The 43,154-nt window shown below is 57.6% G+C and carries 40 protein-coding genes (1 of these 40 only partly in view); 26 read left to right on the top strand and 14 right to left on the bottom strand.

Annotated features, from left to right (window positions below; genetic code table 11):
- Positions 1-95 precede the first annotated feature (95 nt).
- The 8 genes from ACR0KL_RS18675 to amaB all read left to right on the top strand — a co-directional run bounded on the left by ACR0KL_RS18675 (position 96) and on the right by amaB (position 13,018).
- Entirely contained in the window at positions 96-3,050 is a 2,955-nt protein-coding gene (locus ACR0KL_RS18675; protein ID WP_480777380.1) for an AAA family ATPase, read from the top strand.
- A gap of 137 nt (positions 3,051-3,187) precedes the next feature.
- Entirely contained in the window at positions 3,188-4,105 is a 918-nt protein-coding gene (locus ACR0KL_RS18670; protein ID WP_480777379.1) for a hypothetical protein, read from the top strand.
- A gap of 831 nt (positions 4,106-4,936) precedes the next feature.
- On the top strand, positions 4,937-6,049 hold the full coding sequence (locus ACR0KL_RS18665; protein WP_480777378.1) for a hypothetical protein: 1,113 nt from the start codon (positions 4,937-4,939) through the stop codon (positions 6,047-6,049).
- 255 nt (positions 6,050-6,304) lie between these two features.
- Entirely contained in the window at positions 6,305-8,227 is a 1,923-nt protein-coding gene (locus ACR0KL_RS18660; protein ID WP_170679680.1) for a DUF3604 domain-containing protein, read from the top strand.
- Between the two features lie 150 nt (positions 8,228-8,377).
- Positions 8,378-9,208, top strand: coding sequence for a peptidyl-prolyl cis-trans isomerase (locus ACR0KL_RS18655; protein ID WP_170679678.1), 831 nt, complete (start codon positions 8,378-8,380; stop codon positions 9,206-9,208).
- Entirely contained in the window at positions 9,205-10,194 is a 990-nt protein-coding gene (locus ACR0KL_RS18650; RefSeq protein ID WP_170679676.1) for a HupE/UreJ family protein, read from the top strand. The genes ACR0KL_RS18655 and ACR0KL_RS18650 overlap by 4 nt, the downstream gene beginning before the upstream one ends.
- Before the next feature lie 202 nt (positions 10,195-10,396).
- The gene (locus ACR0KL_RS18645) at positions 10,397-11,503 is read left to right on the top strand and encodes a saccharopine dehydrogenase NADP-binding domain-containing protein (RefSeq protein ID WP_170679673.1); all 1,107 of its coding nucleotides are present in this window, start codon (positions 10,397-10,399) and stop codon (positions 11,501-11,503) included.
- Between the two features lie 18 nt (positions 11,504-11,521).
- Positions 11,522-13,018 carry an L-piperidine-6-carboxylate dehydrogenase gene (gene amaB, locus ACR0KL_RS18640; RefSeq protein ID WP_170679692.1) on the top strand — a complete coding sequence of 499 codons (1,497 nt, stop codon included), beginning with the start codon at positions 11,522-11,524 and terminating at the stop codon, positions 13,016-13,018.
- Positions 13,019-13,054: 36 nt separating this feature from the next.
- On the opposite strand, the gene ACR0KL_RS18635 is transcribed toward amaB, so the two are convergent.
- On the bottom strand, positions 13,055-14,632 hold the full coding sequence (locus ACR0KL_RS18635) for a DUF5928 domain-containing protein (RefSeq protein ID WP_480777377.1): 1,578 nt from the start codon (positions 14,630-14,632) through the stop codon (positions 13,055-13,057).
- A 141-nt stretch (positions 14,633-14,773) separates the two neighbouring features.
- Here ACR0KL_RS18635 and ACR0KL_RS18630 point away from each other — a divergent pair, with 141 nt between their 5' ends.
- Positions 14,774-15,592: a sulfotransferase family protein gene (locus ACR0KL_RS18630; protein WP_170679669.1), complete on the top strand. Its 819-nt coding sequence runs from the start codon at positions 14,774-14,776 to the stop codon at positions 15,590-15,592.
- A gap of 406 nt (positions 15,593-15,998) precedes the next feature.
- On the opposite strand, the gene ilvD is transcribed toward ACR0KL_RS18630, so the two are convergent.
- A complete protein-coding gene (ilvD, locus tag ACR0KL_RS18625; RefSeq protein WP_170679667.1) occupies positions 15,999-17,831 on the bottom strand; it encodes a dihydroxy-acid dehydratase in 1,833 nt (610 codons plus the stop codon).
- A 106-nt stretch (positions 17,832-17,937) separates the two neighbouring features.
- On the opposite strand from ilvD, the gene ACR0KL_RS18620 reads away from it, so the two are divergent.
- The 4 genes from ACR0KL_RS18620 (at position 17,938) to ACR0KL_RS18605 (ending at position 20,898) form a co-directional block, all read left to right on the top strand.
- On the top strand, positions 17,938-18,492 hold the full coding sequence (locus ACR0KL_RS18620; protein WP_170379801.1) for a helix-turn-helix domain-containing protein: 555 nt from the start codon (positions 17,938-17,940) through the stop codon (positions 18,490-18,492).
- A gap of 24 nt (positions 18,493-18,516) precedes the next feature.
- Positions 18,517-18,789: a CBU_0592 family membrane protein gene (locus ACR0KL_RS18615; protein ID WP_170679665.1), complete on the top strand. Its 273-nt coding sequence runs from the start codon at positions 18,517-18,519 to the stop codon at positions 18,787-18,789.
- A gap of 70 nt (positions 18,790-18,859) precedes the next feature.
- A complete protein-coding gene (sseA, locus tag ACR0KL_RS18610) occupies positions 18,860-19,714 on the top strand; it encodes a 3-mercaptopyruvate sulfurtransferase (protein WP_170679663.1) in 855 nt (284 codons plus the stop codon).
- The gene (locus ACR0KL_RS18605; protein ID WP_480777376.1) at positions 19,714-20,898 is read left to right on the top strand and encodes an amino acid aminotransferase; all 1,185 of its coding nucleotides are present in this window, start codon (positions 19,714-19,716) and stop codon (positions 20,896-20,898) included. The genes sseA and ACR0KL_RS18605 overlap by 1 nt, the downstream gene beginning before the upstream one ends.
- A 56-nt stretch (positions 20,899-20,954) precedes the next feature.
- Here ACR0KL_RS18605 and ACR0KL_RS18600 read toward each other — a convergent pair whose 3' ends face one another.
- From ACR0KL_RS18600 to ACR0KL_RS18590, 3 genes are all read right to left on the bottom strand, one after another.
- Entirely contained in the window at positions 20,955-21,320 is a 366-nt protein-coding gene (locus ACR0KL_RS18600; RefSeq protein ID WP_170679659.1) for a SpoIIAA family protein, read from the bottom strand.
- 157 nt (positions 21,321-21,477) lie between these two features.
- On the bottom strand, positions 21,478-22,791 hold the full coding sequence (locus ACR0KL_RS18595; RefSeq protein ID WP_170472706.1) for an ammonium transporter: 1,314 nt from the start codon (positions 22,789-22,791) through the stop codon (positions 21,478-21,480).
- 34 nt (positions 22,792-22,825) lie between these two features.
- On the bottom strand, positions 22,826-23,164 hold the full coding sequence (locus ACR0KL_RS18590; RefSeq protein WP_170379789.1) for a P-II family nitrogen regulator: 339 nt from the start codon (positions 23,162-23,164) through the stop codon (positions 22,826-22,828).
- Positions 23,165-23,424: 260 nt separating this feature from the next.
- Here ACR0KL_RS18590 and ACR0KL_RS18585 point away from each other — a divergent pair, with 260 nt between their 5' ends.
- The gene (locus ACR0KL_RS18585; protein WP_170679657.1) at positions 23,425-25,611 is read left to right on the top strand and encodes a PBP1A family penicillin-binding protein; all 2,187 of its coding nucleotides are present in this window, start codon (positions 23,425-23,427) and stop codon (positions 25,609-25,611) included.
- 73 nt (positions 25,612-25,684) lie between these two features.
- Here ACR0KL_RS18585 and leuB read toward each other — a convergent pair whose 3' ends face one another.
- The gene (leuB, locus tag ACR0KL_RS18580) at positions 25,685-26,788 is read right to left on the bottom strand and encodes a 3-isopropylmalate dehydrogenase (RefSeq protein ID WP_480777375.1); all 1,104 of its coding nucleotides are present in this window, start codon (positions 26,786-26,788) and stop codon (positions 25,685-25,687) included.
- A 91-nt stretch (positions 26,789-26,879) separates the two neighbouring features.
- Here leuB and ACR0KL_RS18575 point away from each other — a divergent pair, with 91 nt between their 5' ends.
- On the top strand, positions 26,880-27,407 hold the full coding sequence (locus ACR0KL_RS18575; protein ID WP_480777374.1) for a redoxin domain-containing protein: 528 nt from the start codon (positions 26,880-26,882) through the stop codon (positions 27,405-27,407).
- Between the two features lie 3 nt (positions 27,408-27,410).
- Here the strand turns inward: ACR0KL_RS18575 and ACR0KL_RS18570 are convergent, their stop codons facing one another.
- The 6 genes from ACR0KL_RS18570 to ACR0KL_RS18545 form a co-directional block, all read right to left on the bottom strand.
- The gene (locus ACR0KL_RS18570) at positions 27,411-28,439 is read right to left on the bottom strand and encodes an endonuclease/exonuclease/phosphatase family protein (RefSeq protein WP_170679651.1); all 1,029 of its coding nucleotides are present in this window, start codon (positions 28,437-28,439) and stop codon (positions 27,411-27,413) included.
- Entirely contained in the window at positions 28,436-29,266 is an 831-nt protein-coding gene (locus ACR0KL_RS18565) for a hypothetical protein (protein WP_170555195.1), read from the bottom strand. Before ACR0KL_RS18565 ends, ACR0KL_RS18570 begins: the two co-directional genes overlap by 4 nt.
- 333 nt (positions 29,267-29,599) lie before the next feature.
- Entirely contained in the window at positions 29,600-30,205 is a 606-nt protein-coding gene (gene leuD, locus ACR0KL_RS18560; protein ID WP_170472726.1) for a 3-isopropylmalate dehydratase small subunit, read from the bottom strand.
- Between the two features lie 42 nt (positions 30,206-30,247).
- Positions 30,248-30,802: an HdeD family acid-resistance protein gene (locus ACR0KL_RS18555; RefSeq protein ID WP_480566332.1), complete on the bottom strand. Its 555-nt coding sequence runs from the start codon at positions 30,800-30,802 to the stop codon at positions 30,248-30,250.
- Positions 30,803-30,839: 37 nt separating this feature from the next.
- Positions 30,840-32,243, bottom strand: coding sequence for a 3-isopropylmalate dehydratase large subunit (leuC, locus tag ACR0KL_RS18550; RefSeq protein WP_170379774.1), 1,404 nt, complete (start codon positions 32,241-32,243; stop codon positions 30,840-30,842).
- Positions 32,244-32,286: 43 nt separating this feature from the next.
- Positions 32,287-32,394, bottom strand: coding sequence for an isopropylmalate isomerase (locus tag ACR0KL_RS18545; protein ID WP_152611973.1), 108 nt, complete (start codon positions 32,392-32,394; stop codon positions 32,287-32,289).
- 230 nt (positions 32,395-32,624) lie between these two features.
- Between ACR0KL_RS18545 and rsfS the strand changes: the two genes are divergently transcribed.
- The 3 genes from rsfS to ACR0KL_RS18530 are packed head-to-tail and all read left to right on the top strand — an operon-like array spanning position 32,625 to position 33,997.
- Positions 32,625-32,984 (top strand): ribosome silencing factor, encoded by a 360-nt coding sequence (rsfS, locus tag ACR0KL_RS18540; RefSeq protein ID WP_170379770.1) that lies wholly within the window; start codon positions 32,625-32,627, stop codon positions 32,982-32,984.
- Between the two features lie 44 nt (positions 32,985-33,028).
- On the top strand, positions 33,029-33,499 hold the full coding sequence (gene rlmH, locus ACR0KL_RS18535; RefSeq protein WP_480777373.1) for a 23S rRNA (pseudouridine(1915)-N(3))-methyltransferase RlmH: 471 nt from the start codon (positions 33,029-33,031) through the stop codon (positions 33,497-33,499).
- Between the two features lie 12 nt (positions 33,500-33,511).
- A complete protein-coding gene (locus ACR0KL_RS18530; RefSeq protein WP_170679647.1) occupies positions 33,512-33,997 on the top strand; it encodes an NAD(P)H-dependent oxidoreductase in 486 nt (161 codons plus the stop codon).
- 3 nt (positions 33,998-34,000) lie between these two features.
- Here the strand turns inward: ACR0KL_RS18530 and ACR0KL_RS18525 are convergent, their stop codons facing one another.
- Together ACR0KL_RS18525 and ACR0KL_RS18520 are read right to left on the bottom strand one after the other, a co-directional pair.
- Positions 34,001-34,348, bottom strand: a complete 348-nt coding sequence (locus ACR0KL_RS18525; protein WP_170679645.1) for a hypothetical protein — start codon at positions 34,346-34,348, stop codon at positions 34,001-34,003.
- A 35-nt stretch (positions 34,349-34,383) separates the two neighbouring features.
- Positions 34,384-35,094: a DUF599 domain-containing protein gene (locus tag ACR0KL_RS18520; protein ID WP_170644035.1), complete on the bottom strand. Its 711-nt coding sequence runs from the start codon at positions 35,092-35,094 to the stop codon at positions 34,384-34,386.
- Positions 35,095-35,175: 81 nt separating this feature from the next.
- Between ACR0KL_RS18520 and ACR0KL_RS18515 the strand changes: the two genes are divergently transcribed.
- The 8 genes from ACR0KL_RS18515 to ACR0KL_RS18480 form a co-directional block, all read left to right on the top strand.
- Complete coding sequence (locus ACR0KL_RS18515) at positions 35,176-36,615, top strand: FAD-linked oxidase C-terminal domain-containing protein (protein ID WP_480777372.1); 1,440 nt, start codon at positions 35,176-35,178, stop codon at positions 36,613-36,615.
- 49 nt (positions 36,616-36,664) lie between these two features.
- Complete coding sequence (locus ACR0KL_RS18510; RefSeq protein WP_480777371.1) at positions 36,665-37,765, top strand: FAD-binding protein; 1,101 nt, start codon at positions 36,665-36,667, stop codon at positions 37,763-37,765.
- Positions 37,766-37,769: 4 nt separating this feature from the next.
- Entirely contained in the window at positions 37,770-39,089 is a 1,320-nt protein-coding gene (gene glcF, locus ACR0KL_RS18505) for a glycolate oxidase subunit GlcF (protein ID WP_480777370.1), read from the top strand.
- Between the two features lie 119 nt (positions 39,090-39,208).
- A complete protein-coding gene (locus ACR0KL_RS18500; RefSeq protein WP_480555079.1) occupies positions 39,209-40,000 on the top strand; it encodes a trypsin-like serine peptidase in 792 nt (263 codons plus the stop codon).
- The gene (locus ACR0KL_RS18495) at positions 39,997-40,812 is read left to right on the top strand and encodes a trypsin-like serine peptidase (protein ID WP_480777369.1); all 816 of its coding nucleotides are present in this window, start codon (positions 39,997-39,999) and stop codon (positions 40,810-40,812) included. The genes ACR0KL_RS18500 and ACR0KL_RS18495 overlap by 4 nt, the downstream gene beginning before the upstream one ends.
- 126 nt (positions 40,813-40,938) lie before the next feature.
- Complete coding sequence (locus ACR0KL_RS18490) at positions 40,939-41,406, top strand: Hsp20 family protein (RefSeq protein ID WP_170679636.1); 468 nt, start codon at positions 40,939-40,941, stop codon at positions 41,404-41,406.
- Between the two features lie 189 nt (positions 41,407-41,595).
- The gene (locus ACR0KL_RS18485; RefSeq protein ID WP_480777368.1) at positions 41,596-42,636 is read left to right on the top strand and encodes a glycosyltransferase family 2 protein; all 1,041 of its coding nucleotides are present in this window, start codon (positions 41,596-41,598) and stop codon (positions 42,634-42,636) included.
- Positions 42,636-43,154, top strand: the start of a protein-coding gene (locus ACR0KL_RS18480) for a glycosyltransferase family 2 protein (protein ID WP_170679633.1). The gene runs 1,722 nt beyond the window's last position; the window shows 519 of its 2,241 coding nt (coding positions 1-519); its start codon is at positions 42,636-42,638; its stop codon lies off the right edge, out of view. The genes ACR0KL_RS18485 and ACR0KL_RS18480 overlap by 1 nt, the downstream gene beginning before the upstream one ends.

The raw sequence follows: 43,154 nt of genomic DNA, 5'->3' as shown, positions 1-43,154 counted from the left end.
CTTTCAAAAAGCAAGATGTTCGCGTATCGGATCTTCCTATTCTAACGAAGAACGATCTGATTGAGATCGGACTTCCGATTGGGCCGCGTAGGCGAATGCTAGCCGCTATCTCGCAGATGACGCACCCGGAAACAATGGCAACCAAGGCTCCCGAACTTCGCCATCTTACGTTGATGTTTTCTGATCTTGTTGGTTCTACTCAACTTTCTGAGGAACTTGATATCGAGTCATATAGAGATCTTCTAAATGACTACCAATCACTTTGTTCACAAGCGATAGATGCTCATTATGGTCATTTGGCTCAGTTTCAAGGCGACGGTGTCGTCGCCTACTTTGGGTATCCCAAGGCAGAAGAGGACGACGCGGAGAGAGCTGTACTTGCGGGAATTGAAATCTGTCGAAAATTGGCTGAACCAGCGTTTCAAGGCCGAGAACCGATGCAGGCGCGAATCGGTATCGCAACCGGCAATGTCGTAGTTGAGGCTCGTGGTGGACATGGACTTGCATTAAGTGATGTCCCAAACCTAGCCGCGCGTATCCAGGCTGTAGCTGAACCAGGTACAGTTGCCGTAAGCAGCGAGACCAAAGATCTGCTTGGTCGAAATTTCGATTGCAAACCACTTGGGTTCTATGAATTCAAAGGCTTCTCCGAACCAATCGGTATTTGGCGGGTGCATGGTGTAAACGCGGCAGAATTACGCTTTGTGGCTAGGCAGCGTGGCAGTCTCGCGCCGATGGTCGGCCGCGGATCTGAGCTCCTTCAACTCAAAAAGTGTTGGAACGATGTGCGTGTGGATGGCACCAAAGTGGTCTCGATTTGCGGCGAAGCGGGAATCGGGAAGTCAAGGATTGTTGAGGCATTCAATGAAACGGTTTCAACAAATGACAGGCTAAGACTGAACTTTCAGTGTCTACCAAATCACTCTGGAAGCGTCTTTTTTCCCGTGACTCAGGCGATCGCCCAAGCCGCAGGAATTGCGAGAAAAGACACAGAGGCTCAAAGCCTTGTTAAGCTGCAACACCTGCTGTCCAAGTGGACCGATGATCAAAAAGCGGCGCTTACGGTCTTTGCGCATTCCCTCTCGATCTCGCTACCAACACTGCCAGAACAACCCTCTACACCGCCGGAACAATTGAAAGAACAGTTTTTGGAAGTCTTCGTGGCGGCCATACAAAGGCTAGCAGATAAAAAACCACTTGTGTTGTTGTTTGAAGATTTGCATTGGGTTGATCCGTCTTCTGAGGAGCTTATTGGCTTTTTGATTGAGCATCTCAAAAGCGCCCCGGTCCTGATACTATGCACTTACCGCCCGGATTACGAACCTCCTTGGGCTGGCCATGCAAATGTCACTTCAATCACGTTGGCTCGGCTTGGGGATGGCCAATCCAGGCAAATGCTAGGAAGTTTGGCGGGGTCATTCAGCATTTCTTCGGAACTCCAAGCTCGAATCATTGCCAAGACGGGCGGTGTACCTCTTTTTTTGGAAGAAATGGTGCGCATGGTTGAGCACAGGTTGACGACAACGAACTCAGACCAATCTCAGAACGAAGCTCTCTCTTTGCCATCAACTCTCAAGGATCTTTTGACCGCGCTGATCGATAACTTAGTTGTTCCCCGAGACTTTGTTTCTGTTTGTGCTGCAATAGGTCGGACGATTATTCCAGAAATGCTTGCTGCAGTTTCCAGCCTTTCGGAACAAGTGGTCAAGGCGCGTCTTGATCAACTGATAAATGCAAAGGTACTTGTTCGACATGGAGAAGGTGAAGGCATTTATTACATCTTCCGACATGCTCTGATTCAGGATGCTGCGTACGAACTTCTATTGCCTAGCCGTGCACGTGCTTTGCATAGAACTATTGCCGACGTGATTGCACAACAGTACCCGGAAATTGCGAGCAAAACACCTGAACAATTAGCTCGACATTACTCGCTGTCTGGAACACCAGATTTGGCACGCAATACATGGAAAGAAGCGGCCGAACGCGCTGCGCAACAATCTGCGACTGCTGAAGTTATATGCAATTTGAATGAAGCGATTTCAGAAAATGCGAAGATTGACGACGTTATCGATCGAGATTCACAGGAGCTTGCTCTACGCCGACTTCTTAACGTTGCATTGAACACTCACGCATTTGGCTCCAAAGAGGTTCGCAGCAATCGTGACCGGCTAAATCAATTGCTCAACGAAACGGACGCCAGTTTGCGCGACAGGTTTCTGGCACTAGTGGTCCAATACGGCTCGTTGTTGATGCTTGGTGATACAACCAGCGCTTTAAAGCTGTGTAAGGATATGGAGCGCATAGCAGAACTAACGGACGATTTGACCCTCAAGGCAATCTGGGCTCATAGCACAGGAATGTCCCATTTCATGTTGGGTGATTTTGACAAGGCGCTAGGGTTTTTTGATGTTGCATTAGAATTAAGACACAACATCGTCTCAGATAGTATACTAGAATACTATGCTGCTGATATTCGGTCTGTAGATACGGCGATGCGTGTTTGGGCTATAGCCGTTCAAACAGGTGAATGTTTGACCCTAGCAAAAACGATGGCGTTAGTCGAAAAAGAACCGCACGAGTTCTCCAAATGCTATGCCTTGGGGGTGATGGCTGCGGCGCATCAATTTGCTGGTAATGTCGAGGCAACCCGCCATCTCAGCGAAATTGGAATGAAAATTAGTGAAGAACGCGAATTTCAATACTGGCGAGCGTGGTGCGAGATCTTGAATGGCTGGGCGAAAGCACGTTCTGGATATCCAGTCGTTGGGGCTGACCAAATAAAAGTTGGAATAGACAACTATCTTGCTACTGGATCGACTCAAATGACACTTTACGCGCGAACGCTGCTAGCCGATGCCTTTTGTGTGGCAGATGATTTCGAATCTGGATTTAGCACACTTGAAGCCATCCGCTCAGACCCGCTCGCGCAATCGATCCGGTACCAGTGTACTTTGATAGATCAAGTTGAAACTAAAATAAAAAACCGGCAACGTCGTTCCATTATAGCGGGTTCGTTGGATCAAAGTCAGCAAGAGAAAGATGGGCATTAGCATCTCGAGTATTAAGCAATAGAAGTTTCCAGAAATACTTCTCGTGCCCGATTCCATATGAGAATCATGTCGTTTGTGATACATATATAGAGTTCTCTGACAGTTGATTTTCTATGATTTAATTAGGAGTGAGAAAGATGCCGATTAGTCAAATTTCGAAATTTCTGGGTGTTTCCGCATTCGTGTTTGGCACTTTTGCCACGGCGGTCTCATCACAGGAAAGTTCGGGCGAAACGATGGTCTCGCGTAACGTATTTGCCATAATTGAAGGATTGGACAAAGAACAAAGCCTCAGCTCGTTTACCATTGAAGTGGACAGGGAACGTCAACCGCTGGATATTGCCGCCCTCGCGCAGGACGTGGTGGACGGTAAATTGGATTACCGTAGCGATGATTTTGCTCAGATCTTAGTGGACGCCAAAGACAATGAACTGATTGGGAGTGATTTGGGTGCATTGGTCGATGCATACCAGGATGGTGGCATGCATGCCGTAGCGGCAGAGCAAGTCATTGCGTTTGTGCAGGGTGGCGCCGATTGCGTTGCGAACGGAGGCGTTCTTGCTTCGGATCGACCGCGTCTGATCCGAAGTGAGATGGACCTTCACTTCAATGTTGGACCATTGCCAGATGGAAGCAATTTCGGAAGGGGTCAGTTCGATGTCAGCTCAATTAAGGTGTTGTTGTGCGTTGTTGCGAACGCACCGGAAAACAGCTACCCAATTATTGTTGATAGACGGTGGGTGTTTAACGTCGGTGATGAAGCACTTATCGCGCAAACTGATGTTGAGTTTCCTCCGAATTCGGGAAAGATTTACCCATTCAACCTCAAAGCCAGTGGTGTTGGTATTGAGCTGGTTTCTTATTACGTATCGGGCATTCGGCAACCGAGAACAAATATTCTTTATAAGAAGTCTCCCAACTCGTGCATCGACATATTTTTTAACGTTGAACCAGTTGCCGACCAGCCTGTAATGATTTCGAAGCCTGGTGATCTTGTGTTTTGCGCAGGCGGAGCTTGTGGTGACAAGCCTCCGAAATTGGATGCGACACACTAGAGACTGACGGAACTCGGAAAGCGACATGGCATCGATCCGCGGGCCTTCAAAGTGGTGGGTTATGAACACCAAGACCACCCAAAGCGGCATGTCTGAAATTCAATGCATCGCTGATCTTGGCGCATCTTTGGCAAGTTTTTGCTTTGTTGCGTTCTCCAATTATCAGTCCCGTCGGTAGCGAAAACTGAGTTTGACTATCACCTAAACTCGTCAGGGCGAAGTGCTGCGACGGCGAATAAGCTGGACCGCCTCAGACCCCTCGCTGCGGGCAAAGCGGCTTTTTGCGTCAGCAATAATTACGTCTGCAAAAGGTTAATATGTCCGAGGCGTCGACGTTGGAATACCTGATGAACGACCAAACAATGCGGATGATTGCTTTGTCCGCGTAACGGGGGTCTGCGAGTTATAATCAGGATGTCTGCATGCGCTCTTAAACCTGACATTTCAGTCGCGTTCGGCAACGGTGGTTGCACCACCCCGCTACTAAAATACAAACCACCAAAGTCTTGTTTCGACCAACTTGATGAACGCCAACGCATGCAGTCCAAAACATGAAATATTCGGAATGTGATCATGCTCCCGCCGCAGAGCCGCATAGAGGGTCTGAAATTGAACCTTTGTTGTTGTTCGCTCGAACGGGTGCTGTTCGGGACAATCCAGACTTCCGCTGTTGCGTTCCTTGTCGTTGCCAACTTAAGGCGCAGAGGCAGAAAGCAGACTCCCGAAAGAGGCTAGTTCTCACAAGCTAATGCTTGAAAAGACAAAAGCTGAAAATCCACAGACTAATCTCCGGCTGGATAAAAAATCCTTAGCTGCTACTCTGATCCTATGGTGCAGGGCTTTGCACTTGGTTTAAGGGGTTTTTTCTGCAGCTTGAGAATAGTTCTGATCATATTAGCGACTATCTTCGGGCTTGTTGAACCGCGAGCCGGACACGCGTGTGGGGTTTGTATCGAGCGGCCCGAGGCATCGCTTGCAGATCACATCCTGTCGGCTGACTTCATAGTGTTGGCTGGTCCTTCGACCGAAAATCCATTCAAATACGGTGTGCAGGAGGTTCTGAAAGGACAATGGGAAAACCTCGACGACGTGCCGGACATTCCCTTCCTCATTGATAGCGTGACACGGCGCGCCTTTCGCTTGGATCCTACAAGATCTGTTTTGTTGACCTACGGGCCGGATTATCAAGAAAGCACTGATCGAAGCTTCTCGAAGGCGTGGCGGCGTATTTTTCTGGTCGACCCAAACAGAGCTGAATTTTTTGAGGACTTACGCTCGACCGGTGCATTGTGGACCTACGGCGAAACGGACACTCAGGACCGTGTTCAGTTTTTTGCCGAATATCTGTGGCACCCGGACACCGCGCTTCATAACGCGGCCCTGATAGAAATCGGGCGGGCACCCTACAAGCTTGTGCGCCCAATCGGTGACACGTCTACGACAAGGCAGATTCTGAGGGACTTCAACGATTTGAACCGCTTCCCCTACAGATCCGTCGCAATTCGCCTGTTGGGTCTGCAAACAGATTCACAGGCGCGCTCGATTGTGAAGGCGCGTTTCGCTGATGTGCTGGCTTCGGGCGACTTACATTCTTATGAGTGGGCACTTGCCGGTATAGAAGCGGAAGAGGAAGCCGCTATCAACGCAATCGGATTGGCGCTGCAAGACGGGCAAAAGACGTCGGTCGACAGACAGTCGCTTATTCGCGCTTTGGCTGAGGCCGGTGAATCGCAGGCAAGATTCAAGCCTCAAATCATCCAGATTTTCTCGGAAGCTTTAGAAACGGACTCGGACCTGGCCCTGCAGATTGCAATTGCAACGCGGCAATGGAGGAGTTCTCAGTTACACCAGCAGTTTGAGGCTTTGCTTGCCCGGGCTGATACGGACCCGGCCACTCAGTTTGCCCTCAACCTGGCTTTGGGGACTGGTGTGGCGACTGACTAAGCTGCGTTCGAACGGTGTTTGTGTTGCTTGGGTTTCGAACAACAAGGAACGCTTGAACCGCTTGGTGAAGGGCCGAAGCAAAGCGCGCCATAAAGCAGATCGAATTGGCGGCGATGGACGTTCAAATTACGACTGACGCACGCTTTCAAAAAAATTTCAAAGAAAGCAGAGACCTATGATATAGGTAAATTCTAATATGTTTTTCGCATGGGTGCCCGAAGGTACCTGACTTCATTTTTGTAAAGGGAGGTGAATATGTTTCGGCTATCCTTCTGTTTGGTTTCGCTTGTGTTGGCACCAACAAGCGTACTGTCTGACGCGGTTCCAAGCGAAGAGGCCGCAGAAGGCTTGTTCCAGGACCAACCGTATTCACCTTACGCCAACCGAAGTTTCCCTGAACGTCCACTTTGGGGGGATACGCATCTTCACACGGGCCTATCACTGGATGCCGGTGCGTTTGGCAACACTTTGCTGCCCGATGAAGCCTGGCGCTTTGCCAAGGGAGAGCAAGTTATCTCTTCCACGGGTCAACCTGTCCGGCTGTCACGACCGTTGGATTGGATGGTCCTGACGGACCATACTGACCTGATGGGATTTGCCCCAGACCTTCAGGCCGGCAAGCCGGGCGTTCTGTCTGATCCCAAAGGCTTGGAATGGTACGAAGGCTACAAGGCCGGAGGAGAAGAAGCTGGAAAAACGGCCTTTGATATCATCACCAATTTTTCGCAGATGACTTTACCCGAGGTGCTTCTGGAATCCTACAGCCCGGGCGCGGACGCGTTTGCGTTTACGTGGGAACATATTGTTCTCGCCGCCGAGCGGCACAATGACCCCGGCGAGTTCACGGCCTTCATCGGGTTTGAGTGGACCTCGGTCCCGAAGGGGTTCAACCTCCACCGGAACGTCATGCTGCGGGATGGCCCAATCCGGGCGCTTCAGATGGTTCCCCCGGTCACGCAACCGCCCTATGGTGATACGGATCCCAAGTCGCTCTATGCGTGGTTGGAGGAGTATCAGGAAAAAACCGGTGGCCGGGCTGTGGCCTTTGCCCATAACGGCAACCTGTCGAATGGTTGGATGTTCCCGACAGAAGATACCTATCACGGCGGCAAGGTCGACGAGGACTACGTCGCAGCCCGTGCGAAATGGGAGCCACACTATGAGGTCACGCAAATCAAGGGTGACGGCGAAGCGCACCCCTTCCTCAGCTCCGATGACGAGTTTGCAGACTACGAAAACTGGGACGTAGGCAATCTTGATATCACCGAGTTGAAAACCGATGACATGCTGGCCGGAGAATATGCCCGCGAAGCGCTTAAACGCGGTTTGATGCTGGAAGAGAAGTTCGGCGTAAACCCCTACAAGTTCGGAATGGGAGGGGCCACAGACAGTCATACCTCTTTGGCCACCGCGGAGGAGGACAACTTCTTCGGCAAGTCCGTAAGTGTCGAACCTTCGGCCTCAAGGATCAAACATCCGTTCATTGCCAATGACCTTGGCGAAATCCCCGGCGATCTGCTTGTGGCGTCCGGATATACGGCCGTCTGGGCGACCGAAAACACGCGTGCCGCGATTTTTGACGCGTTCAAGCGGCGCGAGACATATGCCACAACCGGCCCCCGGATTGGTCTGAGGTTCTTTGGCGGGTGGGATTTCAGTGACGCAGATGTGGAAACCCGCTTTCTTGCGGATGTTGGTTATACCAAGGGTGTCCCAATGGGGTCTGACCTGCGTCCACGCGAAGGGGATGGGGCTCCGTCCTTCCTGATCGCAGCGCTGCGTGACCCGGTTGGTGCCAATCTTGATCGCGTGCAGGTGGTCAAAGGGTGGCTGGATGCCGACGGCGCCATGCAGGAAAAAGTCTATGATGTAGCGTGGTCGGACGACCGCGTCGCGGACGGCAACGGCAAGATCCCAGCGGTTGGAAATACGGTTGACGTTGATACTGCCAGCTGGACCAACACAATCGGCACGGCGGAACTGGTCACCGTTTGGTCCGATCCTGATTTCGACCCGAATGAGCGTGCCTTCTACTATGTCCGGGCCATCGAAATCCCTACCCCGCGCTGGATCCTGTATGACAAACTGCGCTTCGGGGCCGAATTGCCTGAGGACGCGGTCCTGACACATCAGGAGCGCGCCTATTCCTCACCGATTTGGTATACGCCTTCCGAGTGAGCTGTCTTGAAAACTCAGCCGACCGCCGGAGTCTGGAATATCACTCCGGCGGTTTCCTTGCGCCTCACAGCAGGCAGGGCGTAGATTTATGTGCAAACCGTTTCCAACATTGACGGTCAGAACCTGATTGCATTTCCAGCAGGAGCCTTCATGCGTTTGCTAAAAGAACCGCTGTTCCATTTCTTCCTGATCGGGGCGGCCATATTCATCTGGTTCCACATCATATCTCCGGAATCCGAAGCAGCCGTAGACAGTGAGAGGATAGAAATCACCGAGCAGGACGTCACGCTGCTGTCTGAACAGTTTGAAGCCCGCTGGAAACGCCCACCGAACAGGGCCGAGCTGCAAGCGTTGGTCGACGCCTCAATCCGGGAAGAGGTTCTGGTGCGTGAGGCGAAGAAGCTTGGTCTTGATCGTGGTGACACAGTCATCCGATCCAGACTAAGCCAAAAGATGGGCTTTCTGACCGAAGCCATTGCCGCATCAGTTGTTCCGGAAGACGACGTGCTAGAGGCGTTTCGTCAGCAAAATCTGGATCAATACGCGACCCCTCAAAAGATTGCTTTCACTCAAGTCTTTCTGGGCGAAAACCCCGCTGACGGCGAAGTCGAACAGGCCCTGGAGGCGTTGCGTGCGCAGCAAGAACCGGCTGATCTCAGCAGATCGACCCTTTTGCCCGCCTCGATGCCCTTGTCAGCCACACGGGTTGTCGACTCGGTTTACGGAAATGGGTTCTCGGATGGTTTGACACCCCTCGCAAAAGGGGAATGGGCCGGTCCGGTTCTGTCGGGCTACGGTGTTCATCTGGTCAAGGTCCTTGAGATTGAACCCAGCCAGAACCCGCCATTGGAAGAGATTCACGAGGTCGTTTTGCGGGACTGGCTGCGTGCGACAGGCGAGGATCTGGCGCAGGCGCAATATGAAACACTGGCCCAAGGCTATGAAATCATCGCTCCGAATGTTGCGGAGCTGTCTGAATGAAGGCGGCACTCTGTTTTCTGATCTTGCTGCTGTTTTCATTCACGGCAGACAGGGCAAACGCGCATGCCCTTGATCCCGGTTACCTGGAAATACGCCAAATCGCGTCTGATAGTTGGAGCGTTCATTGGCGCAAACCGGATGTGAATGGCCGGCCAATGGCGATTGATGCCGTGTTGCCCGAGGTCTGCACCCCGGCACGAGGGCCAGACCCGGTGGCCGGGAACAGGGCCTGGGTCTCGTCGTGGATCGCAGAATGCAGCGCGGACATTGCCGGTCAGCCCATCGCGATTGAGGGCTTGGAGACCCAAAACAACGATGTTCTGGTGCGCCTGCATCCGTTGCAGTCAGAACCGTTGACCCTTCGTTTCACGCCGGATGCTGCCGTCCAGACCATACCGGTGGCACAGTCAACATGGTCCGTTCTGGCCGCGTATTCCGTCTTGGGGTTCGAGCATATCCTGGAAGGCTGGGACCATCTTCTGTTCGTCCTTGCCTTGTTCATTCTGGTCCGTGATCGCTGGCGGCTGGTCGGGGCCGTCACCGCGTTTACCCTGGCGCATTCGATCACTTTGGCGCTTGCTACCTTTGGCGTTCTGAACGTTCCTGGACCACCTGTCGAAGCTGTCATAGCGCTCTCGATCGTTTTTCTGGCGATGGAGATTGCAAAGGATGGCGAGGGCAGGTTCCGGCTGTCAAAGGAGAAACCATGGATCGTCTGCTTCGGCTTCGGGCTTTTGCACGGGCTGGGCTTTGCTGGCGCTCTGGCAGATATCGGTCTGCCTGCGAACGACATTCCCGCGGCTCTGCTGGCGTTCAACCTTGGCGTTGAAGCTGGGCAGCTGTGTTTCATTGGGGCTTTGGCCCTTGTGGTTGCAGTATGGCGGCAGGTTGCGTTGCCACTGGGCCAAAAGGCCACGATCGTTGCTGCCTATGGCATTGGTTCCGTGTCGATGTATTGGTTGATTGAGCGCACGGCCGGATTTTGACGCTAGGCTCTGCCTTAGGATAATGAACGCGTCTCTGCTTTTGATGACAGCTTCGCGACCTATGTCCAAAACCTGTTTCGTCAAAAAGGGAAAATAGCCCGTAAAAATGACGAAATCATCCGTTATATCGTCAATTTAACACCTGCGAAATGACGATATTCTCCGCCACTCTGGACTGAAAACCAGAAGGAGGAGGCGCGTTATGGGTTGGAATATTTGCATCGTAGGGGCTGGCAAGATCGGGCAGATGATCGCCACTCTGTTGAAAGGGTCTCCAAACTACAGCGTCTCGGTTGCGGATCATGACCTTAAGGCCTTGGGCGATATTGCCAAATTGGGCGTGGCGACCAAGCAGATTGATGCCTCGGATATTGAAGGTTTGGCGCAAGGGCTGAAGACATTTGACGCAGTGATCTCGGCGGCTCCGTTCTTTTTGACACCGAATATCGCGCAAGCTGCCCAGCAGGCCGGCGCGCACTATTTTGACCTGACCGAAGACGTCGCTGCTACCAATGCCGTGCGCGCTTTGGCGGAGAACAGCAAGACTGCATTCATGCCCCAATGCGGGTTGGCACCTGGTTTCGTCGGGATCGCGGGGGCATCGCTGGCGGCCGAATTTGATGAAATCGACAGCCTGCATATGCGGGTCGGGGCCTTGCCTCTCTTTCCGACCAACGCGTTGAAATACAACCTGACTTGGTCGACCGATGGACTGATCAACGAATACTGCAACCCGTGCGATGCCATCGTGAACGGCGAACGGGTGAAGACCGCTCCGTTAGAGGACTATGAGGTTCTGGGCCATGACGGGGTTGAGTATGAGTGCTTCAACACCTCAGGCGGACTTGGAACCCTTCCCGAAACCCTCGAGGGCGAGGCACGAGCGGTGTCCTACCGCTCGATCCGCTATCCGGGTCATTGTGACATCCTGAAACTGTTGTTGAACGATTTGGGACTGGGTCAACGCCGCGATCTTCTGAAAGAGATTTTTGAGGCCGCCCTTCCGCGCACTGATCAGGATGTTGTGCTTGTCTATTGCACTGCCAAGGGCAAGATCGACGGCGCCCTGCGCGAAAAATCCCTGATCAACAAAAGCTTCGCACGTGAGATCAACGGACAAGTCTGGAGCGCCATTCAGGTCACCACTGCAGCGGGCGTACTCGGCGTGGTTGATCTGATGCGTACGGGCGTTCTGCCCTCGAGCGGTTTTGTCCGGCAAGAGCAGGTGAAGCTGTCCGATTTCCTGAACACCGAATTTGGCCGGCTCTATCGGGCGGGCGACGTAACCCCACAGAACAAGGCGGCGTAAAAGATGAAAGACGTTGTGATGACTGCAGAAACCACTCTGGCAAACCTCGATCTGACCGCAGCAGAGCTGACAGGCGGTACGTTGGCGGTACGGTCTCCGATCGACGGGCGCACTCTGGCCGACGTGCACGAAACACCGGCCTCTGAAATGGAGGCGATCCTGACCAATGCCAAAACCGCCTTCAAAGCGTGGCGCACCGTGCCCGCCCCGCGGCGAGGGGAACTGATCCGTCTGCTGGGTGAGGAATTGCGCGCCGCCAAGGACGACCTGGGCGCCTTGGTCAGTTGGGAGGCGGGCAAGATCACCTCGGAAGGCTTGGGCGAAGTGCAGGAGATGATTGATATCTGCGATTTCGCCGTCGGCCTGTCGCGGCAGCTTTACGGTCTGACCATCGCCTCGGAACGTCCCGGCCACCGGATGATGGAGACTTGGCACCCGGCAGGTCCGGTTGGCGTGATCTCGGCCTTCAATTTCCCGGTTGCGGTCTGGTCGTGGAATGCGGCGCTGGCGCTTGTCTGCGGCGATCCGGTGATCTGGAAACCGTCTGAGAAGACGCCTCTGACCGCGATGGCCTGCCAGAAGATCTTTGAACGCGCGCTGGCCCGGTTCGGGGATGCGCCCGACAATCTGCTGCAAACGCTGATTGGCGGCGCTGCTCTGGGTGAAGCTCTGGTAGCCAGCGAAGACGTGCCAGTGATTTCGGCCACCGGCTCGACGCGTATGGGCCGCGCGGTTGCGCCGATTGTGGCGGCGCGGTTCGGCAAGTGCATTTTGGAGCTTGGCGGGAACAATGCGATGATTGTCGGCCCGTCGGCCGATCTGGAAATGGCGGTGCGGGCGATTGTCTTCTCGGCGGTCGGGACGGCGGGTCAGCGCTGCACGACACTGCGCCGCCTGATCGTCCATAACTCGATCAAGGATGAGTTGGTCGCGCGTCTGAAGAAAGCTTATGCCGGATTGCCCATTGGCGATCCGATGGCCGAGGGCACGTTGATCGGCCCGCTTGTCGATGAGGCCTCAGGCGCGGCGATGACAGCGGCGCTGAAGGCGGCTGAAGCCGAAGGCGGCGTGGTCTTTGGTGGAAAGCGCGTCACCGACGGCGTTCCGGGCGGTGTCTATATGGAGCCTGCCATCGTTGAAATGCCCGGCCAGACAGCAATGGTGAAAACGGAAACCTTCGCGCCGATCCTCTATGTCATGGGCTATGACGATTTCGACGATGCCATCGAGGTTCAGAACGGTGTGCCGCAGGGCCTTTCTTCGTGCGTCTTCACCTTGAACATGCGCGAGGCCGAGCAATTCCTGACCGCAGCCGGATCGGATTGCGGTATCGCCAACGTCAATATCGGCCCGTCCGGCGCCGAGATCGGTGGCGCTTTCGGTGGTGAAAAGGAAACCGGCGGCGGTCGCGAAAGCGGCTCGGACGCTTGGAAAGCCTATATGCGCCGTCAGACCAACACGGTGAACTATTCGGCAGAGCTGCCGCTGGCGCAGGGTGTAAAGTTCGACATCTGAACGCTCGTCCGGCGGCGTGATCGCGCCGCCGGGCCATCAATCTGAAAACAGATAGTCCAGCTGCATGATGGATTGGGCTGTCTCGTTTTTCACACCGAGGAACTTGGAGATTGCGGCCTCATTGTCGGCCCGATCCGATGTCTCGCGCAGGCGCAGATAGCCATCAATCCCGGCCTTGCGGATTTCTTCGGACTCGTGTGCCAGATCATTGCGCAGGGTTGGCAACAGGCGCGCGACGGTCTCGGTCGGGCTGTTTTCACCCGCCAAGCCAACACGGCGCGCATGGCCGATCAGGTAGTCGTCGGAATACTGACACTCGATCTCCAGCACATGGGTCTTGGCGGCATCGCCGCAGAAATCCTGAATGGCGTCCAGATTGGCCGGATCAAGGCACAACGCCAGTTGGTTCGATCCGAAATGATCAAACAGCATTCGCACAACGGCCCGTCTGTGGCGTGAACGTTTGGTCAGAGTCGTCTCGATCCCGCCCAGATCCGGCAGCGGAGTGTCCTGCTCGTTGAACAGATATTCGAGGCAAGGGATGTCGGTGACCGAAGCGATCTGATCCACCAACCGCTTTGCCACGTGCCACTTCTTGCAGACGATCAGAAACAGCTCTCTTTCCGGGCCCAGCGTATTCCCGGCCTCCCAGAACCGCTGGCCGAACCGGCGGCCTACGCGTCCACGCCCGGCAAGGAAGGCATAGAGGTTGCGTCCCTCATCCGAGATCGGGAAATCAACACCGGTGCTCGCGTAGAGCGTCCCGAGACGCTCTTTCAACTCATGCGCTTCGGGGCTGATCTTACGGGCAAACAGGTAATTCTGCCCCAGCAACATGTCGAAGTGATCATTGTAGAAGGTCACCGGCATGCCGTAATCCGAGAACATCAGGAAGGTTAGCGTGCGGTTTTCGATTTCGCTCTTCGGGATCAGGTGACGGACCAGCGTCTGAAAGAAGGTCTCGTCCGGGATCCAGGTAGAGGAGAAGAACCGGATCACATCGCGCCGCTGTTTCAGAAAATCCAAAATCATCTCGACCGTGCGGCGGCGCAGGCACCACCACTGGCTGCCGATCATCACCTGGATATCGTCGGGGATGTCGCGTTTGACGTTGAAGCGCTTCTGCAACTCGTAAGAGGTATAGAACCGCTTGGGCTGCGTGCGTTCGTTGAAGTAGTGGCGGTAAATCAGCCGGTCTTCTTTCATGCCGGTCTTGATCCAGTTGCTGGCAAAAAAGTCGTGGCTTTCGATGAAATCCGTGTCGTGTTCGTCCAGAAAGTTATGGGCGTATTCCGCGGTCTTGATAGCCATGCAATCGCCCGACAACATGTAGAAATGCGTCGCACGGGGAAAGGCGCTTTCAGCTGCTTGCAAGGCGTGCAGAGTGGCCTGCACCAAAGACCACTCACCCCAGCCGCATTTAATGCGTTTGGCGGCGAAGGTGACGTTCGGGTTGTCCTTCAGGGCCGTGCGAATGCGGTCATAGTCCGACGCCTTGGCCCGCGCATCGAAATGGATTGCCATACAATCGCCAACGGCGGTCAATTGCTCAGCCTGCGCGATGATCGCGTCGGGGTTCTTGTGACACAGCAATATGTAGGCAATCTTCGCCATGTGGGTCCGCTATTTCCGTTTCTGCCCGTTTGCACTCGTGATACTGAGGATGAGCGATTGAATAAACCGAATAGTTTTGGTTCTTTGCTTGTAAAACGACTTACGCGTAACAAGTTCCGAGATTTTGAGGAGGCATAGCAGATGGGGTTCCCCGGCACCTGGATGACCGAGAGTGAAAGCATGGTTTACCGTGTTGTGCCGAAATGTGCCTGCTCGACCATTGGCCAGATCATGTACTATTCCGACCACGGCCAGTTCTTTGATGGCGACATTCATGATGCCAAGGACGGGATGCACAAATGGGCCTTTGACCACAGCCAAGGCATGATCTCGGCCAATGTGCGCAATCATGGGTCTTATGCGTTCACCTGCGTGCGCAATCCCTATACGCGGATCCTCAGCTCATTCTTCGACAAGATCTGTGGCATTCAGCGCAACGGCAAGCGGTACCGAGGCAAGCTGGTGCCGACGCTGGTTTATAACTACGGGATCGAGGTTGGCGGCGACGATGGAAAGGGTGAGTTCGACCAGGTCGCCAGTTTCCGCCGCTTCCTTCTGTTTGCGCGGGATACGATCCGATGGCGCAGGCCGATGGACCCGGATATCCACTGGTCGGCCATGTCGGGGCATGTGTCGACCTTTGTGGTCAACGGCGGGCGCTACGACAACATTTTCTGGACTGAGAAGTTCAACGACGGGATGCAGGACGTTCTGAACCACATCGAGACCTCGCATACCGTAACCTTGTCCGAGATCCCGAGGTTTAACGAATCCGAAGGCCACGGACCCAAGCGCGCTCACCCGGTTGAGGACTATTTCGACGATCTTTCGATGCATCTGGTCTATGAGATCTACAAACAGGATTTCGAGCTGTTCAAATACGATTTCGAAAACCCCGCAAACAAGATGCCGGTGGGTGAGATCGACTTGGATGAAATCCACGCGAAACTCGGGTCGTAGTTCTGGCTGCTTTGGGGCAGGGGAACGCTCCCGCCCATCGTCAATGTCTCTGACGAGACATCTCCTCTGGTTGGGCCGGGCGCAACGCTTTGCGTGGCGCCCGGCCCAAGTCCGAACGGGGTATCGGCGAAGCCGATGGCGCGGGTCGGGCGCGGGAGCGTTTGGGATTGTTGTATTGATCGCAAGGTATCGAATCCCAGCGTACCGGGAGTTGGGGTTCATTGGACGCTCAGTTCGTGAGCGAGGTGCTGACGGCTAATTTCCGTATTCTGAATGACTTCTAAGTCGTGTCGGTCGCATGACTGTATCTCTGAGAGGAATGTCCGACTGAGGGATTGCTCCATGCGCCTCAAAAAGGCCCCACTCGCCTGGCGGATGGGGCCTTTGGGTTTCGCTCCCGAAGACGTTACAGCTCGCGTACCGCTCCCTTTGCTGCGCTGGTGGTCAGCTTTGCATAAGCCTTCAGCGCAGTGGACACTTTGCGTTTGCGCGGTGCGGCCGGGGCCCAGCCTTTTTCGTCCTGAACCTTGCGCCGTTCGGCCAGATCCTCATCCGAGACCGCCAGATGGATCGAGCGGGCAGGGATGTCGATTTCGATCTTGTCGCCGGTTTGCACCAGGCCGATGACGCCACCTTCAGCCGCCTCAGGCGAGACGTGACCAATCGACAGGCCCGATGTGCCGCCCGAGAAACGGCCGTCAGTCAAAAGGGCGCAGGCTTTGCCGAGACCTTTGGATTTCAGGTATGAGGTCGGGTACAGCATCTCCTGCATGCCCGGCCCTCCGCGCGGCCCTTCGTAGCGGATAACCACCACATCGCCCTCTTTCACCTTGCCGGTCAGGATGTCGCTAACCGCCTGATCCTGGCTTTCGCAGACATAGGCCGTACCGGTGAATTTCAGGATGTTCTCATCCACACCCGCGGTTTTTACGATACAACCGTCACGGGCGATATTGCCGAACAGAACTGCCAGACCACCGTCCTGACTGAACGCGTGCTCCTTAGAGCGGATGACGCCGCCTTCGCGGTTGGTGTCCAGCTCTTTATAGCGGTTCGACTGGCTAAAGGCCTGCGTGGTGCGCACGCCGCCGGGGGCCGCCTTGAACAGCTCCTGTGCCTTCGGGTTGTTGGCAACCTTGATGTCCCAGTTGGCAATCGCCTCGCCCATGGTAGCTGAATGCACGGTGCTGCAGCCTTCGTGCAGCAGCCCGGCGCGGCTCAGCTCTCCGAGGATCGAGAAGATGCCGCCTGCGCGGTGGACGTCCTCCATATGCACGTTCTCGGTGTTGGGCGCGACCTTGCACAGGCAGGGCACATTGCGGCTAAGGCGGTCCATGTCGGACATATCGAAATCGACGCCGCCCTCATAAGCGATGGCCAGCAGGTGCAGAACAGTGTTGGTCGATCCGCCCATCGCAATATCCAGCGACATCGCGTTCTCGAACGCATCAAAGGTGGCGATTTCGCGGGGTAGGAAGCCCTTCTCGTCCAGATCGTAGTGCCGTTTGGTGATCTCGACGATGCGGCGACCGGCTTCAAGGAACAGCTCTTTGCGGTCCGAATGGGTCGCCAGGGTCGAGCCGTTGCCGGGCAGCGCCAGACCCAGCGCCTCGGCCAGACAGTTCATCGAGTTCGCCGTGAACATGCCCGAGCAGGAGCCGCAGGTGGGGCAGGCGTTTTCCTCGATATGTTTGACCTGTTCGTCGGTGTACTTGTCGTCCGCTGCGGCAACCATCGCGTCGACCAGGTCGATCTTTTTAACATCCAGATCGGCGATGTCGATCTTGCCAGCCTCCATCGGGCCGCCCGAGACAAAGATCGCCGGAATGTTCAGGCGCATCGCGGCCATAAGCATGCCGGGGGTGATCTTGTCGCAGTTCGAAATACAGACCATCGCGTCCGCACAGTGCGCGTTGACCATATATTCCACCGAATCCGCGATCACCTCGCGCGAGGGCAACGAATAGAGCATGCCGTCGTGACCCATGGCGATGCCGTCATCCACGGCGATGGTGTTGAACTCTTTGGCGACACCACCGGCGGCCTCAACCTCGCGCGCAACCATCTGGCCCAGGTCTTTCAGGTGGACGTGACCGGGCACGAATTGGGTGAACGAGTTGACGATGGCGATGATCGGTTTGCCGAAATCGTCATCCTGCATACCGGTGGCGCGCCACAAGCCGCGGGCACCGGCCATGTTGCGGCCATGGGTAGAAGTTCTGGATCGGTACATTGGCATGATGCTGTTTCCCTTTTGCCCCGGTTGCGATATGCGGGGTGCGTACGTTATAGCGCACGTACCACATGTGCGTTATAACGCACAAGACAAATCGTTGGGCGCGGATATGGAATCGGACGAAATTACGCTGAAACTAAAGGAAGTGCGGGCGGCATCGGGCCTCAGCCTGTCCAAAGTGGCCGAGTTGACGGGTGTCAGCAAAGCCATGTTGGGCCAGATTGAGCGTGGCGAATCAAGCCCCACCATCGCGACCCTGTGGAAAATTGCCAAGGGGTTTCAGGTTCCGCTGAGCGCCTTGATCGGGACTTCGGACGCGCGCGCGCAGGGCGTGTTCCGGACCGTGACCTTTCCGGGCAGCATTCAGGTCAAGATCGTCTTTCCCTTCGATCCCGCCCTTGGGGCCGAGACCTTCCATGTCGAACTGGCCGCCAATCAAAGCCACGAATCCCCGGCCCACGCCGCCGGGGTGACCGAGGAGGTCTTCGTGCTGAACGGCGCACTAGAGGTTTTGCAGGATGGCAAATGGGTCGCCCTAAAAGCCGGTGAGGGGCTGCGCTTTGCCGCCGATCTGCCGCATGGGTATCGCGCTGGGCCAGATGGGGCGGCCTTTCTGAACATGCATCACTATTTTCAACCGGCCGAGCTGGCCTCGGTCGGGTAGCCCGGCCTTTCAGGATAATTTGCAATGACGGACGTGCTGAAAAGCCTGACTATCGTGGATGCCGTGGGATCAGCCGGCGCGCTTATCGTGGTAGCGGCCTATTTTGCAACGCAGATGCGGATGATGAATTCCGACGATCTGGCCTTTCCGGTGATCAATCTGCTGGGGTCGGTGCTGATCGCATACTCTTTGCTGCACAACTTCAATCTGGCCTCGATGCTGATCGAGGGGTTCTGGATCATCATCAGCGTGATCGGGATAATTCAGTACTTCCGGCTGAAACGGGGCGTGGAATAGCGCTAACCCGGCTTGAATACGGCCCTTTGCGCGTATAGGGAAAACCCAACCGCGCTTAGGGGAGGCTTTGATGCAAGACGATCCCAAAACCCTCGTTTCAACCGACTGGCTTGCCGCCCATCTGAAAGACCCGGATCTGCGGATTCTGGACGGATCGTGGTACCTGCCTGCGCAGAACCGTGATGCCAAGGCGGAGTATGACGCGGCACATATCCCCGGCGCCCGGTTCTTCGATATCGATGACATTTCAGACCACCGTTCGGACCTGCCGCATATGGCCCCTCCAGTCGAGAAATTCATGTCGCGCCTGCGCGCTATGGGAGTAGGCGATGGCCATCAAGTGGTGGTCTATGACGGGGCCGGGCTGATGTCGGCCGCGCGTGTCTGGTGGCTGTTCCGGCTGATGGGGCAAGAGAATGTCGCCGTTCTTGATGGTGGTCTACCTAAATGGCAGGCCGAGGGGCGCGAGGTCGAAGACCTGCCGCCCGTGATCCGCGATCGCCATATGACGGTGCGGGTGCAGAACCATCTGGTGCGGGACGTGACTCAGGTCTCGGCGGCTGCCAAGCTGGCCGATCATGAGATCATCGACGCCCGCTCGGCCCCGCGTTTCGAGGGCACCGAGGCCGAGCCGCGCGAAGGTCTGCGCTCGGGCCACATCCCGGGATCGCGCAACGTGCCCTTTGGCCAATTGCTGAACAAGAACGGCACGATGAAATCGCCCGAGGATTGCCGCGCCGTATTCGAGGCCGCAGGCGTGGATCTGTCGAAACCCGCGATCACCTCCTGTGGGTCGGGCGTGACAGCAGCGATCCTCAGCCTTGCGCTAGAGCGCATGGGCAAAAAAGACCACTCGCTTTATGACGGGTCATGGGCCGAATGGGGTGCCTTCCCAACCCTGCCTGTCGCAACCGGAGAGAACTGATGTTCGAGAACCTCAAGCCGCAGCCAGCTGACAAGATCCTGGCGCTGATGCAGATGTACCGTGAAGACCCGCGCGATCAGAAGATTGATCTGGGCGTCGGCGTCTACAAGAACGCCGAAGGCGTGACCCCGGTGATGCGCGCCGTCAAGGCCGCCGAAAAGCGCATTCTCGAAGAGCAGGAAACCAAAGCTTATACCGGTCTGGCAGGTGATCCGGCCTATGCCGATGCGATGATCGGCCTGATCCTCGGCGACGCAGTACCGCGCGCTAATATTGCCGCCGTTGCGACCCCGGGTGGCACCGGTGCCTGCCGTCAGGCGTTCGAGATGATCCGCATGGCCAACCCCGAGGCCCGCGTATTCGTGTCGAACCCGACATGGCCGAACCACCTGTCGATCCTGAACTATCTGGGCATGGAGTCTGTCCAGTATCGCTACTTCGACGGCGAAACCCGTGGTGTCGATTTCGATGGAATGATCGAAGACCTGAAAACCGCCAAGGCGGGCGACGTGGTTCTGCTGCATGGTTGCTGCCACAATCCCACCGGCGCGAACCTGAACCTGGTGCAGTGGCAAGAGGTCGTGAACCTGATCAACGAGCTTGGCCTCGTGGCGATGATCGACATCGCCTACCAGGGTTTCGGCGACGGTCTCGAAGAAGACGCGCAGGCAACCCGTCTGGTGGCCTCGTCGGTCAAGCGCTGCCTGATCGCAGCGTCCTGCTCGAAGAACTTCGGCGTGTACCGTGAGCGTACCGGCCTTCTGATGGCGATCAGCGATGACGCTGCACAGACCTCGCTGAACCAGTCGACGCTGGCCTTCCTGAACCGCCAGAACTATTCGTTCCCGCCGGATCACGGCGCGCGCGTTGTGACCACGATCCTGACCGATGACGCCTTGCGCGCCGATTGGCAGGCCGAACTGGAAGAGGTTCGCCTGTCCATGCTGGGATTGCGCCAGCAACTGGCCGATGAGTTGCAGCGCCTGACCGGGTCGGATCGGTTCAGCTTTGTCGCCCAGCACCGCGGTATGTTCTCACGTCTGGGTGCAGCACCTAAGCTGGTCGAGAAACTCCGTGCGGACCACGGGATCTACATGGTCGGCGACAGCCGGTTGAACATCGCCGGTCTGAACGCAAACACAGTGCCTATTTTGGCAAAAGCGATCGTGGATGTAGGCTGCTAAGCCACCCTTTGGAAATCAAGAAAGCCGCGAAATTCGCGGCTTTTTTGCTTTGAAGGTTAAGACTTGATCCAAGCCCAGGCTTTATCAAGTTCGTCGGTGGTAAAGTGCTTTTCACGGATGTCGATCATAGCGGCAAATTTCGCGTCGATCTCGACAAGGTGACCCAAGAACACGCTGTCAGCGACAATCGCCAGCTTACCAAGTTTCTTCACATTCTTGATGATCCATTTCAGATCAGTCATTGCGGCCTCAAATGTGGCAGAGACCCCTTTGTCGACGACCACGAGCACGCTGATCTTGGCGTGATCTTTTAGTATGTACTCGGCTTTTGCGATTAACTCACGTTCTTGCGTGATGTCGATTTTGCCAGAGATTTCTAGGCCAAGGATATTGCCCTCGCTTTGGTCCAGCACCTTGTACATAACTCTCTCCCGATCTGATGCACGTCTTTGCGACCGTTGATTGGTCGGCTGTGTTCAGTGTTCAGCCATATACCAGAGTTAAGGGTGCAAGGGATCGAACAAAAGTAAAATGGCCCGGCATTGCGCCGAGCCATTCCAATGGTTTTATGAGTGGCACTTACCCTTTCGAGAATTCGGGGTAAGCTTCCATGCCCAGTTCCGCCATGTCGAGGCCGTTGATCTCGTCCTCTTCGCTGACGCGGATGCCAAGGATGGCTTTGAGGATGGTCCACAGGATCAGTGCGCCGACAAAGGTGAACACACCGTAGGCCGCAATACCCAGCAGCTGGGTGCCCAGAGAGGCCTCACCGTAGAAGATGACGGCGATGGTGCCCCAGATACCTGCGAACAGGTGAACCGGGATTGCGCCGACAACGTCGTCCAGCTTGAACTTGTCCAGCATCGGGACAGTGAAGACCACGATGATACCGCCAACTGCACCGATCCACAGCGCACCGAACAGGGTCGGGGCCAGAGGTTCAGCGGTGATCGAAACCAGACCGGCCAGCGCGCCGTTCAGGACCATGGTCAGGTCAGGCTTTTTGTACAGCAGTTGGGTCAGGATCAGGGCTGTAACAGCACCCGAAGCGGCGGCCATGTTGGTGTTGGCAAAGATGCGCGATACGTCAGTTACGTCACCCACGGTGCCCATCGCCAGCTGCGAGCCGCCGTTGAAGCCGAACCAACCCAGCCACAGGATGAACGTACCCAAAGTTGCCAGCGCCAGGTTCGAACCGGGCATCGGGTGGACTTTGCCGTCCTTGTACTTGCCGATACGCGGGCCCAGAACGATCACGCCTGCCAGGGCTGCCCAGCCACCGACCGAGTGTACGACGGTCGAACCGGCGAAATCCGAGAAGCCAGCTTCAGACAACCAGCCGCCGCCCCACTGCCAGGAGCCCGAGATCGGGTACAGGATACCGGTCAGCACGACTACGAAGATCAAGAAGGGGAACAGCTTGATCCGCTCGGCCACGGCACCCGACACGATGGACGCGGTTGCAGCCACAAAGACCAGCTGGAAGAAGAAGTCCGACCCGATCGAGGCATAGTCCAAAGCAGCCTCGGCAGGGTCAACACCAACCGGGTCCAGCACGGTTGGGCCGCCAATGGCAAAGAAGCCATTGAAGTCGCCCGGGTACATCGTGTTGAAGCCAACCAGCCAGTACATGATCGCGGCAATGGAAAACAGCGCCACGTTCTTGATCATCTGCATGGCCACGTTCTTTGAACGCACCAGACCGCCTTCCAGCATGGCAAAGCCTGCCGCCATGAAGAAGACCAGGAAGCCCGCCATCAGGAACAGCAGGGTGGTGAAGATATACTGGGTGTGCAGCGCAGCTTCGCCTTCGGCGGCGGCCTCTTGCGCCAGACCCATCTGCGGCAGCGCGACAATCGCGGCAGCAGGGATGAGAGATTTCATCAGGTTCATAGTCAGTCCTCGAATGATAGTGAGTGTGGGCGCCTTACAGCGCCTCTTCGTTCGTTTCCCCAGTCCGCACGCGCATGGCCTGCTCGACATCGAGGACGAAAATCTTGCCGTCACCGATCTTGCCGGTCTTGGCTGTGTTGGTGATGGTCTCAACGATCTGATCGGCCATCGTTGCAGGTACAACGATCTCAAGCTTGATCTTGGGTACGAAGTTCACGGCGTATTCCGCGCCACGGTAGATTTCAGTGTGACCGGATTGCGAGCCGAAGCCCTTGATTTCGGTCACCATCATGCCGCGTACGCCCGCTTCGGTCAGTGCCTCGCGCACCTCCTCGAGCTTGAACGGCTTGATTGTCGCAATGATCAGTTTCACGTCTGTCCCCTCTACTACTCCGGATCGGGCCGGCTTGTTTGCACGTGCAGAAAAAGAGCGCGTGTCGGGGCGTTAAGGAACGATTCCCCGACGTGAAACCGACTGAAAATGACGCAATATTGCACAATTTTTGCACAAACAGTGTCTGATGATTAAAAAATAGGCAAAAATGGGAAGGATAGTTCCGGAAAATCGGACCTCAACATAGGCGGGACGTCAGGGTATGGTGAGGCAAAAGTATAAACGGGCAGAGTTTGAGCATGTCTGAGTCCAAGCGCCGCAAACCGACACTGGTCGCGGATAAAAGATACCCTTCGAAGGCGCGCAAACCTTCGACGACCATGCGGGCTGCCAAGCCCGCGGGCAAGAAGTCAACCGCCCGAAAAACCACGACCCGCAAGACGGCACGGAAGAAAACGCGCAAGCGGTCGGGCGGCAATGGCGGAGGTTTTTTCCGTCGTCTGTTCCGCTGGATCTGGCGGCTGGTCTGGGGCGTGACATGGCGCGTTGGGGCCGTGGTCGCCATGCTGATCGCGCTGGCGGTGGGCGTGGTCTATACCTCGCTGCCCGATGTCGATGCCTTGCTGGATGGTCGCGCACGCGGCTCGGTCACGATGTTGGACCGCGATGGCAAGGTCTTTGCCTGGCGCGGGGACCAGTTTGGCGGGGTGATCACCGCCGATACCGTTTCACCCCACCTCAAGAACGCCGTCATCGCGACCGAGGATAAACGGTTCTACCGCCATTTCGGCGTCAGCCCGCGCGGTGTGGCCAGCGCGGTTCGCATCAACCTGAGCGAAGGGCGCGGTCCGCTCTCGGGCCATGGCGGCTCGACCATCACGCAGCAGACGGCCAAGCTGCTGTGTCTGGGCGTACCTTACGACCCTGCCGCGTGGGAGTCGGAGGCCGCTTATGAGGCGGATTGCCGTCAGGGCTCGCTCTGGCGCAAAGGCAAAGAGGCGATTTATGCCCTGGCGATGGAGGTGAAATACTCCAAGGACGAAATCCTGACGATCTATCTGAACCGCGCATTCCTGGGGGCTGGTGCACGTGGGTTCGAAGCGGCCAGCCAGCGCTATTTCGGAAAATCTGCGGCCGAGGTTTCTCCTTCAGAAGCCGCGATGCTGGCCGGTCTCCTGGTGGCACCATCGCGCTATGCGCCGACGAACAACCTGCAGCGCTCGCAGGATCGGGCGCGACTTGTGGTTGGGCTGATGGAAGCGCAGGGCTACCTGTCCGGCGCGCAGGCCAGTGAAGCGCGTGCCCGTCCTGCGCAACTCTCCGAAGCCGCTGCTGCCCGTGCAGGCGGCTATTTCGCCGATTGGGTCATGGCCAGCGGGCCAGAGTTCTTCACCCGCAACACCACCGAGGATGTGGTGATCCGCACGACATTGGACCAGCGCATCCAGACCTCGGCCGAAGAGGCGCTGCAATTCATCTTTCAGGAGAAGGTCCGGGAAGGGTCGAAAGCGCAGGCCGCGATTGTTGTGATGTCGGCGGATGGGGCGGTGCGCGCCATGGTTGGCGGCCGCAAAACCCGCGTCTCGGGCGCGTTTAACCGCGCGACACAGGCGCTGCGGCAGACCGGGTCGTCGTTCAAGCCTTTTGTCTATGCTACTGCGTTGGAGCTTGGGTATTCGCCCTATGATACGGTGATGGATGAGCCCTACTGCGTGAACATCCCCGGATCGGGTCAATGGTGCCCCAAGAACTACACCAACAAATACTATGGGCAGGTTACGCTGGCGGACGCGCTCAAGAACTCTCTGAACATCCCAGCGGTGAAAGTGGCCGAGATTTCGGGCCTCGACAATGTGCGTACGGTCGCCACCGGTTTCGGGATCGCCAGCGATCTGGCACAAGGCCCCGCACTGGCGCTGGGCGCGTCGGAAAGCACCCTGATCGAGATGACGGGCGCGTATGCGGGTATTCTGAACGGCGGCTCGTCGGTTGAACCCTACGGCCTGACCGAATTGAAGCTGCTGGGCGATGAAACCCCGGTGATGGTGACGACCACGGGGATTGGTGAGCGGGTGATCAATGACAAAGCCGCCAAGGAACTGATCTGGATGATGGAGCGTGTGGTGTCCGAGGGCACAGGTGGCCGCGCCCAGCTGCCGGGATGGCAGGTGGCAGGCAAGACCGGAACGACCCAGGCGGCGCGGGATGCTTGGTTCATCGGGTTCACGGCCGACTACGTGGCCGGTGTCTGGATGGGCTATGACGACAACACGCCCCTGTCCGGTGTCACCGGAGGCGGGTTGCCGGCCGAAATCTGGAAAGAGACGATGCTGCGCGTGACCGAAGGGATGACGCCGACACCTCTGCCGATGATCACGCCAGAGCCGCCGGTGCAGGTCGCGCAACCTCAGCCCCGCCGCAATCAGGGCGGAGGGTTCGAGCGTGCCATCAACAACTTGATCCGGGATATCTTCGGCGGAAACTAGCGCGCTAGGGTCCAAGCATTAAAAAAGGCGGCACACCCGGTGCCGCCTTCTTCAATTCAAACGTGATCTGGGATCAGACGCTGGCGTCCAGCGCTGCCAGAATTGCGTCGCCCATTTCTGTGGTTGTAACCGGAGTCACACCTTCATCGGCCAGCAGGTCTGCGGTGCGAACGCCGTCGGCCAGCACTTTCTCAATCGCGGCTTCCAGACGGTCGGCTTCGTCCCCCTGATCAAAGCTGTAGCGCAGCGCCATTGCAAAGCTGAGAATACAGGCGATCGGGTTGGCTTTGCCTTCGCCCGCGATATCCGGTGCCGAGCCGTGTACCGGCTCATACATCGCCTTGGGACGACCATTCTCCATCGGGGCACCCAAGGAGGCCGAGGGCAGCATGCCCAGCGATCCGGTCAGCATTGCGGCGCAATCCGACAGGATGTCGCCGAACAGGTTGTCAGTCACGATCACGTCGAACTGCTTGGGCGCGCGCACCAGCTGCATCGCGCCGTTGTCGGCATACATGTGGGTGACTTCGACCTCGGGGTAATCCTTGGCGACCTCATTCACCACTTCGCGCCACAGAATGCCCGATTCCATGACATTGGCTTTTTCCATCGAGCAAAGCTTCTTGTTCCGGCGCATCGCCAGTTCAAAGGCCGAGCGCGCGGCGCGTTCGATCTCGGATTCGGTGTAGCGCTGAGTGTTGACGCCCACACGCTCATTGCCTTCCTCGAAGATGCCGCGCGGCTCGCCGAAATAGATGCCCGAGGTTAGCTCGCGCACGATCATGATATCCAGACCGGCTACAACATCGGTTTTCAGCGACGAGAAATCCGCCAGCGCGTCAAAGCATTGGGCCGGGCGCAGGTTGGAATAGAGGTCCATTTCCTTGCGCAGGCGCAGCAAGCCGCGTTCGGGCTTCAGGCTGAAGTCCAGATCGTCGTATTTCGGGCCGCCAACAGCGCCCAGCAGAACCGCGTCTACCTCTTGGGCTTTGGCCATGGTCTCATCCGACAGGGGTTTGCCATGGGCGTCATAGGCCGCACCGCCGACCAGATCCTCGCTCACGTCAAAGTGAAGGCCGCGGTTGGTGTCGAACCAAGAGATGATTCTGCGCACTTCGGCCATAACTTCCGGGCCAATTCCGTCTCCGGGCAGGATGAGGAGCGAGGGGTTGGACATCGACAGTCTCCTTGCGTTTCGTCGCAAAGGGCCTAGCGTCTGCGCCGCACCGGGTCAATGAGACGAACCGGATGAATCGCGAGGAAAACACATGTTGATACCGGGAAATCCCGTCCCAGGCCTGAAAATCGAAACTGTCGGGCATGGGGTGTTCGATCTTGAGGCCGACAAAGGCGAAAACGGAACGCTGGTGATCCAGTATCGGGGACTGCATTGTCCGATCTGCATCAAGCAGATGACCGAGGTCGAAGCGGCGCTGGATGATTTTGCCGCGCTGGGCGTCGAGGTCATCATGATAACCACAGATACTGCCGACCGCGCGGCCGAGGCCGCTGAAAAGGCCGGTGTATCGCGCCTGCGTGTCGGTCACAGCCTGCCGCTGGCCGCGGCGCGTGAGGATTGGGGTCTGAAAATCTCAACCGCGCGTGAAGGCAGCGCCGAACCCGCTTTCTTTGCCGAGCCGGGGCATTTCTATATCGCAACCGACCGGACGCTGTACTACGCGTGGCAGCAGACAACGCCATTTGGGCGTCCGGCCATGGCGGATATCGTTGGCGGTCTGAAATTCACCCTCGGCAACAATTATCCTGCGCGTGGCACCTATACAGGCTCGCTCTAGGCCTTATGGCAGCGCGACATCGACCCACACCAGCCGGTGACGGCTGGCGCGCTGGGCAGTCTCGCGCATCGGGTCCTCAGGGTTGGGCCAGAACACGCCCGACTTGATGACCTGCAGGTCGACTGAGGGCAGGACATAATCCACCCTCAGCTCTCCGACGGCTTTCCAGTTTACAGTTGCGGCGTCGCCCTCTGCGGTCTTGGGCTGGGGGTCTTGCAGGCGGGGTTCCGAGAGAAGCGCGGCTATAGTCTCGGTGCGTCCGTCGCTCTTGCCGGGGTCCAGATTGGCGTCGCCTGCGATGACAAAAGGGCCGTCCGGAACGGGGCCAAGCCGCCCGTCCATCAGCAGGGACCAGAACCGGATCTCATCGCGATTGCGCAGGCCGTTGCGGTCCTCTGGCCCGTCGAAGACCGGCGGAGTGGCGTGAAAGGTCATCAGATTCAGATGACCAAAAGGCGTGGTGACGGGAACCACCCAATGCCCAGTGGAGGACAGCCTCTGCGCCGCCTGCGCCTGTGCTGAAGGGTAGGGCGCGCCATTCACGACCGGCAGTTCAGCCCCCGGAAGTTCTGACCATAACAGGGACGCGAAATCCTGTGCCTCGTCCTGTGCGATCTCGTATCGGGACAGAACGGCCAGCCCACCATGACCCGTAAACAAGCCCCAACCCTGCGAGTCGCCCGGTCCTTGGGTACGTCCGTCTCCGTCCAGGTCCAGCCCGCTGTCTATCCCGGTATTGGGCTGCGCTGTAAAACGATGTGGGTAGTCCAGCCCCGCCGCGCGCAGTGCCTCGGCAAAAGCGGTCAACGCCAAACCATCCATGTCCCAGTCGATCCCTTGCAACGCCAGAATGTCTGGCTGGACCCTTACAAGGACATCAACAACGGCCTGAACCTGTTCGTCATCTCGCTGAATATCGCGCAGCAGCAACCCGGGGCCTTTGCGGCTGAGTTCGGTGTTATAGGTGGCAACGCGCACGGTCTCTGCCTGTGCGGCCAGAGGCAGCATCAGCAGGATCAGGGCACGGATCATGCGGTCTGAGTAGACTCGGTTGTGGAATAGGCGCGGCGTTTCTCAACGATAAGCCCGGCAATCCGCAGGGTCGCCATGCCGCGCATGATCATGCTTGCGGGCAGGAAGGCCCAGGCGCACATGGTCCAGATCAGGGTCTGAGGGTTGCTTAGCGAGATCGGGAGCAAGATATTTGTCAGTAGCTTCATCACTGCCGGGATCAGGAAGGGCAACAGAATGCCGATGCAGATGTTCAGGCGCCCGTCGCGTTGCAGGCGAGTAACCACGTCACCGCCTTTGGTCGGGTCGAACAGAGGCAGGTTTGTCCACACATTGAACGCCCCGTTTCCAGTCGGCCAGCCGCGCAGTTTCACAGCATAGGCGAAGCTTGCGATGGTCACCAATGCGGCCATGTAGGCGATGCTGGCAGCGACACGCACAAGCTCAACCAGCGGCTGGGCAGCATCTGCGGGCAGCATCAAAACGATCAACCGAACCGGCGAATAGGGAAAATCGACTACATTCGCGACGGACAAGCCCATCGCGTAGGAAAAGCGGGTCATTTCAGTCGGCGCATAGGCGTTTTTGCAGATCAGCGTCAGGAACGTGACCATCGACATCAGGCCAACGAACCGCAAACGGTTCACCGGCGGCGCATCACGGAATTCAATAAAGCTGGGGAAGGCCGAGTTATATTCGGCAAAGGTCAGGATGAACGCGAGGATCGCGAGGAAGACAATGACCTCGGTCCCGTTCGTCGATGAAACTGGCAGGTACAACGCGGGGGTCAACACCATAACGGCGACCAAAATCCCACGTATCGCCGCCCCTGTCGTGCGTGCAATCACTATCCGAACCCTTTTTCAAACCGGAACCAGCCAATTCTGTGTCGGCTTCATTCCAACTTGTGCCCGTCGCCTGCGTTTTATGACGGATACCTCTTTCGACCAAACATGGACGATAAGCGGTAATTCGCTCAAGCCAGGGTGCAGATAACACGTGATTTCGGGCAAAATGATGGCGCAACTGGTGCGGGATTGCATCAATTTCGACGCAAATCCGACGTGTATCTCAATTTGAGACCTACATGTTGTGTTTCTCGGATTTTCAACCCCAAGAATGCGAACGGAGCCGCCTTGGCGACTCCGTTAGGTTGAGTATCAACAGATTCGTCCCCAGAATCACACCCAGGGGCGGGCCTGACCGGCGTGATCCTCGAACTTGTCGATGTGATGGTCTTTTTCCATCGTCAGGCCGATATCGTCCAGACCGTTCAGCAGGCAGTGCTTGCGGTGCGGGTCAATGTCGAAGGTGATCTCAACACCGTCCGAAGTGGTAATCTTCTGATCTTCCAGATGCACGGTCATGCGGGCGTTTTCACCCTTGTGCGCGTCATCCATCAGAACCGCGTGATGCTCTTCTTCGACCACGATAGGCAGGATGCCGTTCTTGAAGCAGTTGTTGAAGAAGATGTCGGCGAAGCTGGTCGAGATCACGACCTTTATGCCGAAATCCTTGATGGCCCAAGGTGCGTGTTCGCGCGAGGAGCCGCAGCCGAAATTGTCGCCGGCCACCAGAATCTCGGCCTCGCGATAGGCAGGTTTGTTCAGAACGAACTCTTCGTTTTCCTGCCCGTCGTCGTGATAGCGCATCTCGTCAAACAGAACGACGCCAAGGCCGGACCGTTTGATGGTCTTCAGGTGAACTTTGGGGATGATCATATCGGTGTCGATATTGATCAGTGGCATTGGGGCGGCCACCCCGTGGACTTTGTCAAACTTTTCCATGTCTACACTCCTGCGGGGTAGGGCCGCGCCCGTGCCTCGCGTCTAAGCTTCTTTCGCTTCAGTTGTTTCGTCTTTGGGTGCGTTCTTGACGAAGAACGCCATGAAGACCAATCCGAACCCGTTAAACAGCATCTCGATGCCCAGGAAGATCCCCAGAATGCTCAGCAGGGCCTGCGGTTGCTGCCCGACATAGCTCCAGATGATGCCTGCGAGGACGATCGACAAGATGCCTGAGATCATCGTGGGCCAGAAAAACTGCGTTCCCTTCATCTGGAACGACAGAATGATCCGCGCGATGCCGCCTGCCATGAACAGGATCAGCACAACGGTCGCCAGCGTCAGCGTGCCCTGCAGCGGGTGATCCAGAAAAGACCAGCCCAGAAACAGCATGACCGCACCCATGATGAGTGACAGGATCTTGTTGCCGACGCCTTCAACCGTGAAGCCGCCAACAACCTGCAGCACGCCCGAGATCAGTAGCAACACACCGGTTACCACCGTTACGGCGACAGATGCCACGACAGGTGCGCCCAGCACAAAGATACCGAACGCTATGGATAGGAGCCCCAGCAGGAGCCATTTGATCCAGTCACTCATTTGTTCAATCCCTCAAATATCTAGATATGAGGGGACCTTACATCAATTCACGGACGTCTGTCAGCCGTCCTGTGATTGCCGCAGCGGCAGCCATTGCCGGGCTCAGCAGGTGAGTCCGCCCACCACGCCCCTGACGACCTTCGAAATTGCGGTTCGAAGTAGCGGCACAGCGCTCGCCCGGTTGCAGCTGGTCGGGGTTCATCGCCAGACACATCGAGCATCCCGCCAGACGCCATTCGAAACCGGCCTCTTTGAAGATTTCGGCAAGGCCTTCTTCTTCGGCCTGAGCGCGGACAAGACCCGAACCGGGCACGACCATGGCGCGCATGCCGTCCTTGATCTTCTTGCCCTTCAGAATTTCCGCGGCGGCGCGCAGATCTTCGATACGACCGTTAGTGCAGGACCCGATAAAGACGGTGTCGACTTCGACATCGCTCAGCTTCTGACCGGCTTCCAGACCCATATATTCGATCGAACGGCGGGCCGCGTCGACTTTGCCGCCTTCAAAGTCCTCAGGGTGCGGGACGGTTGCTGTGATCGGTAGAACGTCTTCGGGGCTAGTGCCCCATGTGACGACCGGCGCAATATCTTCACCACGTAGCGTGATGACCTTGTCAAAATGCGCGCCTTCGTCGGTGTAGAGCGTTTTCCACCAGTCCAGCGCCGCTTCCCACTGAGCTCCTTTCGGAGCATGCGGGCGACCTTTGACATATTCAAACGTGGTTTCGTCCGGCGCGATCAGACCGGCACGCGCGCCACCTTCGATCGCCATGTTGCAGACGGTCATGCGACCTTCCATAGACAGATCGCGGATTGCTTCACCGCAATATTCGATGACATAGCCGGTGCCGCCAGCAGTGCCGGTCTCACCGATCACGGCCAGAGTGATGTCTTTGGCGGTCACGCCCGGCTGCAATTTGCCGGTGATCTCGACCTTCATGTTCTTGGACTTCTTCTGGATCAGGGTCTGGGTGGCCAGAACGTGCTCGACCTCAGACGTCCCGATGCCGTGAGCCAGAGCACCAAAAGCGCCATGGGTGGCGGTGTGGCTGTCGCCGCAAACGACAGTCATGCCGGGCAGGGTCCAGCCTTGCTCAGGGCCGACGATGTGGACGATACCCTGGCGGACGTCATGCACCGGATAGTAGTGAATGCCGAAATCCTTAGCGTTCTTGTCCAGTGCTTCGACCTGAATGCGCGATTCGGGGTTTTCGATCCCGTTCACACGGTCCGGCGTGGTCGGAACGTTGTGGTCCGGCACGGCGATGGTCTTTTCCGGCGCGCGCACCTTGCGGCCTGCCATGCGCAGGCCTTCGAAGGCCTGTGGGCTGGTTACTTCATGAACCAAGTGGCGGTCGATATAAAGCAGGCAGGTGCCATCATCGGCTTCATGCGCGACATGAGCATCCCAGATCTTGTCATAGAGTGTTTTGGGGGACATCGGTCCTCTCCCGTATGTAATGAGAAATAGCTGGCGAGGTGGCTTAGGCCGCCGATAGGCGGGCCAGAACCGTGCGGGCAGCCCCATAGAACCGTTCGCGCAACCGCGCGCGGTCTTCCAGATTCTGAAGTTGGGCTACATTGAGTCTCATATTTCGGTCAGATATAGACACTGGCCGAGTCTATCAAGGTCTTGTAAGGCCCCCAGATGCCATCAGGGCACATTCATGCGAGGCATCAGGCGTGCTTCATTGAAATGTCATGGGTCGCTTGCTACCTTGAATTTACCCTGCGCCGGGTTTTACGGCGCGCAGCAAAGGAGGACTATGTCCTGTCTCTACATACCCAGGCGGGTTTGCCCGCCGATGACGGGGCCAGTGTAATGGCCCACTCTCAGTCAATCAGCGACAAGCTGCTTGAGCGTATCCTTTCCTCACTTTCCGACGACAAGGCCGAAGACGTCGTGCAGATCAACCTGCAAGGTAAGTCTTCTGTTGCGGATCATATGGTGATTGCCTCGGGTCGGTCGACCCGTCAGGTCGCAGCCATGGCGGAAAAGCTGACGGATCGCATCAAGCAGGAATTCGGTTTCACCTCGAAGGTCGAAGGCAAGGATGCCGGTGACTGGGTGTTGATCGATACGGGCGACGTAATCGTCCATATCTTCCGCCCCGAAGTGCGTGAATTCTACCAGCTGGAAAAGATGTGGCAGCCTGCGGGCGGCAGCGCCTCAGCCAACTGAGGCGCCATCCCGGCCTTTATTGAAGGGCCGGAGGCGAGAGAGATATGCGTATCAGCATAGTTGCGGTCGGGCGATTGCGCGCCGGACCCGAGAAAACCCTGCTTGACGATTACCTGACCCGTTTCGACCGCACTGGCCGTGGCCTGGGCCTTGGTCCTGCGCGGATGATCGAGGTTGAAGACAAGAAAAACGCAGGCATGGGCGCCGAGGCCGGTCTGCTGCGCAAGGCACTGCCCAAAGGCGCTGTGATTTGTACGCTGGATGAGCGCGGACGGCTGATGTCTTCACCGGATTTTGCCCAAAAGCTGGGGTATTGGCGCGACGCCGGGCGGCAGGATCTGGCGCTGATCATCGGTGGAGCAGATGGAATTGACCCTTCACTGCGCGCTGAGGCGGATTTTTCCATCTCATTCGGGTCCATGGTCTGGCCCCATATGCTGGTCCGTGTAATGTTGGCCGAGCAACTCTACCGGGCCGCAACCATCTTGTCGGGCGGCCCCTATCACCGGGTCTGAAACGGGTCTGACATGGCGCAGCTTCTGATTGTCTATCATTCGCGCACCGGCGGTGCTCGGCAAATGGCCGAAGCAGCGGCCGAGGCCGGTAGGGATGAGGCAGATATCGTCCTGAAAACCGCAGATCAGGCCGGGCCCGACGATCTGCTGGCCGCCGACGGCTACATTTTCTGCGCCCCCGAAAACCTCGCCGCGATTTCTGGCCTGATGAAAGAGTTCTTCGATCGCAGCTATTATCCCGTTCTGGGCCGGGTCGAAGGTCGCCCCTACGCTCAGATGGTGTGTGCCGGGTCTGACGGAGAGAACGCCGCCCGTCAAACCGCCCGCATCGCCACCGGCTGGCGGTTGAAAGAAGTGCAGCCGCCTTTGATCATCTGCACTTATGCTCAATCGCCTGAGGCGATACTGGCTGAGAAGACAATCCCCGAAGACCAGCTGGATCAATGCCGCGAGATCGGCGCTGCTATGGCGGCGGGGCTGAGCCTCGGGGTGTTCTGATCCTTAGTTCAGGTCGATGATCGTGGTGTCTTCGCTCCAACCGCCGACATTGTCGCGGGCTTGAATCTGCACCTGCGTGATACCTTCGGGAATCGAAACGCCGCTCAGCGAGCGGGTGAAGGGCTGTTCGTCCACATGCGGGTGATGCAACACGCGCATACCAAGCTCGGCCCCGTCCATGTCCAGCACACGCCAACCATCGGCGTAGTCATCCCATCCGGTATCCGGATGCCGGATCGTCACATCAAAACGCCACGTATCTCCGCTGCGGCTGGCCGAGACGCTCTCGATGGTCGGAGGATCGGCAAGAACGGGTGTGGCAAAGAAAGCAGTCAGAATCAGATAGCGCATGGGCAGATCCTAAGGAATTGGTTGCGAAATAGGGATCACGTCTTGGTGTCAGGGGGCAAGGTCAGAAGCACCGTTCTCGAATGTGATGCGAACTCACGCCGGTAGAGAACACCGAATGTGATCACGGTGCCAATGATCAACGCGATGGGGCCTAGAAACCACGCAAGCGAGGCAAGCGCGAAGTAGGTGGCCCTGAGCGCGCGGTTGAAACTGCGGGCGGCGGTCACACAGATCTCGGCGGCTTGCCTAGCGCGCGGGTAGGCTTCCGGGTCATCGGGTTCATTCGGCACGGCCGCCATCAGAACGGCGCAGTAGCCGAACAAGCGGTGCGCCCAGACGTATTTTAGAAACGCGTTTGCCAGAAACAGGATTACGACGAGGATCTTAATCTCCCACACCAATGCAGGGGCGCTGCCGATGGCCAGATCGCTGGCAACGCCTGCCAGTTGCTCGGTATTACCCAACAAGGCCAGCCCACCGCCAATTGCGATCATCGTGGTTGAGGCGAAAAAGGTGCTGCCCTGCCGCATGGCTGCAACAACCTGTGCGTCGAACATGCGGGGCTGGCGGGTGACCATCTCGTGCATCCAGCCGCGGCGGAAATCGTCCATCATCATCGCAACAGACAGTTTGCCCGGCGAAGGGTGTTCGATCTTCCAGCCGATCCCTTGCCAGGCCACCAGCAAAAGCAAAACGGCCGCATAGTCCAGCGTCGAAAACATAAGCGCGCGATCAATCCAGGTCATGGCGCGACAGTAGGGTCAGATCATAAAACTTGCCAGACGGAGAAATTGGTAATATTATTTTACCAAATTGGAGGATCAGCCATGGAAATGCCCCAGCCAAATCCTGATGTGCTTGCCCGAAAGCAGGCCGTTCTGGCGCGATTGCTGCAGGTTTTGCCTGAGGACGCAGTGATTCACGACCCGTCGGAAACGCGGGCCTATGAGTGTGACGCGCTGACCGCGTATCGTTGCCCACCCATGCTGGCGGTGCTGCCTTCGACCACGCAGGAGGTCTCGGACGTGCTGCGCATTTGCCATGACGAAGGCGTGCCGGTGGTCCCGCGCGGTTCGGGGACTTCGTTGGCCGGCGGGGCGCTGCCAACGGCGGATTGTGTGATCCTTGGCGTCGCGCGCATGAATGACGTGCTGGAGACGGACTATGACAACCGTTTCATCCGCGTTCAGACCGGCCGCACCAATCTCAGCGTGACTGGCGCGGTTGAAGAGGAGGATTTCTTCTACGCCCCCGATCCATCATCCCAGCTGGCCTGTGCGATTGCGGGGAACATCGCGATGAATTCGGGCGGAGCGCATTGCCTGAAATACGGCGTGACCACCAACAACCTGTTGGGCGTGACCATGGTGATGATGGATGGCAGCGTGGTCGAGATCGGCGGCGCGCATCTGGATTCCGGCGGGCTGGACCTGTTGGGCGTGATCTGCGGCTCGGAAGGTCAGCTTGGCGTCGTGACCGAGGCGACGCTGCGCATCCTGCGCAAACCCGAAGGCGCGCGGCCTGTTTTGATGGGGTTCGATGACAATGAGGTCGCTGGTCAGTGCGTATCGGACATCATCAAGTCGGGTATCTTGCCAGTTGCGATCGAGTTCATGGATACGCTCTGCATCAAGGCGTGCGAGAACTTCGCCCATGCTGGGTACCCAGATTGCCACGCGCTGCTGATTGTCGAGGTCGAAGGCTCGGATGCCGAGATCGACTATCAGCTGTCGAAAATCATTGAGATCGCGAAACGCCACAACCCGGTGGAACTGCGCGAAAGCCAGTCGGCGGAAGAAAGCGCTAAGATTTGGCTGGGTCGGAAATCGGCCTTTGGCGCGATGGGGCAGATGAACGATTACATGTGCTTGGACGGCACGATCCCGGTCTCGGCGCTGCCACAGGTTCTGCGCCGCATCGGTGAGTTGAGCGAGGACTACGGCCTGCCCGTCGGCAATGTTTTCCACGCAGGCGACGGCAATATGCACCCGCTGATCCTGTTCGATGCCAACAAGCCCGGTGATCTGGAGAAATGCGAGGCGTTTGGTGCCGATATCCTGAAGCTTTGCGTAGATGTGGGCGGCTGCCTGACCGGAGAGCACGGGGTGGGCATCGAGAAACGGGATCTGATGTCGCATCAATATAGCGCGGCCGATCTTGAGGCACAGATGGCGGTGAAGGATGTGTTCGACCCGCAGTGGTTGCTGAACCCAGCCAAGGTGTTTCCGTTGGACGTGTCACAGGCGCGCCGGATGGCTGCGGAATAGGGGGCTCTGCCCCCATCCCCCCGAGGTATTTTAGAACAGAAGAAGTGTCATGAGACCAGAGACAGAAACGGAACTGGCCGAGATCGTGGCCGGGTTGCAGGGGCCGGTGCGTATTGCAGGCGGCGGGACGCGCGGGGTGGATGGCCCGGGGGCGGTTTTGAGTGTGGATGGGTTGCGTGGGATATCGCTCTATGAACCCGGCGCGCTGACTTTGGTTGCGCAGGCGGGAACCCCGGTGGCTGAGATTGACGCCGCGCTGGAGGCCGAAGGTCAGCAACTGGCGTTCGAGCCTGCGGATTACCGTGCGCTTCTGGACACCTCGGGTGAGCCGACAATAGGCGGGGTTGTTGCCGCCAATATCTCAGGGCCACGGCGGGTGCAGGCCGGGGCGTGTCGGGATTTTCTGCTAGGCGTGCGCTATGTCGATGGGCAAGCGCAGGTCGTGAAGAATGGCGGGCGGGTGATGAAGAATGTCACCGGCTATGATCTGGTCAAGTTGATGGCAGGCTCCTGGGGGACGCTGGGGGTGATGACCGAAGTTTCGTTGAAAGTGTTGCCTAAACCCGAAGCGGTCGTAAGCCTGGGCGTGCCGGTTGCCCATGCCTCGGGCGCGGTTGAGGTTCTGTCTGCCGCATTGCGGTCGCCTTATGAAGTGAGCGGGGCTGCCTTTGCCCCCGAAACAGGTCAGGCATTGCTGCGGGTTGAGGGGTTTGCGGACTCGGTTGCGTATCGTGTCGGACGATTGCAGGACGTGCTGTCGGGGTTCGGCGAGGTCGCCGTTGTTGAGGATTCGGATGCCACATGGCGCGCGATCCGTGACGTGACCCCGTTCGCGGGCAAAGAGGGCGATGTCTGGCGTATCTCGGTCAAGCCCAGCGATGCGCCGGAAATCACTGCGCGGCTTGAGGCGAATAAACTCCTGCTCGATTGGGGCGGCGGTTTGATCTGGGCGTTAGTGGATGAGGGCACCGATGTCCGCGCGCGTCTTGGCGGTTTTCAGGGCCACGCCTCTATTGTGCGGGCGAAACCCGAGACCGTTGAGGCGCTGGGCCGGTTCCAACCGGAGCCCGCACCGGTTGCAGCCCTGAGCCAAGGTTTGCGGCAGCGGTTCGACCCAAAAGCCCTGTTTAATCCGGGATTGATGGGGTAGGCCGATGCAGACGACTTTCACCGAAGAACAGCTGCAAGACCCGGCGATCCAGCGCTCGAACGAGATCTTGCGCAGCTGTGTTCATTGCGGGTTTTGCACCGCCACGTGCCCCACCTATCAGGTGCTGGGCGATGAGCTGGACAGCCCACGCGGCCGTATCTACCTGATCAAGGATATGCTTGAGAATGAGCGTGTACCGGACGAGAAGACGGTCAAACATATCGACCGGTGCCTGTCCTGTCTGGCCTGCATGACAACCTGCCCGTCAGGCGTGCACTACATGCATCTGGTCGATCACGCGCGCGAGTATATTGAGAACAATTACAAGCGCCCATTGTCGGATCGTGTGCTGCGCTGGGTTCTGGCGCAGATCTTGCCCTATCCGATGCGGTTTCGCTGGGCCCTGATCGGGGCCAAGCTGGGGCGTCCGTTCCGGTTTCTGATGCCGGATGCTCGGCTGCGGGCGATGCTGGATATGGCGCCGAAACATATCCCTCCGGTCAGTCGCAATGACGACCCGCAGAGCTTTGCGCCCAAAACACCGCGCAAAAAGCGAGTGGCCTTGATGACGGGCTGTGCGCAAAAGGCGCTGAACACCGATATCAACGACGCAACGATCCGTCTTCTGACCAGATTGGGATGCGAGGTGGTTGTCGCCGAAGGGGCCGGATGTTGTGGTGCGCTGACCCACCACATGGGCAAAAGCAAGCAGAGCCACGCGGCGGCTGCAAGCAATATCCGTGCTTGGGTGCGTGAAATGGATGGGGATGGGCTGGACGCCATTGTCATTAACACCTCGGGCTGTGGGACGACGGTCAAGGACTATGGGCACATGTTCCGAAATGACCCTCTGGCACAGGACGCGGCACGGGTGTCGGCCCTTGCGATGGATGTCAGTGAGGTCTTGATGCAATTGGATCTGCCCGAGCAGTCGGATCAAGGGCTGACCGTGGCCTATCACGCGGCGTGTTCGCTGCAACACGGGCAGCAGATCAAGACCTACCCGAAGGACCTGCTGAAACGCGCTGGCTTCAAGGTTGTTGAACCCGCTGACAGCCATCTGTGTTGTGGCAGTGCAGGAACTTATAACCTGATGCAGCCCGAGATCTCGGGCCAGCTGAAGCAGCGCAAGGTGCGAACGCTTGAGGCGAAAAAACCAGACCTGATTGCGGCGGGGAATATCGGCTGCATGATGCAGATCGGATCGGGGACCGAGCTGCCGATCGTTCATACGGTCGAGCTGCTGGATTGGGCCACCGGAGGCCCGAAACCTCGTGGTTTGCAGACGGGCAGGGCGACCTCAGAGGTGCCTATTTTGCGCTAGGCAGCGATGATGCGCCTTGGCATCAGTTGAACAGGAAATTTCCGCCAAGCCGACCTGCCCTATTTTCGCCCCACGCGACCCGTAGAACAGTTGACCGGAACGGATAGCCGGAGAACCGCGTGCGCAACTGGATCAAGGCCATCGCGCTGAGTGTGCTGCCAATGGCCGCCTCGGCGCAGGATACCGGGCTGAAAAGCCTCGAGACGTCGGATTCCGGGCGGCAATGGATGGCCGTGGGGCGGCTGGATATTGACGGCACCGGGTTTTGTACCGGCGCGTTGATCTCACCCACTCTGGTGCTGACCGCCGCGCATTGCCTGTTCGAAAAACATACCAAGAAGCGAATCGACCCGTCGCGGATCGAGTTTCTGGCGGGTTGGCGACGTGGGAGCGCTTCGGCCTATCGTCCGGCGCGTCAGGCCGTGATTCATCCGAAATATGTATACAATGGCAGGGCCACCAGCGACCGTGTCCGCTATGATCTGGCGTTGATTGAGCTCTGGCAGCCGGTTCGAAACACCACCGTTATTCCTTTTGAGACCGGTGCACGCCCCGACCAAGGCGAGCAGGTGGGTGTCGTGTCTTACGCGCATGACCGGGCCGAAGCCCCGTCGCTGCAGCAGGTTTGCTCGGTCATGGCTGGGCACCGTGGTGTTTTGGTAATGTCCTGCGACGTTGATTTCGGGGCCTCTGGCGCGCCGATTTTCTCTCTGAGTGGTGAGCGTCCGCGAATCGTATCTGTGGTGTCGGCCAAAGCCGAGCTTAACGGGGAAAACGTATCATTGGGCACCGCGCTGGATGGATCGCTGCAGCTGTTGCAGGCGGAACTGTCCAATGGCAATGGGTTTGGCCTGTCTTCGGGCAGCACCGGGTCTGGCAAGAATGTCGGGGCAAGGTTTATCCGGCCATGAGGAATGCCTTTGCCCTTTTCGTCCTGTGCGCCTCTTTGGTGGCCACGGCGGCGCAGGCCCAAAGCAACAAACGCACACTGACGGATCGCGATGACCTCTACGGGTGGGAGGCGATCGGCCGGCTTGATGTGGGCAAACGGTCCTTCTGTACGGGGACGCTGATAGCGCAGGACATGGTGCTGACAGCCGCCCATTGTGCCTTGGACAAACGCACCGGACAGGCCTATGAGCCGGGCGAGGTGACGTTCCGCGCTGGGCTGAGCAATGGCGTCGCCCTGGCCGAGCGCAAGGTGGTTCAGATTGCCACGCTTCCAAGCTATGGGACCAATGACCCTCTGTCGAACCAAGGTGTGCGCGAAGACGTGGCGCTGATGCGGCTGGAGGAACCGATCCCCTATTCGATTGCCGATCCGTTTGTCCTGTATAAGGGGCCCGTCATCGGCTCGGAACTCAGTATCGCCTCTTACGGTCGAGGACGGTCCGAGGCCATAACACGCGAAAAATCCTGTCGAATCCTGGATCGGCGAGACGGGCTGATCACCTTTGATTGCGATGTCACCTTTGGCTCATCGGGGTCGGCTGTTCTGACCAAAAACGGGTCGCGCTGGCAGATTTTGTCGGTTGTCTCCGCTATTGGCGAGAGCGGGGGGCGCAAGATCGGCTTCGGGATGGAACTGTCTCCGGTCGTCTCCGAACTCAAGGCGATCATGCGGCGGGATGTACCCCAACCCAAAGCCAATATCCGCAGATTGCAGGTGGGTTCGGGCAAGTCCGGATCGGGCGCGAAATTCATCAGCTCGGGCGGGGGTTGAACTTACCCAAATCGTTACCCATTTGATTTGTATCGGATCGCCACAACGGGGTCCGGTATAACCCAAGGCCCGTCCAGATCGGAGGGCTGAACATCGTAAATCGCTCTAGGATGAGGATAACGACACATGCGTACATTTGATTTTGCACCGCTGCACCGCGCCACCATTGGTTTTGACCAGATCGCCGACATGATGGACCGCGTTCTGACCAACGACGTGGCACAGCCCAGCTATCCCCCATATAACATCGAAAAAACCGACGCCGACACCTATCGGATTTCCGTCGCTGTCGCCGGTTTTTCCGAAGAAGACCTGTCCGTCGAAGTGAAGGAAAACGCACTGATCGTGGCTGGCAAGAAAGCCGCCGAGGACAAGGACCGCAGCTATCTGCACCGCGGTATCGCCAACCGTGCGTTTGAGCGCCGCTTTGCTCTGGCCGACCATGTCCGCGTGACAGGTGCCAGCCATGAAAACGGCATGCTGAACATTGACCTGAAGCGCGAAGTGCCCGAAGCGCTGAAACCGCGCCGGATTCAGATTTCCTCGGGCAAGGCCATCGAAAAAGATGTGGTTGATGCCAAGGCCGTGAACTAACACGCCTTAAGTACCTGCGGCGGTCTCCTCCTCCCTGACCGCCGCAACACCCGCCCCGCGTTCCTCCAGACGCGGGGCGTTGTTTTTTGGCGCTACCCAAGCGCTCCCTTCCCTGATCAACCGCGTGGCTTTCCTGTTCCGATCTGCCTATAAGTGAATGAAAAGACCAAGAGCAGTCAGAGGTCATGCATGACCCTATTGGGCATCACATGTCAGAAGGATGACGGGCCGTTTCTGGTAGAATGGCTGGCCCATCACCTTGCGGCAGGCGTCGACCGGTTTCTGGTTCTAAGCCACGATTGCTCGGATGGGTCCGATGCGTTGCTGAGTGCGCTGGCGCAAAACGCGCGGATCGAACATCTGCCCTTTAGCCCCAAGGGCAACAAGGCGGTGCAATGGCAGGCGTTGAAACACGCTTCGGATCACCCGGCCTACGCCTCGGCCGACTGGGCGCTGTTTTTTGACTGTGATGAATTCTTGTGTCTGCAAGATGCTTCTCTGCCCGATCTCCTGACTCGGTTCGAGGCAGCATCAGGGCTCTTCGATGCCCTTGCCCTGCCGTGGCGGTTCTTTGGCGCAGGCGGCCAAGTGAAGCGTGGCGGCGGTTTGACGCCCGAGAGGTTTACGCAAGCCGCACCCGCGGATCTGCATTTTCCCCTCGGCCACCTGTTCAAGACGCTCCACCGTCCGGCGGCGTTTCAGAAGCTGGGGGTGCATCGGCCCCGCAGCAAACCGTCAAAACCTGCGCGTTGGATCGGACCGGATGGGGCGGACTTGCCTGCGGGCTTTGCGGGGAATGACGGCGCGATTTCGCTCTATGGTCTGCCAATGGGCGCGCGTCAGGTCTGGCTGAACCACTATGCCCTGCGCTCGCGTGAAGAGTTCATGGTCAAACGCGTGCGCGGTTTGCCGAACCACATGGATCGCGAGATTGGGATGACCTATTGGGCCGAGCGCAACTGGAACACGGTCGAAGAGACAAGCATTTCCGCAATGATGAACGTGACCCGTGCTGTTTACGCCGACCTGATGGACCTGCCCGGCGTAGCTGCCGCGCATGAGGCCTGCCTGAACTGGCACCGCGCCGCCTATGCGGCCTTGCAGCAAGATATCGAGGCCGTACGGCTGGAGTTCCGCCTAGGGCTGGTCAACAGCATCCCGCCCTCGGCGCAAGAGGGGGCCGCGTTTGTTGCCCGACAGGTCTCGCTTTTGTCAAAGGCGGCTGAGTGATGGGGCTAATCGAACGGCAGCTTGCAGGTCAGGATTTGGGTGTCGCGATCCTGCTCGATGCGGTTGTGCATCAGGATGGCGGCGCGCAGGTCGTCACGTTGTTCTTTGACCGTTTGATCGAGCCTGAGGATGTCATCCCCTCTGATGGCAGTAAGCTTGAGGAGATGGGCGCTGTGGGCGACGCGCGCATCCTGCGATATCGCTTGCCGCAACACGCTTTGCCTCGGTTCACGATCTGCGGTGTTCCGTTTGAGGCCAGTGCGCCCTCGGAATGCGCGCTGTTTGAGGGACAGAATGCGTTTATCGCTCAACGCAACGGCGAAAGCGTTGAGATCGTGTTGCAGTGGCTGACCTATCACATCGAAACGCAGGGTCTTGAGGCCGCAGTGATCCTGGATCGCGCCCCTCCGGGTGCCGAGGATGGGTTTGTCGCCGCGCTTCGCGAGGGTTTGGAAGCTCACGCTCTAACCTGTCAGGTGGTTCTGGTTCAAAGCCGGGTGCCGCTGGGCAAGCCCGAC

This window comes from Ruegeria sp. C8, assembly GCF_056537565.1.
This window is presented reverse-complemented; position numbering and strand designations above follow the sequence as displayed.

What these genes read in the sequence shown, in the direction of transcription:
- ACR0KL_RS18675 (WP_480777380.1), top strand. Translation starts at nt 96, where the DNA reads ATGCTAGCCGCTATCTCGCAGATGACGCACCCGGAAACAATGGCAACC.
- ACR0KL_RS18670 (WP_480777379.1), top strand. Translation starts at nt 3,188, where the DNA reads ATGCCGATTAGTCAAATTTCGAAATTTCTGGGTGTTTCCGCATTCGTG.
- ACR0KL_RS18660 (WP_170679680.1), top strand. Translation starts at nt 6,305, where the DNA reads ATGTTTCGGCTATCCTTCTGTTTGGTTTCGCTTGTGTTGGCACCAACA.
- ACR0KL_RS18655 (WP_170679678.1), top strand. Translation starts at nt 8,378, where the DNA reads ATGCGTTTGCTAAAAGAACCGCTGTTCCATTTCTTCCTGATCGGGGCG.
- ACR0KL_RS18650 (WP_170679676.1), top strand. Translation starts at nt 9,205, where the DNA reads ATGAAGGCGGCACTCTGTTTTCTGATCTTGCTGCTGTTTTCATTCACG.
- ACR0KL_RS18645 (WP_170679673.1), top strand. Translation starts at nt 10,397, where the DNA reads ATGGGTTGGAATATTTGCATCGTAGGGGCTGGCAAGATCGGGCAGATG.
- amaB (WP_170679692.1), top strand. Translation starts at nt 11,522, where the DNA reads ATGACTGCAGAAACCACTCTGGCAAACCTCGATCTGACCGCAGCAGAG.
- ACR0KL_RS18635 (WP_480777377.1), bottom strand. Translation starts at nt 14,632, where the DNA reads ATGGCGAAGATTGCCTACATATTGCTGTGTCACAAGAACCCCGACGCG.
- ACR0KL_RS18630 (WP_170679669.1), top strand. Translation starts at nt 14,774, where the DNA reads ATGGGGTTCCCCGGCACCTGGATGACCGAGAGTGAAAGCATGGTTTAC.
- ilvD (WP_170679667.1), bottom strand. Translation starts at nt 17,831, where the DNA reads ATGCCAATGTACCGATCCAGAACTTCTACCCATGGCCGCAACATGGCC.
- ACR0KL_RS18620 (WP_170379801.1), top strand. Translation starts at nt 17,938, where the DNA reads ATGGAATCGGACGAAATTACGCTGAAACTAAAGGAAGTGCGGGCGGCA.
- ACR0KL_RS18615 (WP_170679665.1), top strand. Translation starts at nt 18,517, where the DNA reads ATGACGGACGTGCTGAAAAGCCTGACTATCGTGGATGCCGTGGGATCA.
- sseA (WP_170679663.1), top strand. Translation starts at nt 18,860, where the DNA reads ATGCAAGACGATCCCAAAACCCTCGTTTCAACCGACTGGCTTGCCGCC.
- ACR0KL_RS18605 (WP_480777376.1), top strand. Translation starts at nt 19,714, where the DNA reads ATGTTCGAGAACCTCAAGCCGCAGCCAGCTGACAAGATCCTGGCGCTG.
- ACR0KL_RS18600 (WP_170679659.1), bottom strand. Translation starts at nt 21,320, where the DNA reads ATGTACAAGGTGCTGGACCAAAGCGAGGGCAATATCCTTGGCCTAGAA.
- ACR0KL_RS18595 (WP_170472706.1), bottom strand. Translation starts at nt 22,791, where the DNA reads ATGAACCTGATGAAATCTCTCATCCCTGCTGCCGCGATTGTCGCGCTG.
- ACR0KL_RS18585 (WP_170679657.1), top strand. Translation starts at nt 23,425, where the DNA reads ATGTCTGAGTCCAAGCGCCGCAAACCGACACTGGTCGCGGATAAAAGA.
- leuB (WP_480777375.1), bottom strand. Translation starts at nt 26,788, where the DNA reads ATGTCCAACCCCTCGCTCCTCATCCTGCCCGGAGACGGAATTGGCCCG.
- ACR0KL_RS18575 (WP_480777374.1), top strand. Translation starts at nt 26,880, where the DNA reads ATGTTGATACCGGGAAATCCCGTCCCAGGCCTGAAAATCGAAACTGTC.
- ACR0KL_RS18570 (WP_170679651.1), bottom strand. Translation starts at nt 28,439, where the DNA reads ATGATCCGTGCCCTGATCCTGCTGATGCTGCCTCTGGCCGCACAGGCA.
- leuD (WP_170472726.1), bottom strand. Translation starts at nt 30,205, where the DNA reads ATGGAAAAGTTTGACAAAGTCCACGGGGTGGCCGCCCCAATGCCACTG.
- ACR0KL_RS18555 (WP_480566332.1), bottom strand. Translation starts at nt 30,802, where the DNA reads ATGAGTGACTGGATCAAATGGCTCCTGCTGGGGCTCCTATCCATAGCG.
- leuC (WP_170379774.1), bottom strand. Translation starts at nt 32,243, where the DNA reads ATGTCCCCCAAAACACTCTATGACAAGATCTGGGATGCTCATGTCGCG.
- ACR0KL_RS18545 (WP_152611973.1), bottom strand. Translation starts at nt 32,394, where the DNA reads ATGAGACTCAATGTAGCCCAACTTCAGAATCTGGAAGACCGCGCGCGG.
- rsfS (WP_170379770.1), top strand. Translation starts at nt 32,625, where the DNA reads ATGGCCCACTCTCAGTCAATCAGCGACAAGCTGCTTGAGCGTATCCTT.
- rlmH (WP_480777373.1), top strand. Translation starts at nt 33,029, where the DNA reads ATGCGTATCAGCATAGTTGCGGTCGGGCGATTGCGCGCCGGACCCGAG.
- ACR0KL_RS18530 (WP_170679647.1), top strand. Translation starts at nt 33,512, where the DNA reads ATGGCGCAGCTTCTGATTGTCTATCATTCGCGCACCGGCGGTGCTCGG.
- ACR0KL_RS18525 (WP_170679645.1), bottom strand. Translation starts at nt 34,348, where the DNA reads ATGCGCTATCTGATTCTGACTGCTTTCTTTGCCACACCCGTTCTTGCC.
- ACR0KL_RS18520 (WP_170644035.1), bottom strand. Translation starts at nt 35,094, where the DNA reads ATGACCTGGATTGATCGCGCGCTTATGTTTTCGACGCTGGACTATGCG.
- ACR0KL_RS18515 (WP_480777372.1), top strand. Translation starts at nt 35,176, where the DNA reads ATGGAAATGCCCCAGCCAAATCCTGATGTGCTTGCCCGAAAGCAGGCC.
- ACR0KL_RS18510 (WP_480777371.1), top strand. Translation starts at nt 36,665, where the DNA reads ATGAGACCAGAGACAGAAACGGAACTGGCCGAGATCGTGGCCGGGTTG.
- glcF (WP_480777370.1), top strand. Translation starts at nt 37,770, where the DNA reads ATGCAGACGACTTTCACCGAAGAACAGCTGCAAGACCCGGCGATCCAG.
- ACR0KL_RS18495 (WP_480777369.1), top strand. Translation starts at nt 39,997, where the DNA reads ATGAGGAATGCCTTTGCCCTTTTCGTCCTGTGCGCCTCTTTGGTGGCC.
- ACR0KL_RS18490 (WP_170679636.1), top strand. Translation starts at nt 40,939, where the DNA reads ATGCGTACATTTGATTTTGCACCGCTGCACCGCGCCACCATTGGTTTT.
- ACR0KL_RS18485 (WP_480777368.1), top strand. Translation starts at nt 41,596, where the DNA reads ATGACCCTATTGGGCATCACATGTCAGAAGGATGACGGGCCGTTTCTG.